53 protein-coding genes (2 of these 53 cut by a window edge) are annotated in these 56320 nt (G+C 75.0%); 15 read left to right on the top strand and 38 right to left on the bottom strand.

What is annotated here, in order from left to right:
* The 3 genes in view from mftG to BUE37_RS14960 are tightly spaced (each overlapping or abutting the next) and all read right to left on the bottom strand, a layout consistent with a single transcriptional unit that may run on beyond the window.
* Nucleotides 1-963: the 5' portion of a mycofactocin dehydrogenase MftG gene (gene mftG, locus BUE37_RS14970; RefSeq protein ID WP_073421106.1), read on the bottom strand. It extends 561 nt beyond the left edge of the window; 963 of the gene's 1524 nt are visible here — the first part of the coding sequence; its start codon is at nt 961-963; the stop codon falls past the left edge of the window.
* Nucleotides 960-2258: a class I adenylate-forming enzyme family protein gene (locus tag BUE37_RS14965; protein ID WP_073421104.1), complete on the bottom strand. Its 1299-nt coding sequence runs from the start codon at nt 2256-2258 to the stop codon at nt 960-962. The genes mftG and BUE37_RS14965 overlap by 4 nt, the downstream gene beginning before the upstream one ends.
* Complete coding sequence (locus BUE37_RS14960; RefSeq protein ID WP_073421102.1) at nt 2255-3121, bottom strand: MBL fold metallo-hydrolase; 867 nt, start codon at nt 3119-3121, stop codon at nt 2255-2257. Before BUE37_RS14960 ends, BUE37_RS14965 begins: the two co-directional genes overlap by 4 nt.
* 59 nt (nt 3122-3180) lie before the next feature.
* On the opposite strand from BUE37_RS14960, the gene BUE37_RS14955 reads away from it, so the two are divergent.
* Nucleotides 3181-3708 (top strand): hypothetical protein, encoded by a 528-nt coding sequence (locus BUE37_RS14955; RefSeq protein ID WP_073421100.1) that lies wholly within the window; start codon nt 3181-3183, stop codon nt 3706-3708.
* Between the two features lie 83 nt (nt 3709-3791).
* Here BUE37_RS14955 and BUE37_RS24845 read toward each other — a convergent pair whose 3' ends face one another.
* The gene (locus BUE37_RS24845; protein ID WP_073421098.1) at nt 3792-5114 is read right to left on the bottom strand and encodes a M23 family metallopeptidase; all 1323 of its coding nucleotides are present in this window, start codon (nt 5112-5114) and stop codon (nt 3792-3794) included.
* Between the two features lie 213 nt (nt 5115-5327).
* Between BUE37_RS24845 and BUE37_RS14945 the strand changes: the two genes are divergently transcribed.
* Nucleotides 5328-6392: a Glu/Leu/Phe/Val family dehydrogenase gene (locus BUE37_RS14945; protein WP_073421096.1), complete on the top strand. Its 1065-nt coding sequence runs from the start codon at nt 5328-5330 to the stop codon at nt 6390-6392.
* Between the two features lie 182 nt (nt 6393-6574).
* Nucleotides 6575-6796 carry a DUF3073 domain-containing protein gene (locus BUE37_RS14940; RefSeq protein ID WP_073421094.1) on the top strand — a complete coding sequence of 74 codons (222 nt, stop codon included), beginning with the start codon at nt 6575-6577 and terminating at the stop codon, nt 6794-6796.
* Nucleotides 6797-6880: 84 nt separating this feature from the next.
* On the opposite strand, the gene purM is transcribed toward BUE37_RS14940, so the two are convergent.
* Both purM and purF read right to left on the bottom strand, forming a co-directional pair.
* Complete coding sequence (gene purM / locus BUE37_RS14935; RefSeq protein ID WP_073421092.1) at nt 6881-7939, bottom strand: phosphoribosylformylglycinamidine cyclo-ligase; 1059 nt, start codon at nt 7937-7939, stop codon at nt 6881-6883.
* Entirely contained in the window at nt 7936-9504 is a 1569-nt protein-coding gene (gene purF, locus BUE37_RS14930) for an amidophosphoribosyltransferase (protein WP_073421090.1), read from the bottom strand. The genes purM and purF overlap by 4 nt, the downstream gene beginning before the upstream one ends.
* A gap of 123 nt (nt 9505-9627) precedes the next feature.
* Here purF and BUE37_RS14925 point away from each other — a divergent pair, with 123 nt between their 5' ends.
* Nucleotides 9628-9975 (top strand): hypothetical protein, encoded by a 348-nt coding sequence (locus BUE37_RS14925; RefSeq protein WP_073421088.1) that lies wholly within the window; start codon nt 9628-9630, stop codon nt 9973-9975.
* Between the two features lie 38 nt (nt 9976-10013).
* On the opposite strand, the gene BUE37_RS14920 is transcribed toward BUE37_RS14925, so the two are convergent.
* Entirely contained in the window at nt 10014-10622 is a 609-nt protein-coding gene (locus BUE37_RS14920) for an MBL fold metallo-hydrolase (RefSeq protein ID WP_073421086.1), read from the bottom strand.
* Complete coding sequence (locus BUE37_RS14915) at nt 10622-11707, bottom strand: S-(hydroxymethyl)mycothiol dehydrogenase (protein ID WP_073421084.1); 1086 nt, start codon at nt 11705-11707, stop codon at nt 10622-10624. The genes BUE37_RS14920 and BUE37_RS14915 overlap by 1 nt, the downstream gene beginning before the upstream one ends.
* Nucleotides 11708-11874: 167 nt before the next feature.
* On the opposite strand from BUE37_RS14915, the gene BUE37_RS14910 reads away from it, so the two are divergent.
* Together BUE37_RS14910 and BUE37_RS23925 are read left to right on the top strand one after the other, a co-directional pair.
* Nucleotides 11875-13290 carry an L-lactate MFS transporter gene (locus tag BUE37_RS14910; RefSeq protein ID WP_073421082.1) on the top strand — a complete coding sequence of 472 codons (1416 nt, stop codon included), beginning with the start codon at nt 11875-11877 and terminating at the stop codon, nt 13288-13290.
* Nucleotides 13287-13445, top strand: a complete 159-nt coding sequence (locus BUE37_RS23925; protein ID WP_175562888.1) for an MFS transporter small subunit — start codon at nt 13287-13289, stop codon at nt 13443-13445. The genes BUE37_RS14910 and BUE37_RS23925 overlap by 4 nt, the downstream gene beginning before the upstream one ends.
* On the opposite strand, the gene BUE37_RS14905 is transcribed toward BUE37_RS23925, so the two are convergent.
* The 5 genes from BUE37_RS14905 to purS all read right to left on the bottom strand — a co-directional run bounded on the left by BUE37_RS14905 (nt 13435) and on the right by purS (nt 18068).
* Complete coding sequence (locus BUE37_RS14905; RefSeq protein ID WP_073421080.1) at nt 13435-14334, bottom strand: ATP-grasp domain-containing protein; 900 nt, start codon at nt 14332-14334, stop codon at nt 13435-13437. The genes BUE37_RS23925 and BUE37_RS14905 overlap by 11 nt on opposite strands.
* A gap of 83 nt (nt 14335-14417) precedes the next feature.
* Nucleotides 14418-14804 carry a sterol carrier family protein gene (locus BUE37_RS14900; RefSeq protein WP_073421078.1) on the bottom strand — a complete coding sequence of 129 codons (387 nt, stop codon included), beginning with the start codon at nt 14802-14804 and terminating at the stop codon, nt 14418-14420.
* Nucleotides 14804-17149 (bottom strand): phosphoribosylformylglycinamidine synthase subunit PurL, encoded by a 2346-nt coding sequence (purL, locus tag BUE37_RS14895; protein ID WP_217651278.1) that lies wholly within the window; start codon nt 17147-17149, stop codon nt 14804-14806. The genes BUE37_RS14900 and purL overlap by 1 nt, the downstream gene beginning before the upstream one ends.
* Complete coding sequence (gene purQ / locus BUE37_RS14890) at nt 17146-17817, bottom strand: phosphoribosylformylglycinamidine synthase subunit PurQ (protein ID WP_073421077.1); 672 nt, start codon at nt 17815-17817, stop codon at nt 17146-17148. Before purQ ends, purL begins: the two co-directional genes overlap by 4 nt.
* An 11-nt stretch (nt 17818-17828) precedes the next feature.
* Nucleotides 17829-18068 carry a phosphoribosylformylglycinamidine synthase subunit PurS gene (gene purS / locus BUE37_RS14885; protein WP_073421075.1) on the bottom strand — a complete coding sequence of 80 codons (240 nt, stop codon included), beginning with the start codon at nt 18066-18068 and terminating at the stop codon, nt 17829-17831.
* A gap of 98 nt (nt 18069-18166) precedes the next feature.
* Here purS and BUE37_RS14880 point away from each other — a divergent pair, with 98 nt between their 5' ends.
* On the top strand, nt 18167-20497 hold the full coding sequence (locus BUE37_RS14880; RefSeq protein ID WP_073421072.1) for an Ig-like domain-containing protein: 2331 nt from the start codon (nt 18167-18169) through the stop codon (nt 20495-20497).
* 38 nt (nt 20498-20535) lie between these two features.
* Here the strand turns inward: BUE37_RS14880 and BUE37_RS14875 are convergent, their stop codons facing one another.
* Both BUE37_RS14875 and purB read right to left on the bottom strand, forming a co-directional pair.
* A complete protein-coding gene (locus BUE37_RS14875) occupies nt 20536-21399 on the bottom strand; it encodes a phosphoribosylaminoimidazolesuccinocarboxamide synthase (protein ID WP_073421070.1) in 864 nt (287 codons plus the stop codon).
* A complete protein-coding gene (purB, locus tag BUE37_RS14870) occupies nt 21396-22703 on the bottom strand; it encodes an adenylosuccinate lyase (protein WP_073421069.1) in 1308 nt (435 codons plus the stop codon). The genes BUE37_RS14875 and purB overlap by 4 nt, the downstream gene beginning before the upstream one ends.
* 102 nt (nt 22704-22805) lie before the next feature.
* Between purB and BUE37_RS14865 the strand changes: the two genes are divergently transcribed.
* Nucleotides 22806-24236: an AI-2E family transporter gene (locus BUE37_RS14865; protein WP_073421067.1), complete on the top strand. Its 1431-nt coding sequence runs from the start codon at nt 22806-22808 to the stop codon at nt 24234-24236.
* Here BUE37_RS14865 and BUE37_RS14860 read toward each other — a convergent pair.
* From BUE37_RS14860 to rsgA, 3 genes are read right to left on the bottom strand one after another with little or no spacing between them, the layout of a single operon-like run.
* A complete protein-coding gene (locus BUE37_RS14860) occupies nt 24233-24640 on the bottom strand; it encodes a hypothetical protein (RefSeq protein ID WP_139252999.1) in 408 nt (135 codons plus the stop codon). The genes BUE37_RS14865 and BUE37_RS14860 overlap by 4 nt on opposite strands.
* Nucleotides 24633-25889, bottom strand: a complete 1257-nt coding sequence (purD, locus tag BUE37_RS14855) for a phosphoribosylamine--glycine ligase (RefSeq protein ID WP_073421063.1) — start codon at nt 25887-25889, stop codon at nt 24633-24635. The genes BUE37_RS14860 and purD overlap by 8 nt, the downstream gene beginning before the upstream one ends.
* Nucleotides 25890-25911: 22 nt before the next feature.
* Nucleotides 25912-26940 carry a ribosome small subunit-dependent GTPase A gene (gene rsgA / locus BUE37_RS14850; RefSeq protein ID WP_073421897.1) on the bottom strand — a complete coding sequence of 343 codons (1029 nt, stop codon included), beginning with the start codon at nt 26938-26940 and terminating at the stop codon, nt 25912-25914.
* Nucleotides 26941-27048: 108 nt separating this feature from the next.
* Between rsgA and BUE37_RS14845 the strand changes: the two genes are divergently transcribed.
* Nucleotides 27049-28092, top strand: a complete 1044-nt coding sequence (locus BUE37_RS14845; RefSeq protein ID WP_073421061.1) for a glycerophosphodiester phosphodiesterase family protein — start codon at nt 27049-27051, stop codon at nt 28090-28092.
* 161 nt (nt 28093-28253) lie between these two features.
* On the opposite strand, the gene BUE37_RS14840 is transcribed toward BUE37_RS14845, so the two are convergent.
* A complete protein-coding gene (locus BUE37_RS14840) occupies nt 28254-29543 on the bottom strand; it encodes an adenylosuccinate synthase (RefSeq protein WP_073421059.1) in 1290 nt (429 codons plus the stop codon).
* Between the two features lie 66 nt (nt 29544-29609).
* Here BUE37_RS14840 and BUE37_RS14835 point away from each other — a divergent pair, with 66 nt between their 5' ends.
* The 3 genes from BUE37_RS14835 to BUE37_RS14825 all read left to right on the top strand — a co-directional run bounded on the left by BUE37_RS14835 (nt 29610) and on the right by BUE37_RS14825 (nt 32238).
* Nucleotides 29610-30224 carry a hypothetical protein gene (locus BUE37_RS14835; RefSeq protein WP_073421896.1) on the top strand — a complete coding sequence of 205 codons (615 nt, stop codon included), beginning with the start codon at nt 29610-29612 and terminating at the stop codon, nt 30222-30224.
* A gap of 134 nt (nt 30225-30358) precedes the next feature.
* Entirely contained in the window at nt 30359-31405 is a 1047-nt protein-coding gene (locus tag BUE37_RS14830; RefSeq protein WP_245794622.1) for an ABC transporter permease, read from the top strand.
* Entirely contained in the window at nt 31402-32238 is an 837-nt protein-coding gene (locus tag BUE37_RS14825) for an ATP-binding cassette domain-containing protein (RefSeq protein ID WP_073421057.1), read from the top strand. Before BUE37_RS14830 ends, BUE37_RS14825 begins: the two co-directional genes overlap by 4 nt.
* Nucleotides 32239-32264: 26 nt before the next feature.
* Here BUE37_RS14825 and ppsA read toward each other — a convergent pair whose 3' ends face one another.
* The 11 genes from ppsA to clpB form a co-directional block, all read right to left on the bottom strand.
* Complete coding sequence (gene ppsA, locus BUE37_RS14820; protein WP_073421055.1) at nt 32265-34673, bottom strand: phosphoenolpyruvate synthase; 2409 nt, start codon at nt 34671-34673, stop codon at nt 32265-32267.
* Complete coding sequence (locus BUE37_RS14815; protein ID WP_073421053.1) at nt 34670-35569, bottom strand: pyruvate, water dikinase regulatory protein; 900 nt, start codon at nt 35567-35569, stop codon at nt 34670-34672. Before BUE37_RS14815 ends, ppsA begins: the two co-directional genes overlap by 4 nt.
* Before the next feature lie 90 nt (nt 35570-35659).
* Entirely contained in the window at nt 35660-35803 is a 144-nt protein-coding gene (locus tag BUE37_RS23920) for a GPGG-motif small membrane protein (RefSeq protein ID WP_175562899.1), read from the bottom strand.
* A 206-nt stretch (nt 35804-36009) separates the two neighbouring features.
* Entirely contained in the window at nt 36010-36414 is a 405-nt protein-coding gene (locus BUE37_RS14810) for a DUF3151 domain-containing protein (protein ID WP_073421051.1), read from the bottom strand.
* 3 nt (nt 36415-36417) lie between these two features.
* Nucleotides 36418-37452, bottom strand: coding sequence for a class II fructose-bisphosphate aldolase (gene fbaA / locus BUE37_RS14805; RefSeq protein WP_073421049.1), 1035 nt, complete (start codon nt 37450-37452; stop codon nt 36418-36420).
* A gap of 74 nt (nt 37453-37526) precedes the next feature.
* The gene (locus BUE37_RS14800) at nt 37527-38921 is read right to left on the bottom strand and encodes an FAD-binding oxidoreductase (RefSeq protein WP_073421894.1); all 1395 of its coding nucleotides are present in this window, start codon (nt 38919-38921) and stop codon (nt 37527-37529) included.
* Between the two features lie 114 nt (nt 38922-39035).
* Nucleotides 39036-39590, bottom strand: coding sequence for an orotate phosphoribosyltransferase (gene pyrE / locus BUE37_RS14795; RefSeq protein WP_217651277.1), 555 nt, complete (start codon nt 39588-39590; stop codon nt 39036-39038).
* A 128-nt stretch (nt 39591-39718) separates the two neighbouring features.
* Complete coding sequence (locus BUE37_RS14790; RefSeq protein WP_073421048.1) at nt 39719-40405, bottom strand: fasciclin domain-containing protein; 687 nt, start codon at nt 40403-40405, stop codon at nt 39719-39721.
* 174 nt (nt 40406-40579) lie between these two features.
* Nucleotides 40580-42265, bottom strand: coding sequence for a molybdopterin-dependent oxidoreductase (locus BUE37_RS14785; RefSeq protein WP_083628709.1), 1686 nt, complete (start codon nt 42263-42265; stop codon nt 40580-40582).
* A 209-nt stretch (nt 42266-42474) separates the two neighbouring features.
* On the bottom strand, nt 42475-43188 hold the full coding sequence (locus BUE37_RS14780; RefSeq protein WP_073421046.1) for a hypothetical protein: 714 nt from the start codon (nt 43186-43188) through the stop codon (nt 42475-42477).
* 145 nt (nt 43189-43333) lie between these two features.
* Entirely contained in the window at nt 43334-45928 is a 2595-nt protein-coding gene (clpB, locus tag BUE37_RS14775) for an ATP-dependent chaperone ClpB (RefSeq protein ID WP_073421044.1), read from the bottom strand.
* A gap of 189 nt (nt 45929-46117) precedes the next feature.
* On the opposite strand from clpB, the gene BUE37_RS14770 reads away from it, so the two are divergent.
* Together BUE37_RS14770 and BUE37_RS14765 are read left to right on the top strand one after the other, a co-directional pair.
* Nucleotides 46118-46591: a MarR family winged helix-turn-helix transcriptional regulator gene (locus BUE37_RS14770; RefSeq protein WP_175562898.1), complete on the top strand. Its 474-nt coding sequence runs from the start codon at nt 46118-46120 to the stop codon at nt 46589-46591.
* Nucleotides 46592-46682: 91 nt separating this feature from the next.
* Complete coding sequence (locus BUE37_RS14765; RefSeq protein ID WP_073421041.1) at nt 46683-47126, top strand: OsmC family peroxiredoxin; 444 nt, start codon at nt 46683-46685, stop codon at nt 47124-47126.
* A 66-nt stretch (nt 47127-47192) separates the two neighbouring features.
* Here the strand turns inward: BUE37_RS14765 and BUE37_RS14760 are convergent, their stop codons facing one another.
* From BUE37_RS14760 to BUE37_RS14725, 8 genes are all read right to left on the bottom strand, one after another.
* Nucleotides 47193-48824 (bottom strand): MFS transporter, encoded by a 1632-nt coding sequence (locus BUE37_RS14760; protein WP_245794621.1) that lies wholly within the window; start codon nt 48822-48824, stop codon nt 47193-47195.
* 62 nt (nt 48825-48886) lie between these two features.
* Nucleotides 48887-49363: a MarR family winged helix-turn-helix transcriptional regulator gene (locus tag BUE37_RS14755; protein ID WP_073421040.1), complete on the bottom strand. Its 477-nt coding sequence runs from the start codon at nt 49361-49363 to the stop codon at nt 48887-48889.
* A 153-nt stretch (nt 49364-49516) separates the two neighbouring features.
* Nucleotides 49517-50062, bottom strand: a complete 546-nt coding sequence (locus tag BUE37_RS14750) for a MarR family winged helix-turn-helix transcriptional regulator (protein ID WP_245794620.1) — start codon at nt 50060-50062, stop codon at nt 49517-49519.
* Nucleotides 50059-50529: a heat shock protein transcriptional repressor HspR gene (locus BUE37_RS14745; RefSeq protein ID WP_073421038.1), complete on the bottom strand. Its 471-nt coding sequence runs from the start codon at nt 50527-50529 to the stop codon at nt 50059-50061. Before BUE37_RS14745 ends, BUE37_RS14750 begins: the two co-directional genes overlap by 4 nt.
* Complete coding sequence (dnaJ, locus tag BUE37_RS14740; RefSeq protein WP_073421036.1) at nt 50526-51758, bottom strand: molecular chaperone DnaJ; 1233 nt, start codon at nt 51756-51758, stop codon at nt 50526-50528. Before dnaJ ends, BUE37_RS14745 begins: the two co-directional genes overlap by 4 nt.
* Before the next feature lie 46 nt (nt 51759-51804).
* On the bottom strand, nt 51805-52374 hold the full coding sequence (gene grpE / locus BUE37_RS14735) for a nucleotide exchange factor GrpE (RefSeq protein WP_245794619.1): 570 nt from the start codon (nt 52372-52374) through the stop codon (nt 51805-51807).
* A gap of 149 nt (nt 52375-52523) precedes the next feature.
* Nucleotides 52524-54404, bottom strand: coding sequence for a molecular chaperone DnaK (gene dnaK, locus BUE37_RS14730; protein WP_073421033.1), 1881 nt, complete (start codon nt 54402-54404; stop codon nt 52524-52526).
* A gap of 265 nt (nt 54405-54669) precedes the next feature.
* Nucleotides 54670-55698 (bottom strand): type IV toxin-antitoxin system AbiEi family antitoxin domain-containing protein, encoded by a 1029-nt coding sequence (locus BUE37_RS14725; protein ID WP_073421031.1) that lies wholly within the window; start codon nt 55696-55698, stop codon nt 54670-54672.
* A gap of 486 nt (nt 55699-56184) precedes the next feature.
* Here BUE37_RS14725 and BUE37_RS14720 point away from each other — a divergent pair, with 486 nt between their 5' ends.
* Nucleotides 56185-56320 carry the 5' portion of a (Fe-S)-binding protein gene (locus tag BUE37_RS14720; protein WP_073421030.1) on the top strand. 2156 nt of this gene lie beyond the right edge of the window, so the window shows 136 of its 2292 coding nt (coding positions 1-136); its start codon is at nt 56185-56187; the stop codon falls past the right edge of the window.

Below are 56320 nucleotides of genomic sequence, written 5' to 3'. Positions count from 1 at the left end.
GTCCGACGACGTCGCGTGCAGCACCGAGTGCAGGGGCAGCGGCCAGTCCTCCTCGGGCAGGCCGGCCACCGGCACCCAGGGCAGGTAGACGAGCGGGTGGTCGGACAGGCCGGCCCCCACGCCGGGCGCGTCGACGGCGACGCCGACCCCGGCGGCCCGCAGGTCCGCCGCCGGGCCGATGCCCGACAGCAGGAGCAGGTGCGGCGTGCCGACGGCGCCGGCCGCCAGCACCACCTCCGCGGCGCGGACCGGCCCGGCGTCGGTGTCGACGCCGACCGCGCGGCCCCGCTCGAGCAGCACCCGCCGCACCCGCACGCCGCCGCGCACGGTCAGCAGCGGCGACCCGCGGCGCGGCGAGAGGTAGGCCATGGCCGTGTTCACCCGCACGCCGCCGTCGACGGTGAAGGGCACCGGGCCGTACCCGGGCGGGCCACCGGCGTTCTTGTCCGGCTCCGACGGCACGCCGAGCTCGGCCGCCGCGGCGGCGAGGGCGTCGGCGAGCGGGCCGCCGGCGGCCGGCCGGGTGACCGGCAGCGGCCCGCCGGAGCCGTGCCCGGGCCGGTCGCCGTACTGCCGGTCGTCCTCCAGGCGGCACCAGGCCGGCAGGCAGGCCGCCAGGCTCCACTGGTCGTTGCCCGCGGCGGCCCAGCCGGCGTGGTCGGCGGGGGTGGCGCGGACGAAGTAGCCGCCGTTGACGGCGCTGGACCCGCCCACCCCGCGCCCGCGCGGCAGCGGCGCCCGGCTGCCCGGCACGAGCTCGGTGGTGAACGACCAGTTGGCCGGGTGCCCCGGCACCGTGGCGCCCAGGGTGGCGGCGTCGCGCAGCTCGGGCGGGAAGTCGGCCGGGCGCGGGTGGTCGGCGCCGGCCTCCAGCAGCAGCACCCGGCGGCCGGCGTCGGCCAGGCGGGCGGCCAGGGCGCAGCCGGAGGAGCCCGCGCCCACCACCACGACGTCCCAGCTCACAGGCCGAGGGCCTCCGGCAGGTCCAGCCGGCGCACCTTCCCGGTGGACGTGCGCGGCAGCTCGCCCACCGGGTGCAGGCTCTTGGGCCGCTTGGCCGGCGCCAGCCGCTCGCGGGCCCACGCGCCGAGCTCGGCGGGGTCGGCGGTGCCCACGTAGGCGGCCACCACCCGCTGGCCCCAGTCCTCGTCGGGGACGCCGACCACGGCGCTCTCGACGACGTCCGGGTGGGCGTCGAGGACAGCCTCGACCTCCGCCGGGTAGACGTTGACGCCGCCGGAGATGACCAGGTCCTCGCGGCGGCCGTCGAGCCAGACGGTGCCGTCGGCGTCGACCCGGCCGAGGTCGCCGACGGTCACCCGGTCGCCGCGCCAGGCGGCGGCGGTCTTGTCCGGCGCCCGCCAGTACTCGAAGCGGGCCCACCGCGGCACCGCGCACCACAGCTGGCCGCGCTCGTCGGTCTCCAGGCGCCGGCCCGGCCGGGCCCGCCCGACGCTGCCGGGGTGCGCCAGCCAGTCCCCGGGCGCGCACACGGTGAACTGCGCCTCGGTGGAGCCGTAGAACTCCCAGACGCTGCCCGCCGGCAGCGCGTCGAGGACCGCCCGCTTCAGCGGCTCCGGGCAGGGGGCGCCGGCGTGCACGAGCCGGCGGAACGACGACCAGTCGACGTCGTCGCGCGCCACGAGCCGGCGCAGGTGCGTGGGGACGCAGAAGGTCGTCGTCGGGGCGAGCGCGGTGATCGCCGCGGCGGCCCGGGCGGCGTCGAACGGGCCGGGCAGCAGCACCTCGCCGCCGGCCAGCAGGGTGTGCACCGCGAAGCGCAGCGGCGCGGAGTGGTGCAGCGGGGAGAGCACCAGGTGGCGGTCGCCGGCGGTGAAGCCCCAGAGGTCGATCTCCTCGGCGGCCAGGGCACGGGCGTCGTCCTCGGCGAGGACGCCGGACCACACGCCCTTGCGCCGGCCGGTGGTGCCCGACGTGTAGTGCATGGGCCGGGCGAGGGGCACGTCGGCGAGGTCGGCCTCGTCGTCGCCGAGCAACCGCTCCGGCGCGCCGGCCACGTCGAGCGCGCAGTCGGCGTCGGCGGCCAGCGCCGCGCGCTCGGCGGCGGGCAGCGCCGGGTCGAGCACCACGGGCACGACCCCGCTGCGCAGGGCCCCGAGGACGACGGCGAGCAGCGCCGGGGAGGCCGCCGCGGACACCAGCAGCCGGTCGCCGGGGCGCAGGCCGGCCGAGCGCAGCGCCGCCGCGGCCCGGCGCTGGTCGCGCTCGACGTCGGCGGCCCGCACGACGGCGGTCACGGCAGGCGCACCCGGTCGCCGTCGACGACCACGTGCCCCTCGGCGGCGAGCTTGGCCAGCGTCGCCCGGGTCGACTGCGCGGCCGCCGGCCACAGCGCCCGCGGCACCTCGGCGTAGACGTCGGCCACCAGCGCGTCGACCGTCCCGGCGCCGCGGACCAGCGCGGCGAGCAGCTGCGACTCCCGGAAGGCGCGGTGGGCCAGGTAGAAGTCCAGGACCGCGCCCGGGTCCTCGGTGAGCTCCGGGCCGTGGCCGCAGTACAGCGCGCTGGGACCGAGGTCGTGCACCCGGCGCAGCGACTCCAGGTAGGCGACGACGTCGCCCTCGGGGTGGGTGACCACCGACGTGCCGCGGCCGAGCACGTGGTCGCCGACCAGCACCGCGCCGGACTCCAGCCGGAACGCCAGGTGGTCGGCGGTGTGCCCCGGGGTGCCGACGACGCCGATCGCGGTGCCGGCCAGCGCCAGGCGCTCCCCCGGCTCGAGGACCCGGCCGCGCGAGCCGGCCACCGCGGCGTCGGCGGCGGCCACCTGCGCGCCGAACCGGTCACCCCACGGCAGCGCGGCCTCGGCGTGGTCGCCGTGGTGGTGGGTGACCAGGACGGCGACGCAGCGGGCGTCGCGGGCGGCCAGCGCCTCCTCGACGGCGGCCAGGTGCGCCGGGTCGTCCGGGCCCGGGTCGACCAGCACCGCCTGCCCGCTGCCCGGCGCGCCCACGACGTAGGTGTTCGTGCCGTCGAGGGTCATGCCCGACGCGTTGGGCGCCAGCACGCGGGTGACCAGCGGCTCGAGGTCGGCCGTCCGCGGCATGGCGCCGGGGGCGGGGAGGTCCCATGTGACACGGGGGTCTGCCGGGGCGCGCACGCCCGGCACGCTAGCCGCAGCGCCCGCGGCGGGCGCCGCCCGGCGGCTAGCCTCCGCACATGCGTTCCCTGACCCTCCTGTCCCGCTCCGCCCTGGCGGTCGCCGCCGCGGCCGTCCTGACCGCCTGCGGTGGGTCGGACGAGGGCTCCTCCGACTCCGCGTCGTCGTCGAGCAGCAGCACCAGCTCGTCGTCGTCGGCCTCGCAGACCAGCAGCGCGGCCCCGAGCTCCACCAGCGACGACCCCGCCGTCGCCGCCTTCTGCACCCAGGTCGCCCAGTTCACCGAGCTGGGCAACCAGCTCTCCGCCGCCTCCCCCGAGCAGCTGCCGGGCCTGCTGCAGCAGGCCGCCGCGGCGTTCGACAGCGTCCAGCCGCCCGCGGAGATCGCCTCCTCCTGGCAGGTCCTGGGTGACGGCGTGCAGCGGTTCGCCGACACCGCCAACGGCGTCGACCTCGCCACCCCCGAGGGCCAGAGCCAGCTGCAGACCGCCGCCCAGGACTTCCTCGGCGTCGCCAGCGGCCCCGACGGCACCGCGGTGCAGGAGTTCGGCACCGCCAACTGCGGCGAGGCGGCTCCCACCACCTGACGGAGGACCACCCCTCTCCCCCGAACGCGACGACGGCCCGTCCCGTCCTGCAGGGGGCGGGCCGTCGTCGGATGTGCGGTGGGTCAGCAGCCGCTGATGCTCACGCCGCGGGCGCGCAGCCACGGGACCGGGTCCACCTGGCCGGCGTGCAGCCGGCCCGAGGGGTGCACCTCGAAGTGCAGGTGCGGGCCGGTGGACTGGCCGCGGTTGCCCACCTCGGCGATCAGCTCGCCGGCGCGCACCCGCTCGCCGGGCCGGACGAACTCGGCGTTGACGTGGCCGTAGACGGTGACCGCGCCGTCGTCGCCGGTGATGTAGATGGCCAGGCCGAAGCCGGTGGCCGGGCCGGTGCGGGTGACGGTGCCCGAGGTGGCGGCGTAGATCGGCGTGCCGATGGGCGCGGCGATGTCGACGCCGCCGTGCAGGGTGCCCCAGCGCCAGCCGAAGCAGCTCGACGTCCGCCCGGAGGTCGGCTTGACGTAGCCGGACCCGCTGACGGCGCCGGCCGTCCCGGAGGAGGCGCTCCGGGCGGCGGCGGCCGCGGCGGCGGCCTCCTGCGCGGCCCGGGCGGCGGCCGCGGCGGCGGCGGCCTCCTCGGCGGCCTTCTGCCGCTGCCACTCGGCGTAGGCGTCGCGGGCGCCCTGCAGCTGCAGCAGCTGGATCTGCGCCGCCTGCAGCTGCTGGTCGAGCGCCGCCTTGTCGGCCTGGGCCGTGGCGACGGCGCCCCGCTGGGCGGCCACCTGCGCGTCCGCGGCGGCCTTGGCCGACGCCGCCTGCTCCTCCGCCTCGGCCATCTGGTCGCGGGTCACCCGGGCCGAGGACTCGGCGTTGGCCTGCCGGACGCGGGCGACCTCGAGCTCCTCGAGGACGTCGACCTGCGTGTCGGCGACGTACTCCAGCATCGCGGCGCGCTGCACGAGCTCGCCCGGGCCCGCGGAGTCCAGCAGCGCGGCGGCGGTGGTCAGGGTGGCGCCGTTGACGTAGCTGTCGCGCGCGAAGCCGCCGATGCGCCCGATCGCGGCCTCCACGGCCTCGGCGGCGGCCCGCAGGTCCGCGGCGGCCTGGTCGGCGGCGGCCTGGGCCAGCGCGAGCGCCTCCTCGGCCGCCTCGTAGGCGACGCCGGCGGCCTCCGCCTGCACCGCGAGGCGGTCGAGTTCGGTCTGGGCGAGGGCGACCTCGGCCTGCAGCCGGCCGACCTCCGCGGCCGCGGCCTCCTGGGTGGCCCGGGCGTCGGCGAGCTGCCCGTCGGTGGGGTTGGGCGGGGGCGCGGGCACGGCCAGCGCCGGACCCGCACCGCCGACGAGGACGGCGCCGGTCAGCAGGCCGGCCAGCGCGACCCGCAGGCCCCGCCGCCGCGCGCGGGCAGCGCGACCGGGGGGCCGCCGGCCGGAACGGCACTGCAGCATCGAGCACTCCCTGGGGAAGAGGGACGGAGGAACGGCAGAAGCGTCGCGCCGTCACCGTGCGTCACACGAGCAACACGCGGCACGGCTGCCACATCGTGACGAGGGGGTGCGGTCACCACCCCTCCTGCCGCCGCTTGTCGACACCCGCACCGCCGCTCCCCCGGTGCCGGACGGCCCCGTTCCGCCGCGTCCCGCGCGTCTAGGCTCGCCGCCGTGGACGTCCTCGCCTCCGGCGCTGAACAGGTGGTCTTCTGCTCCGACCCGGGCTCCGGCCTGCGGGCGGTGATCGCCATCGCCTCGACCGCGCTGGGCCCCGCGCTCGGCGGCACGCGGTTCCACCCGTACGCCTCCGAGGACGAGGCGGTGGCCGACGCACTGCGGCTCGCGAGCGCGATGGCCTACAAGAACAGCCTGGCCGGGCTCGACCTCGGCGGCGGCAAGGCCGTCATCATCGGCGATCCGCGCACCGACAAGACCGAGGCGCTGCTGCGCGCCTACGGCCGCTTCGTCGAGTCGCTGGGCGGGCGCTACCTGACCGCCTGCGACGTGGGCACCACGAACGCCGACCTCGACACGGTGGCCCGCGAGACGCGCTTCGCCCACGGACGTTCCGAGGTGTACGGCGGCTGCGGCGACTCCTCGGTGCTCACCGCGTTCGGCGTCTTCCAGGGCATGCGCGCGGCCGCCCAGCACCGCTGGGGCACGCCCACGCTCGCCGGGCGCACCGTCGCCGTGGCCGGCGTCGGCAAGGTCGGCAGCTGGCTGGTGGACCGGCTCGTGGCCGACGGCGCCGACGTCGTCGTCACCGACGTCGACCCCGACGCCGTCGCGCGCGTCCGCGCCCGCCACCCCGGCGTCCAGGTGGCCGCCGACACCGCCGCCCTGGTGCGCACCCCGGCCGACGTCTACGCGCCGTGCGCCCTCGGCGGCGCGCTCGACGACGAGACGGTGGCCGTGCTCGGCGCCGAGATCGTCTGCGGCGGGGCGAACAACCAGCTCGCCCACGACGGCATCGCCGCGCAGCTGGTCGAGCGGGGCGCCCTGTACGCCCCCGACTACCTGGTCAACGCCGGCGGCGTCATCCAGGTCGAGGACGAGCGGCACGGCTTCTCCTTCGCCCGCGCCGAGGCCAAGGCGGCGGGGATCTTCGACGTCGCCCTGCGGGTGTTCGCGGCCGCCGAGGCCGAGGGCGTCTCCCCCGCCGTGGCGGCCGACCGGCTCGCCGAGGAGCGGATCGCCGCGGTCGGCCGGCTGGCCACCATCCGCCTGCCGCGCTGACCCCGGGCGGACGTGTCCACTACCACGGCCCCGGTCGGGGGACGGAGGAGGGAGGACCCGTGCCCGAGTCCCGTCCGTGTCGTAGTCTTGCTCGGGACACAGTTCACTCAGTCGGGGTCGCCACGCGGGCCGTCCAGCCCGTGAGCTGGGCTCCCGTTCTCCGTTATGAGGGGGTCGAGCCGATGGGGCGCGGCCGAGCGAAGGCCAAGCAGACGCGCGTGGCCCGTGAGCTCAAGTACAGCTCACCCAACACCGACCTCTCCGCGCTCCAGCGCGAGCTGGCCGGTTCTCCGTCGACCTACACCGCTCCGGCGGCGAAGGACGACGACGATGACGACGACGACGAGTTCGTCGACCGATGGGCGGACGACGACGCCGACGACGACTGGGCGGCCAGTCGCTGACGGTCGGCGTCCCGCCGGTTCGCTGAGCACGCTGCACCGCCGTCCCGCGAGGGACGGCGGTGCGCGCTGCGCCCGGGGACCGGGTCAGCGGTAGGAGCCCACCAGCCGCGCGCCGGTCCCCCCGGCGCCGACGGTGCCGGCCACCCATGCGGGGACGCCGCGCGCGGTGAGCAGGGAGACCGCGCGGTCGGCGGCCTCGGCGGCGACGGCGGCGACCATGCCGACGCCGCAGTTGAAGGCCCGCTCGGACTCCGCGCGGGGCACGCCGTGCTCCTCGAGCAGCGACATGGCCGCCGGCAGCGCCCAGGTGCCGCGGTCGAGCACGGCCTCCAGCCCGTCGGGGACCACCCGCGCGGTGTTGCCGGCCAGCCCGCCGCCGGTGATGTGCGCGAACGCGTGCACGCCGTCGGCGCCGAGCTCGTCCACGAGCGCCAGGCAGTCGAGCGCGTAGATCCGCGTGGGCTCCAGCAGCACGTCGCCCAGCGGGCGGTCGAGGCCAGCGGGGGTGGCGGCGAGGTCGAGCCCGGCGGCCGACACCACCCGGCGGACCAGCGAGTAGCCGTTGGAGTGGAACCCGCTGGAGGCCATCGCGACGACGACGTCGCCGTCGCGCACCCGCTCGGGCCCGAGCACGCCGTCGGCCTCGACGACGCCCACCGCGGTGGCGGCGAGGTCGTACTCGTCGGCGTCCATGAGGTCGCCGTGCTCGGCGGTCTCCCCGCCCACCAGCGACGCGCCGGCGAGCTCGCAGCCGGCGGCGATGCCGGTGACGATCGCGGCGATGCGCTCGGGGACGACCTTCCCGCAGGCCACGTAGTCCTGGAGGAACAGCGGCTCGGCGCCGCAGGCCACCAGGTCGTCGACGACCATCGCGACCAGGTCGATGCCCACGGTGTCGTGCCGGTCCAGCTGCCGGGCCAGGGCGATCTTCGTGCCGACGCCGTCGGTGGAGGAGGCCAGCAGCGGCCGGCGGTAGCGGGTGGTGTCGAGGGCGAAGAGCCCGGCGAACCCGCCGAGGCCGCCGACCACCTCGGGGCGGCGGGTCCGCTCGACCGCCGTGCGCATCAGGGTGACGGCGCGCTCGCCGGCGTCGATGTCGACGCCGGAGGCGGCGTAGGTGAAGCCCCCGGGGCCTGCGCTCACGGGCGGCGGAGGGCGTCGTCGGCGCCGCCGGACACCGCCGGGCTGCCGGCCTGCTGGCCGGTCCATCCGCTGACGGAGCGCCCGGGCTCGTCGACGCGCGGCATCGGCGTGCGGCCGATCCCCTCGAGCACGTGCTTGCCGAGCACCCCCGGCTCCCCCAGCGGGATCGGGTAGGTGCCGGTGAAGCAAGCGGTGCACAGCCGGTTGGCCGGCTGCTCGGTGGCCGCGATCAGGCCCTGCTCGGAGACGTAGCCCAGCGAGTCGGCGTTGATCGAGGCGCGGACGCCGTCGACGTCGAGCCCGTTGGCGACCAGCTCGGCGCGGCTGGCGAAGTCGATGCCGTAGAAGCACGGCCACTTCACCGGCGGGCTGGAGATGCGCACGTGCACCTCGATGGCGCCGGCCTCGCGCAGCATGCGGATCAGCGCGCGCTGGGTGTTGCCGCGCACGATGGAGTCGTCGACGACGACCAGCCGCTTGCCGCGGATGACGTCGCGCAGCGGGTTGAGCTTGAGCCGGATGCCGAGCTGCCGGATGGTCTGCGACGGCTGGATGAAGGTGCGGCCGACGTAGGAGTTCTTGACCAGGCCCAGGCCGTAGGGGATGCCGCTGGCCTCGGCGTACCCGACGGCGGCCGGCGTGCCGGACTCCGGCACCGGGATGACCAGGTCGGCGTCGGCCGGGTGCTCCTTCGCCAGCCGCCGGCCGATCTCGACGCGGGCGGCGTGCACGCCGCGGCCGCTGATCGTGGTGTCGGGACGGGCGAGGTAGACGTACTCGAAGACGCACCCCTTGGGCTCGGCCGGGGCGAAGTGCTGGCTGCGCAGGCCGTTGCCGTCGATGGCGATCAGCTCGCCGGGCTCCACCTCGCGGACCACCGAGGCGCCGACGATGTCGAGGGCGGCGGTCTCGCTGGCCACGACCCAGCCGCGCTCGAGGCGGCCGAGGACCAGCGGGCGCACGCCCTGCGGGTCGCGGGCGGCGTAGAGCGTGTCCTCGTCCATGAAGGTGAGGCTGAAGGCGCCGCGCAGCTGCGGGAGCACCTCCATGGCCGCGGCCTCGACGCTCATGTCGGGGCGGGCGGCGATCAGGGAGGTGACGAGGTCGGAGTCGGTGCTGGCGGCGAAGGCGCCGGGGACGCCGGCGTCGGCGGCCCGGCCGGCCAGCTCCTCGGTGTTCACCAGGTTGCCGTTGTGGCACAGGGCGAGGCCCGTGCCGGCGTCGGTGGTCCGGAACGTCGGCTGGGCGTTCTCCCAGGTGGACGCGCCGGTGGTCGAGTACCGGGTGTGGCCGACGGCGAGGTGGCCGCGCAGGCTGCCCAGGGTCGACTCGTCGAAGACCTGGCTGACCAGCCCGAGGTCCTTGTAGACGACGACCGAGGCGCCGTCGGAGACGGCGATGCCCGCTGCCTCCTGACCGCGGTGCTGGAGGGCGTACAGGCCGAAGTAGGTCAGCTTGGCGACCTCCTCCCCCGGCGCCCAGACACCGAAGACGCCGCAGGCGTCCTGGGGGCCGGGGGCATGGGGGTCGAGGGCGTGCGTCAGCCGTCCGTCACCGCGAGGCACACAGCCCAGCCTACCGGCAGCGGCCCCTCCCGCCGGGTGGCGCGCGCCACCCGGCGGTCCGGCGCGGACGGAACTGCGGCGGGGGTGCGGGGCGTTGTCGGGGGCACGACCCGAGGAGGCGTCATGGCCAGTGACCGGCCCGACCCGCAGGAGTTCCTGGAGATGGCCCAGCGGATGCTCCGCGGGCTGTTCGACCAGCCGCGCGCGGACGACCCGCGCGACGACGACCCGTGGGGTCGCGCGACCCGCGAGCGCCGCCGGGAGCCCAGCCCCGAGGAGCGCCGCGAGAACCTGACCTTCGCGCTCGCCACCCGCGCCGTCGAGGCGCTGGAGGACCTCGCGCTCAACGTCGCCGCCATCCGGCAGCGCCTCGAGCGCACGGCTCCCCCGGAGCAGGCACCCAGGCCGGCGGAGGAGCCCACCGTGCGACCGCCGTCCCCGGAGGGCGACGGCGGGACCGGCCGGGGCTGAACCCCGGCCGGTCCGGCCGACCCCGGAGACCGTGCCGGTCAGGAGACCGTGCTGATCTCCGCGGAGATCCGGGTGTCCTCGCCGTGCCCGGTGTGCACGACCGTGTCGCCGTGCAGGGTGAGCAGCTTGGCGCGGATGGACCGCACGATCGTCGGGTGGTCGCTGAAGCTGCGGCCCGTGGCGCCGGGCCCGCCGGAGAACAGCGTGTCGCCGCTGAAGACGGCGGCCAGGTCCGGGGCGTGCAGGCAGGTGCTGCCCGGCGAGTGACCCGGGGTGTGCAGCGCGCTCAGCGTCGTGCCGGCCACCCGGAAGCGGGCGCCCTCCCCCAGCGCCTCGTCCGGGCGCGCCCCGGGGTGGACCACGTCCCACAGCATCGTGTCGGCGGGGTGGAACCAGATCGGCGCGCCGGTGGCCTCGCGCAGGTCGACGGCGGCGGTGATGTGGTCGTTGTGCCCGTGGGTGAGCACGATCGCGGTCACCTTCCGCCCGCCGACGGCCTCGACGATCGGCTCGGCGCGGTGCGGGGCGTCGATCACCAGCACCTCGTCGTCGTCGCCGACGAGCCAGACGTTGTTGTCGACGTCGAAGTCCTGGCCGTCGAGGCTGAAGACGCCGGAGACGACGGCCTTCTCGATGCGGGCGCCCATCAGAGGACGACGACCGAGCGCAGGACCTCGCCGCGGTGCATCTTCTCGAAGGCCGCCTCGACGTCGTCGAGGCCGACGGTCTCGGTGACGAAGTCGGCCAGCGGGAAGCGGCCCTGCCGGTACAGGTCGGCGAGCATCGGGAAGTCGCGGCTGGGCAGGCAGTCGCCGTACCAGCTCGACTTGAGCGCCCCGCCGCGGCCGAACAGCTCGATCATCGGCAGGGTCAGCTGCATGTCCGGGGTGGGGACCCCCACCAGGACGACGCGGCCGGCGAGGTCGCGGGCGTAGAAGGCCTGCTCGAAGACCTCGGGGCGGCCGACGGCGTCGATGGCGACGTCGACGCCGAACCCGTTCGTGAACCCCTTGATCGCCTCGACGGCGTCGGTGGACCGGGAGTTGACGGTGTGCGTGGCGCCGAACTGCCGCGCCCACTCGAGCTTCCGGTCGTCGACGTCGACGGCGACGATCGTCGTCGCCCCGGCCAGCTTCGCCCCGGCGATCGCGGCGTCGCCGACGCCGCCGCAGCCGAAGACCGCGACGGACTCCCCGCGCTGCACCCCACCGGTGTTGATGGCCGCGCCCACGCCGGCCATCACGCCGCAACCGAGCAGGCCCGCGGCGGTGGCCGGGGTCTCCGGGTCGACCTTCGTGCACTGGCCGGAGTGGACGAGCGTCTTCTCCACGAACGCGCCGATGCCCAGCGCCGGGGACAGCTCGGTGCCGTCGGCCAGCGTCATCTTCTGCGCGGCGTTGTGGGTGTCGAAGCAGTAGTGCGGCTGGCCCTTGAGGCAGGCGCGGCACTGCCCGCACACGGCGCGCCAGTTGAGGACGACGAAGTCGCCGACGGCCACGTTGGTGACGCCCTCACCGACGGCCGCCACGGTCCCGGCGGCCTCGTGGCCGAGCAGGAACGGGAACTCGTCGTTGATGCCGCCCTCGCGGTAGTGCAGGTCGGTGTGGCAGACCCCGCAGGCCTGCACGTCGACGACGGCCTCGCCCGGGCCCGGGTCGGGCACCAGGACCGTCTCGACGCTGACCGGTGCTCCCTTGCTGCGGGCGACGACGCCCCTCACCTCGTAGGCCATGCGCCGAGCCTAGAGGCGGCGCCCCGGCCGTCGTCCGGTCGCGCGGGACGGGATGCCGCGCAACGGTCCGGTCACGCTCGACGCGCGGGTTCCCGGAGGGGGACGTAGCGTTCGTCACTGTTTTCCTGCCAACAGGGCCGCCCGGCCCCGCCGAGCGGAGGTCCCCCGTGGCGCTACCCGGCTTCCTGCGGCGCGAGCGCATCGTCGCCCGCCCCGGATTCAACCGGTGGCTCATCCCGCCCGCGGCGCTGGCGGTGCACCTGTGCATCGGCCAGGCGTACGCCACCAGCGTCTACAAGAACGCCCTGGTCGACCACTTCGCGGTCTCGCAGACGGCGATCGGCATCGTCTTCTCGATCGCCATCGTGATGCTCGGCCTGTCGGCCGCGCTGTTCGGCACGTGGGTGGACAGGAACGGCCCCCGCGCCGCGATGTTCACCTCGGCGTGCTTCTGGGTGTCCGGCTTCCTGGTCGGCGGCCTGGGCATCGAGACCGGCCAGCTGTGGCTGCTGTACCTCGGTTACGGCGTGCTGGGCGGCATCGGCCTGGGCATCGGCTACATCTCGCCGGTGTCCACGCTGATCAAGTGGTTCCCCGACCGGCCGGGCCTGGCCACCGGCATGGCGATCATGGGCTTCGGCGGTGGCGCGCTCATCGCGTCGCCGCTGTCCCGCCAGCTCATGAGCTGGTACGACCCCAGCTACGACGGCACGGCCGGCACGGTGCCCAACGGCGAGGCCGTCGCGGCGCTCTTCTTCACCTTCGCCGCGCTCTACCTGGTCTTCATGATGTTCGGCGCCTTCATCGTGCGGGTTCCGGCCGAGGGCTGGAAGCCCGACGGCTTCGACCCCTCGACGGTCAAGCAGAAGGCGCTCGTCACCACCGAGAGCGTCTCGGCGCGCAACGCCGTCAAGACCCCGCAGTTCTGGCTGCTGTGGACCGTGCTGTTCTGCAACGTCACCGCGGGCATCGGGATCCTCGAGCAGGCCAGCCCGATGATCCAGGACTTCTTCCGCGACGGGGACACCTCCACGGTCGCCGCCACCGCGGCCGCGGGCTTCGTCGGCGTCCTGTCGCTGTTCAACATGGCCGGCCGGTTCGTCTGGTCCTCGACGTCGGACTACATCGGCCGCAAGCCGATCTACATGGTCTACCTGGGCGTCGGCCTGGTGCTGTACATCGCCCTGGCGACCATCGGCAGCAGCGCCACCTGGCTGTTCGTGCTGCTCGCCGCGGTGATCATCTCGTTCTACGGCGGCGGGTTCGCCACCATCCCGGCCTACCTGCGCGACCTGTTCGGCACCTACCAGGTGGGCGCCATCCACGGCCGGCTGCTCACCGCGTGGGCGGCGGCCGGTGTGGCCGGGCCGCTGATCGTCAACAGCGTCCTCGACACCCAGGGCGAGCCGGGCAGCCTGGTCGCGGCCAACTACCGGCCGGCGCTGTTCATCATGGTCGGCCTGCTCGCCGTCGGGTTCGTGGCGAACCTGCTGGTGCGGCCGGTCGACAGCAAGTGGCACGAGCCGCACCGCGACGCCTCCGGCGCCGCCACCCCGACCCCGGAACGGAGCGCCGTCCGATGAGCACGTCGATCTCGAAGGAGCAGTCGGCCGACGGGCAGCGGCCGGTGCACACCCCGACCGGGCTGATCGCCTTCGCGTGGACGCTGGTCGGCGTGCCGCTGGCCTACGGCCTGTACCAGACGGTCAAGACGGCGCTCACCCTCTTCACCGGCTGAGCCGCTCCTCCCTCCCCGCGCGCAGCCGGCCGAGCACGTGCTCGGCCAGCTGCGCGCGGGCGTGTGGGGCCGCCGACGCGAGGAACAGGAAACAGTCGGTGACCTCGAGCTCGAGCAGGACGGGGCCGGCGTCCCCCGGGATGACGTCGACGCGCGCGTAGGACAGCGCGCCGCGGCCGCCGGGCACCGCACCGAGGGCGGCCCGGGCGACCGCCAGCTGGGCGGCGTCCGGGTCGACCGGCCGCACCGTGCCGAGCACGTCGGCGACCACGACCGGGCGGCGCACCCCCGCGCCGGCGAGCAGCGGCTCCCGGCGGACGGCGTGGGAGAACTCGCCGGCCAGGAACACCATGCTGGTCTCACCGGCGGTGTCGATGCCGGGCAGGTAGGGCTGCACCATCACCGTCCGGCCCTGCGCGTGCAGCGCCGCGACGAGGGCCGTCGCCTCCGGGTCGGCCAGGCTGCCGAAGCGCCCGGTGTCGGCGGCGCTGCCACTGACGGCGGGCTTCACGACGACGTCCCCGGCGCCCGCGGGGCCCGCCGACGTCTCCCCCGGTTCCAGGAAGACCGTGGGGACGGTCGGCACCCCGGCGCCCGCCAGGTCCCCCAGGTAGCGCTTGTCGGTGTTCCAGGCCAGCACCCCGGCCGGGTTGACCGTCGGCGGGCAGGCGCGGGCCCAGGACACGAAGGCGTCCCGGCGGAGCGGGTAGTCCCAGGTGCTGCGCACCAGCACCCCGTCGAACGCCGCCCAGTCGACGCCGGGGTCGTCCCAGACGGCGGGGACGGCGTCAGCCCCGGCCGCGTCCAGGGCGGCCAGGAGCAGCGGCCCGTCCTCGTCGAGCTGCGGCGCCGTCCGGCACGTCGCCACCGCCACCCGCATCCGCGTCATGCCGTCCTCCCGGGACTCGACCGGTCGGGAGGCTACGGGCGGGGTCCGACAGGCCGGCCCGGCCCCGGAGGGCCTTTGTAGCGCTAGTGGCCCCTCAGGGGGCGCAGGGGCAGGTGCTCGGAGAGGTCGGCGCGGTTGCCGCTCGCGCTGACCGACCCGGCGGCCACCGCCTCGGCCCAGCTCAGCTCGCCGGTCGCCAGCCGCAGCCACGTGGCGGCGTCGGTCTCCACGACGTTCGGCGGCGTCCCCCGGGTGTGCCGCGGCCCCGGGACCAGTTGGACGGCGACGTGCGGCGGCACCCGCAGCTCCACCGAGCGCCCGGGCACCTGTTGGGCCAGCCAGCGGGTGCTCGTCTTCACCGCCGCGCCGAGCACCGACCGCGCCGGCTGCCCGGCCTCCCCCGCCAGCCACGGGCGCACCGCGTCGACGGCGGCCCGCAGCTCGTCGGCGGGGATCGGCTGCGCGGGCATCAGCTCGTCGGGACGGTCCCCGCCGGGACGCTGCCCACGGTCGCCTCGGGGGTACCGAACAGGGCCGGGAGGGTCGCCGTCCAGGCCGCGCGCAGCTCGTCCAGCGGCAGCGCGGCGATCCCCTCGACGGCGAGCGTGTCGCCGCCGGTGGTGCCGAGCTCGGTGACGGGGACGCCGGCCCACTCCGCCGTGGTCCGGACGGCCTCGGGGTCGGTCGTGGTGACCACGGCGCGGGCGCCGGACTCGCTGAACAGCGCGGTGAACGGGTCGTCCCCGAGCTGCAGCGTCGCGCCGGTGCCGTACCGGAGCGCCGACTCGGCCAGCGCCTGGGCGAGGCCGCCGTCGGCGAGGTCGTGCGCGGAGGTGACCAGGCGCTCGCGGCCCAGCGCGCCGAGCACCTCGCCGAGGGAGCGCTCGGCCTCGAGGTCGACGGCCGGCGGGCGGCCGCCGAGGTGGCCGTGGACGACCGACGCCCACGCCGAGCCGCCGAACTCCGGCCGGGTCTCGCCGAGCAGCAGCACGGTCTCGCCGGCGGCGCGCCAGCCGGTGGGCACGCGGGTGCGGACGTCGTCGTGCACGCCCAGCACGCCGATGACCGGCGTCGGGTTGATGGCGACGTCGCCGGTCTGGTTGTAGAGGCTCACGTTGCCGCCGGTGACCGGCAGGCCGAGGGTGCGGCAGGCGTCGGCGAGGCCGCGGACGGCCTCGGCGAACTGCCACATGACCTCGGGCTCCTCCGGGGAGCCGAAGTTCAGGCAGTTGGTGACCGCCAGCGGGCGGGCGCCGCTGACGGCGACGTTGCGGTAGGCCTCGGCCAGGTTGAGCTGCGCGCCGGCGTAGGGGTCGAGACGGGCGAAGCGGGCGTTGCCGTCGAGGGCCAGCGCGATCCCGCGGGAGCTCTCCTCGTCGATGCGGACCACGCCGGCGTCGTCGGGCTGGGCGAGCACGGTGTTGCCGCGCACGTAGCGGTCGTACTGCTCGGTGACCCAGGTCTTGTCGGCGCCGTCGGGGCTGGCGACGACGGCCAGCCAGTGCGCGGTCAGCTCCTCCGCCGTGGCCGGGCGGGGCAGCGCGGCGGCGTCGTCGGCGTGCAGGGCGTCGAGGTCGGCGGGGCGCCGCATCGGCCGCTCGTACACCGGGCCCTCGTGGGCGACGGTCCGCGGCGGGACGTCGACGATGCGCTCGCCGTGCCAGTCGACGGTGAGCCGGTCGCCGGCGGTGACCTCACCGATGACGGTGGCCAGCACGTCCCACTTCCGGCAGACGGCGAGGAAGGCGTCGACCTTGTCCGGCTCGACGATCGCGCACATCCGCTCCTGCGACTCGCTCATGAGGATCTCGGCGGGCGTCAGGGTGCTGTCGCGCAGCGGGACGCGGTCGAGGTCGACGTGCATGCCGCCGGTGCCGGCGCTCGCCAGCTCCGAGGTGGCGCAGGACAGCCCGGCGCCGCCGAGGTCCTGGATCCCGGTGACCAGGTCCTGGGCGAAGATCTCCAGGCAGGCCTCGATGAGCAGCTTCTCGGTGAACGGGTCGCCGACCTGGACGCTCGGCCGCTTGGCCGGGCCCTCGGCGTCGAAGGTCTCCGACGCCAGCACCGACACCCCGCCGATGCCGTCGCCGCCGGTGCGGGCGCCGAACAGGACGACCTTGTTGCCCACGCCCTCGGCCTTGGCCAGCCGCACGTCCTCGTGCTTCATGACACCGACGCACAGGGCGTTGACCAGCGGGTTGCCCGCGTAGCAGTCGTCGAAGAGCAGCTCGCCGCCGATGTTGGGCAGGCCCAGGCAGTTGCCGTAGCCACCCACGCCGGCGACGACGCCGGGCAGGACGCGCGCGGTGTCGGGGGCGTCGGCGCGGCCGAAGCGCAGCGAGTCCATGACGGCGACGGGGCGGGCGCCCATGGTGAGGATGTCGCGCACGATGCCGCCGACGCCGGTGGCCGCGCCCTGGTAGGGCTCGACGTAGCTCGGGTGGTTGTGCGACTCGACCTTGAAGGTGACCGCGTAGCCGTCGCCGACGTCGACGACGCCGGCGTTCTCCCCGATCCCGACGAGCAGGTGCTCGCTGGGCGGCAGGTCGCCGAACTGCCGCAGGTGCACCTTGGAGCTCTTGTAGGAGCAGTGCTCGCTCCACATGACCGAGTACATGGCCAGCTCGGCGGTGGTCGGCCGGCGGCCGAGGATGTCGCGGATGCGGGCGTACTCGTCCGCCTCGAGCCCGAGCTCGGCGAAGGGCTGCTCGACGTCGGGCGTGCCCTCCGCGAGCGGGACGGTGTCGAGCTGGTGCGACAGCGGGCCGGGCCCGGTGTCGAGGTCGGAGAGACCGGCGGTGGCCGACTCGGTCATGCGCTGACGACCGCCTTCAGGACGCTGGTGAAGAAGCCCAGGCCGTCGGTCGAGGGGCCGGTGAGGTCCTCGACAGCGTGCTCCGGGTGGGGCATGAGGCCGACGACGCGGCCGTCCTCGCTGGTGACGCCGGCGATGTCGCGCAGGCTGCCGTTGGGGTTGCCGCCGACGTAGCGCACCGCCACCCGGCCCTCGCCCTCGAGCCGCTCCAGCTCGGCCGGGGCGGCGACGTAGCGGCCCTCCCCGTTCTTGACCGGCACGACGATCGTCTGGCCCTCGCCGTAGCTGCTGGTCCAGGCGGTGTCGGCGCGCTCGATGCGCAGCTGCTGGTCGCGGTTGCGGAAGTGCAGGTGGCTGTTGCGGGTGAGCGCGCCCGGCAGCAGGCCGGCCTCGCACAGCACCTGGAAGCCGTTGCAGATGCCGAGGACCGGCATGCCCTTCCGCGCCCGGTCGACGACGTCCTGCATCAGGGGCGCGCGGGCGGCGATGGCACCGGCGCGCAGGTAGTCGCCGTAGGAGAAGCCACCGGGCAGGACGACGGCGTCGACGTCCCGGAGGTCGTGGTCGGCGTGCCACAGCGCGACCGGCTCGGCGCCGGCCAGGCGCACCGCGCGGGCGGCGTCGACGTCGTCCAGGGAGCCCGGGAAGGTGATGACACCGATGCGCACGGGGGTCCTTCTCAGTCGGTGGGGAGGTGCAGCTCGACGTCCTCGATGACCGGGTTGGCCAGCAGCGTCTCGGCGATCTGCTCGAGGTCGGCGCGGCTGAGGGAGCCCTCGACGTCGAGGACGAAGTGCTTGCCCTGGCGCACGCCGGTCACCTGGGTGTGGCCCAGCCGGCCGAGTGCGCCGAGCACCGCCTGCCCCTGGGGGTCGGAGATCTCCGGCTTGAGGACGACGTCGACGACCACCTGGGGCACGGCTCCCGAGCCTACCGGTCGCCCGGCGGCACCTTCCCGGCCCGGCGGGTCAGCCGGCGTTCGACTTGAGGAACGGCGCGGTCCGCCGAGGGAGGGGGGTGCGCCCGATCACCGCCGCCGCGGCTGCCGCCGTCCTGGTGGCCCTGACCGCGACCCCCGCTCTCGCCGAGACGACCGGCGGCCCGCCCGTGGCCGTCGACGACGCCGTGTCACTCCGCAACATCGCGACGTCCCAGTGGGTCCACCCGCTCGACAACGACAGCGACCCCGACGGCGACCGGCTGACCTACACCGCCGTCACGCCGGGGACCAAGGGCACGACGTTCGTCGACAGCCGATACCCGAGCTACCTGAACTATCGACCCCACCCAGGGGCCACCGCGGGCACCGACTCGTTCACGTACACGGTCACCGACGGGAACGGCAACACCGCGACCGGCACGGTGACGGTCACTCTCTGGGACGAACTCGCCCCGCCCTCCGGCCTCAGCATCCAGGAGGCCGGCCCAGGTGCCGTGACGCTCACGTGGCCCGCAGTCCCGGGCGCGACCAGCTACCGCGTACACGGCAACGGCGGCGCAGTGACCACGGCGGGACCCTCGTTCACCGCCACCGGGCTCTCGGACGCGACCTTCTACGCGTGGTACGTCGGCGCCGTCAACGGTGGCGGTTTCGAGAGCTCCTGGTCGCCTCAGGGCGTCTACCGCGGATCGCGCTTGGCCACGCCGTGGGACGTGAGGGTGGACGGCACCGCCGATCCCACCGCCCTGTCGCTGAGCTGGGACGGCGAGAGCGACGGCCCGTGGAACGTCTACCGCGACGGCCTGCTGCTGACCACCGTCACCGACAAGGAGTACCTGGACACCGGCCTGGTGACGGATCGCGCGTACAGCTACCAGGTACAGAACGGCGGCCTGTCGACCTCCACGACGGTGTACCCGCCCAGCCTGCTCTCCGGCCCCGTCACCGGAACTCCGCGGCTGCTGAGTTCCATCGGGCTGCTCCACGTGGACCTCGGGGGCAGCGGAGGCCCCCTCGGGCCGGTCACGGTGCCGGAACGCGCGATCCCCGGCGGGCGGCAGCAGGACCACAGCCACGGCGTCATCGTGCAGCGGGACGGTGAGGACCCGTTCTCCGTGCGGGACGCGTCGGCCACGGAGTACGCCTCCGCGGGAGGCGCCGCGGGCGATCTCGGCTTCCCGTTGATGGAGAGCGAGTGCGGGCTGCGGGACTTCGGCTGCTTCCAGCTGTTCGAGGGCGGCAGCATCTGGTCCTCCTCCTACACCTCCACCCGCGTCGTCCGGCAGGTCATCGAGGACGGCTGGGCCGCGACCGGCTACGAGGAGGGCCCGCTCGGGTACCCGACCGTCCCCCAGGTGGTCATCCGGGGCGGCGTCATGCAGCGCTTCGAGGACGGCGGCGTCTACTGGAGCCCGGCCACGGGGTCGCACGGCGTGAGCGGGCCGATCTGGGACACCTGGTCCGCGACCGGCTGGGAGTTCGGCGCGCTGGGCTACCCGGTCACCGACGAGGTGTGCGGCCTGCGCGACGGCGGCTGCTTCCAGCACTTCCAGCGGGGGTCGATCTACTCCACCCCCGGCACGGGCACGCACGCGGTCCTCGGCGGCATCCGGGACTCCTGGGCGCGGGCCGGCTGGGAGCACAGCCCGCTGGGCTACCCGGTCACCGGGCAGGTCTGCGGCCTGCGCGACGGCGGCTGCTTCCAGCACTTCCAGGGCGGCTCGGTCTACTCCACCCCGGCCACGGGCGCCCAGCACGTGCTCGGTGGCTTCCGGGACGCGTGGGCGAGGGCGGGCTGGGAGCACAGCCCGCTCGGCTACCCCGTGACCGGGCAGGTCTGCGGCCTCCGGGACGGCGGCTGCTTCCAGCACTTCCAGCGCGGCTCGATCTACTCCACCCCCGCCACCGGCCCCCAGCTGCTGCTCGGCGGCATCCGCGACGCCTGGGCGCGGGCCGGGTGGGAGCACAGCCCGCTGGGCTACCCCGTCTCCGGGCAGGTCTGCGGCCTGCGGGACGGCGGGTGCTTCCAGCACTTCCAGCGGGGGTCGATCTACTCCACCCCCGCCACCGGCCCCCAGCTCGTGCTCGGTGGCTTCCGGGACGCGTGGGCGAGGGCGGGCTGGGAGCACAGCCCGCTCGGCTACCCCGTCTCCGGGCAGGTCTGCGGCCTGCGCGACGGCGGGTGCTTCCAGCACTTCCAGCGCGGCTCGATCTACGCCACGCCCCGGACCGGCGCCCAGCCGGTGGTCGGCGCCGTCCGGGACGCGTGGGCCCGCGCCGGGTGGGAGCACAGCCGGCTCGGCTACCCGCTGGCCGCCGAGACGGCCTCGGGGTCCATCCGCCAGCAGCGGTTCCAGGGCGGCACGATCACGGTCGACCTCGCGACCGGGCGCACCCGCATCGGTTGAGCGACGCGGCCGCCGGTCAGCCTGGGTCCGCAGCGGGCTCAGGCGAACCGGCGGCCGGTCAGCTGCTCGTAGGCGGCGACGTAGCGCTCGCGGGTGGCGGCCACGACGTCGTCGGGCAGCTCCGGAGGCGGGGAGACGCGGTCCCACCCCGACGACGTGAGCCAGTCGCGGACGTACTGCTTGTCGAACGAGGGCTGGGGCGCGCCCGGCGCCCACGACGACGCCGGCCAGAACCGCGACGAATCGGGCGTGAGCACCTCGTCGCCGAGCACCAGGCCGCCGTCGGCCCCGAGCCCGAACTCGAACTTGGTGTCGGCCAGCACGATCCCCGCCGCCGCGGCGATCTCGGCGCCCCGGCGGTAGAGCGCCAGGGTCAGCTCGCGCAGCTCGGCGGCCCGGCCGGCGCCCACCAGCGCCTCCACGCGGGCGAAGTCGATCGCCTCGTCGTGCTCGCCCACCTCGGCCTTGGTCGACGGCGTGAACACCGGCTCCGGCAGCCGCGAGCCCTCGACCAGCCCGGGCGGCAGGGCGACGTCGACGATCGCGCCGGTGCGCTCGTACTCCTTCGTCCCCGAGCCGGACAGGTGGCCGCGGGCCACGCACTCCACGGGGAGCATGTCCAGCCGCCGCACGAGCATCGCCCGCCCGGCCACCGACGCCGGCACGTCGTCGGCCGACACCAGGTGGTGCGACGCCCCGAACGAGGTCAGCACCGGCGCCAGCTGCTCGAACCACCACACCGACAGCGCGGTGAGCACCCGCCCCTTGTCGGGGATCGGCGTCGGCAGCACGGAGTCGTAGGCCGAGATCCGGTCCGACGCCACGAGCAGCAGCCGGCCGTCCCCGGCGTCGTAGACCTCGCGCACCTTGCCGCGCGCGACGAGGGGCAGGTCGACCGTCACGACAGCGCGGCCAGCCGGTCGAACAGCGGGCCGAGGTTGCGCACGTAGCCCTCGGGGCGGCAGATCTCGTCCAGCCGCGCCTCGTCGAGGGTCACGCCCGAGGCCTCCGCGCGGGACCGGAGGGTGGACCGGAACGGCGTCCCGGAGTTCCACGTCTCCATCGCCGCGCCCTGCACCAGCGCGTAGGCGTCCTCGCGGGACAGCCCGGTCTCCACGAGCTCGAGCAGCACCGCGGAGGTGTAGATGAGCCCGCCGGTGAGGTCGAGGTTGGCGCGCATCCGGTCGACGTCGACGACCAGGTCCTCCACCAGGCGGGCGGTGAGGTCCAGCAGGTAGTCGGTGGTGATCGCCGCGTCGGGGAGGAACACGCGCTCGGTGGAGGAGTGCGAGATGTCCCGCTCGTGCCACAGCGGGATGCCCTCCATCACCGGGACGACGGCGGCGCGCACCACCCGCGCCAGCCCGGCGATGCGCTCCGAGCGGATCGGGTTCTTCTTGTGCGGCATCGCGCTCGAGCCCTTCTGGCCGGAGCCGAAGGCCTCCGAGAGCTCGCGCACCTCGGTGCGCTGGCCGTGCCGGACCTCGAGCGCGACCGCCTCGCAGACGGTCGCGATGACCGCCAGCGCCGACACCCACTCGCTGATCGAGTCGCGGAGGACGACCTGCGTGGAGGCGTCGGCCGGCCGCAGGTCCAGCGCCTGCGCGACGGCGACCTCCACCGACGGGTCGATGAGGGAGTACGTGCCGACGGCGCCGGAGATGGCGACGACGCCGACGCGCTCGCGGGCCGCGCGCAGCCGGTCGCGGGAGCGGGCCGCGGCGAAGGCGAGGTCGGCGACCCGGTGCCCCCACACGACCGGCTCGGCGTGCACGCCGTGCGTGCGCCCGACCTTGAGCGTCTCCCGGTGCGCCAGGCCGTGGTCACGCAGCGCGGCCACGAGCCGGTCGGCCTTGGCGAGCAGCACGTCGGTGGCCTCGGTGAGCTGCACGGCGAGCGCGGTGTCGAGCAGGTCCGACGACGTCATGCCGTGGTGCACGTACGCGGCGGCCGAGCGCGGCTCGGTGTTGTCGGCCCACGCGGTGAGGAAGGCGATGACGTCGTGCTGCGTCGTCTCCTCGATCTCCGCGACGCGGGCGGCGGTCGGCGGCGGGGCGTTGCGCACCGGCTCCACGACGTCGGCCGGCACCCGCCCCGCGGCGGCGTGCGCCTCGAGGACGAGGGTCTCCACCCGGCACCAGAGCTCGTACTTGTGCTCGTCGCTCCAGACCCGGCCCATGTCGGGGAGCGTGTAGCGGTCGATCACGCGGGTACCGCCCGCACCCGGTCAGCTCGTCGAGTCACGGGGCCATCCTCCCGCAGGGCTAGCGTGATCGAACACGCCCCCACGGACCCGGGAGGACCGGCGATGCTGCGACAGGCCAACCAGCTGGTCGCCCGGGCACGGGAGCGCATCCGAGCCGCCGGGGAGCGCGACCCGCACGGCTGGCCGGAGCGCGACGACGACCGGGCCATCCTCGTGCGCGACGACGACCCGTACGACGCCGAGACGGAGTCCTCCACCTCCTCCCCGGCGGCCGACGGCGAGCCCCCGCTGGGCAGCCCGGAGACCGGCGCACCCGACCTCGACGGACCCCTCGCCCCCGGCGGCATCAGCGGCCCGCCCGACGGCGGCCGGCCGCACCGCGCCGCCGAGCGCGGCCGGCGGCTGCTCGGGCCGGGCCGGGAGACGCCGCACGGCGACGCCGCGGTGCCCAGCGGACTCCGCACGGCGGCCGCCTGGTCGTGGCGGCTGATCGCCGTCCTGGCCGGCGCCTACGTGCTGCTCTACGCCGCGGCGTACGTGGCGGTGGTCATCGTGCCGGTGATGGTGGCGCTGCTGCTCGCGGCGCTGCTGCAGCCGGGCGCCGCCGGGCTCGTCAAGCGCGGGTGGCCGCGCTCGCTGGCCGCCCTGGCGATGCTGCTGGTCGGGCTGGCCGTGGTCGCCGGGATCATCACGCTGGTCGTCGAGCGGTTCAGCGCCGGCTTCTCCGACCTCGCCGACCAGGTGAGCCAGGGCCTCGACCAGATCCGCGACTTCGTCGTGGAGACCTTCCCGGTCACCCAGCGGCAGATCGACGACGCCGTCACCACCGCGCAGGACGCGATCGTGTCCAACCAGGAGACGCTGGCCACCGGCGCGCTGACCACCGCGGCGACGGTCGGCGAGGTGTTCACCGGCATCGTCCTGGCGCTGTTCACGCTGTTCTTCTTCCTCAAGGACGGCCGGTCCATCTGGCTGTGGCTGGTCGGGCTGTTCCCCCGTGACTCGCGCGCCTACCTCGACGAGGCCGCCCGCCGGTCCTGGCGCACGCTGATCGCCTACGTGCGCGCGACCGTCGCGGTCGCCCTGGTCGACGCCGTCGGCATCGGCATCGGGCTGGCGATCCTCGGCGTGCCGCTGGTGATCCCGCTGGCCGCGCTGGTGTTCCTCGGCGCCTTCATCCCGATCATCGGGTCGTTCCTCGCCGGGTCGATCGCGGTGCTGGTGGCACTGGTCGCCGTCGGCCCGATCAAGGCGCTGATCGCGCTGGCGATCGTCGTGCTGGTCATGCAGCTCGAGGGGCACGTGTTGCAGCCGCTGCTGCTCGGCAAGGCGGTCCACGTGCACCCGCTGGCGGTGGTCCTGGCGATCGCGGCCGGCCTGCTCGTCGCCGGGATCTTCGGCGCGCTGATCGCGGTACCCGTGGTGGCCTGCGCGAACGTGGCGGGCACCTACCTCGCCCGGAGGCACGACGGCCCGCGCCCGCCCGAGCCCCGGCCCGAGCGGGCGAAGCCGGCGGTCGGCGTCCGCGGCTAGGGCGCGTCCCCGACCGGCGCGTAGGCCTCCGGGTGCGCGGCGAGGTGGGCACGGAACGCCTGCTCGATCGTCGCGTCCCACTCGGGCAGCGCGGCGTCGTAGCGCCGGCCGGCCTCGACCTCGAGCCGCTCGGCCGCGTCGAGGTCGTCCTCCCGCAGCACGGCGGCCTGCCGGGCGACGTCCTCCACCGCGTCGGCGGCCACCTCCAGCCCGAGCAGCCGGAAGCCGGCGACGGCGGCGGCCCGTTGCCCCGGCTCGAGGCCCTCGACCGCGTGCAGCAGGCCGCCGTTCATCGCCATCCCGTGGCACAGCAGCACCGCGGCCAGGGCGGCGTCACCGGGGAGGGGAGCCGGTGTGTCCGGGTCGCACGCGCGGTCCCAGACGAGGTCGGCGGGATCAGTCAACGGTGATGCGCCCCTCGACGGCGGCAAGGGCGATGTCGCTGCGCCAGTGCGCGCCGGCCAGCCGGACCGCGGCCACCCGCTCGTAGGCCGCCTGGCGCGCGGCGGCGAGGTCGGCGCCGGTCGCGGTCACCGCGAGCACCCGACCGCCGGCCGAGCGCACCGTCCCCTCGGCGTCCACGGTGGTGCCGGCGTGCAGCACGCCCTCACCGTCGGCGCCGGTGACCGGGTCACCGGTGCGCGGCGCCTCGGGGTAGCCGGCCGCCGCGACGACCACGGTGACGGCCGCCCCGTCGCGCCAGCGCAGCGGCGGGTGCTCGGCGAGGGTGCCGGTGGCGGCGGCGTGCAGCAGCCCGGCCAGCGGCGTCTCCAGCAGCGGCAGCACCACCTGGGTCTCGGGGTCGCCGAAGCGGGCGTTGAACTCGACCACCCGCACGCCGCGCGAGGTGAGCGCCAGGCCGGCGTAGAGCAGCCCGCTGAACGGCTCGCCGCGGCGGCGCATCTCGTCGACGGTCGGCTGCAGGACGGTGGCGAGCACCTCCTCCACCAGCTCGGCCGGCGCCCACGGCAGCGGCGCGTAGGCGCCCATCCCGCCGGTGTTGGGGCCGGCGTCGCCGTCGTCGCGGCGCTTGTGGTCCTGGGCGGGCACGAGCGGCAGCACCGTCGTGCCGTCGGTGACGGCGAACAGCGACACCTCCGGGCCGTCGAGGTACTCCTCGACCAGCACCGCTCCCCCGGCGTCGAGCACCCGGTGCCCGTGCGCTACGGCGGCGGCCCGGTCGGTCGTGACGACGACGCCCTTGCCGGCGGCGAGCCCGTCGTCCTTCACCACGTACGGCGCGCCGGCCTCGTCCAGGACCGTCTCCAGCTCCGCCGCCCCGCCGACCGGCCACGAGCGGGCGGTGGGCACGCCGGCGGCGGCCATCACGTGCTTGGCGAAGGACTTGCTGCCCTCGATCTGCGCGGCCTGCTCGGACGGGCCGAAGCAGGCGATGCCGGCGTCGCGCACCGCGTCGGCGGCGCCGGCGACCAGCGGCACCTCCGGGCCGACGACGACCAGGTCGGCGCCCCAGCCGGTGGCCAGCGCCGCGACCGCCACCGGGTCGGCGACGTCGACCGGCGCGGCCTCCGCGATCGCCCGCGTGCCGGCGTTGCCCGGCGCGCAGGCCAGCGCGGTCACCGCGGGGTCGGACGACAGAGCGACGCACAGGGCGTGCTCCCGGGCTCCGGAGCCGATCACGAGCACGCGCACGGACGGCGACCCTACCGACGCCTCACCGCACCCGGTTCGGCTGCGCCCGCATCGCCCGGTGCAGCGCCTTCACGCGCTGGTGCTCGGCCGCCCGGGCGCGCGCGTCGGCCCGCAGCGCCTGCCGGTGCGCCTCGGCCTGCAGCTTGCGCCAGCCGAGCAGCCGGGCCGGGTCGAGCCGGCCGTCGTCGATGGCGGCGGCGACGGCGCAGCCGGGCTCGGTGCGGTGCGCGCAGTCGCGGAACCGGCAGTGCGCGGCGAACCCCGCGACGTCGGCGTACGCGGTGTCGACGCCCTCGTCGTCGTAGAGGCCGAGCTCGCGCATGCCGGGGGTGTCCACGAGCAGGCCGCCGCCGGGCAGCAGGTGCAGCTCGCGGGAGGTCGTGGTGTGCCGGCCGCGCCCGTCGGCCTCGCGGACCTCCCGGGTGGGTGCCACCTCGTGCCCGGCCAGCGCGTTGGCCAGCGAGGACTTCCCCACGCCCGAGGGCCCCACCATGGCGCCGGTCACGCCGGGGCCGAGCAGCGCCCGGACGGCGTCGAGCCCCTCGCCGGTGTGCGCGCTGACGGCCAGCACGTCGGCGCCCACGGCGTCCTCGGCGACGGCCGCGACCGCCGCCGCGACGTCGTCGCACAGGTCGGCCTTGGTGAGCACGACGACCGGGGTCGCGCCGCTGCCCCACGCGACGGCGAGGTAGCGCTCGACGCGGCGGGCGCGGGTGGGCCCGGCGAGGGCGTCGACGACGAGGACCAGGTCGAGGTTGGCCGCCACCACCTGGGCCGCCGACGTCCGGCCGGCGACGGTGCGGGTGAACGCCGAGCGCCGCGGGAGCAGGGCCACGGCGAGCTCGCCGCGCAGCGCCACCCAGTCGCCGACTGCCGGGCTGTCGACGCCGTCGGGGTCGTACAGCGCGGCGGCCGGGTGCACCCGTCGCTCGCCGTCGGCGGTGAGGACCGTGAGCCGGCCGCGGTCGACCCGCGCCACCCGTCCGGGTGACGTCCCCTCCGGGAGCTGCTCGAGGCGCTCGGGCGACCAGCCGATGTCTGAGAGATGCATCACCCGCCGGATGGTGGACCGCAGGTCAGCGTGCCGTCCTCCCATTTCTCAGCGACGCGCCAGCCGGCGTTCGCCATCCCGACACCTCGGTCGGGTGTTCTAGATGGCATGCACGCGACCGAGTCGCTCGCGACTCACGCACGGGTCCGCACCTCGGGCCCCTTCGTCGTCGGTCACCGCGGTGCCTGTGCGTACCGCCCGGAGCACACCATCGCCAGCTACGAGCTGGCCATCGACATGGGCGCGGACCTCATCGAGCCCGACATCGTCGTCACCCGGGACGGCGCGCTCGTCGCACGGCACGAGAACGAGCTCTCCCGCACCACCGACGTCGCCTCCCGGCCCGAGTTCGCCGACCGGCGCACCACCCGCCGCGTGGGTCGCAAGAAGCGCACCGGCTGGTTCGCCGAGGACTTCACGCTCGAGGAGCTGCGCACCCTGCGCGCCGTCGAGCGCAAGCCGGGGCTGCGCCCGCTCAACACCGCCTACGACGGGCAGTTCGGCATCCTCACCCTCGAGGAGGTCGTCGACCTGGCCCGCCGCCGGTCCACCCCGCAGCGGCAGGTCCGCGTGCTGGCCGAGCTGAAGAAGCCCAGCTGGTCGGCCGAGCGCGGCCAGCCGATGACCGAGCTGGTCGCCGCGGAGCTGCGCCGCCTGGACGCCACCTCCCCCGACGGGCCGGTGGTGCTGCAGTCCTTCGACGCCGCGGCGCTGCGCCGGCTGCGCGCCGACCTCGGCGACGACGGCCCGCAGATGTTCCAGCTCGTCGACATCGCCTCCTCCGACGACCACCTGCTCACCAACGCCGGACTGCGCGCGGTGTCCACCTACGCCCAGGGCATCGCGCCCTGCGTCGACCGGATCCTGCTGCGCGACGCCGACGACACCATGACCGGCGTCTCCGACCTCGTCGCCCGCGCGCACGCCGCCGGGCTGCTGGTCGTGCCGTGGACGCTGGCCGCGGAGAACACCTACCTGCCGCGCCACCTGCGCAGCAGTGACGACCCGGCCGCCGCCGGTGACGCCCGCGGCGCCGCCCGGCTGCTGCTCGCGCTCGGCGTCGACGGGATCATCACGGACAACCCCGACGTCGTCGTCGCCGCCCGCGCCGAGATGGCGACGGCCCAGCCGGTCCGCCAGGCGGCCGCGTGACACTCTGCGGTCCTACCGGACCGCACGCCTCACGTGAGTCGCCCTGCGAGGCGCCGTGAGGAGTGGGGGCCGGAGGCCTCCGCGACCGAGCGGCGGGAAGGGCTCCACGCCACAGGGGACGGCACCTGGCCGCGGTGTCGGCCGGTAGGCCGACGACGTGATCAGTCGAGGAGGTCGTGGACGACGACGTTCTCGTCGCGGCCCGGGCCGACGCCGATCACGCTGATCCGCGCGCCCGAGAGCTCCTCGAGCCGGCGCACGTAGGCCTGCGCGTTGGCCGGCAGCTCGTCGAAGGACCGGCAGCCCCGGATGTCCTCGAACCAGCCCGGCATCTCCTCGTACACCGGCTTCGCGTGGTGGAAGCCGGTCTGCGTCATCGGCATCTCGTCGTGCCGCACGCCGTCGACGTCGTAGGCGACGCAGATCGGCACCGTCTCCAGGCCCGAGAGCACGTCGAGCTTGGTGAGGAAGTAGTCGGTGATCCCGTTGACCCGGCTGGCGTAGCGGGCGACGACGGCGTCGAACCAGCCGCAGCGGCGGTCACGGCCGGTGGTCACGCCGACCTCGCCGCCCTGCTTGCGCAGGTACTCGCCGTTGGCGTCGAACAGCTCGGTCGGGAACGGGCCCGAGCCCACGCGGGTCGTGTAGGCCTTGAGGATGCCGACCACCCGGGAGATGCGGGTGGGGCCGATGCCGCTGCCGGTGGCCGCGCCGCCCGCGGTCGGGTTCGACGACGTGACGAACGGATAGGTGCCGTGGTCGACGTCGAGCAGCGTGCCCTGCGAGCCCTCCAGCAGCACCCACTCGCCCGCGTCGAGCGCGTTCGCGAGCACCAGCCGGGTGTCGGCGATCCGGTCGCGGAGCTGCTCGGCGTAGCCGGCGTACTCCTCGACGACCTCGTCGACGTCGATGGCCTTGCGGTTGTAGACCTTGACCAGCACCTGGTTCTTCTCCACCAGGGTGCCCTCGAGCTTCTGCCGCAGGATCGACAGGTCGAGCAGGTCCGCCACCCGGATGCCGGTGCGGGCCACCTTGTCGCCGTAGGCGGGGCCGATGCCGCGGCCGGTGGTGCCGATCTTGCGCTTGCCGAGGAACCGCTCGGTGACCCGGTCCAGCGCCCGGTGGTGCGGCATGATCAGGTGCGCGTCCGCCGAGATGACCAGCTTCGAGGTGTCGACGCCGCGCTCCTCGAGCCCGGCGAGCTCGCCGATGAGCACCTGCGGGTCCACGACGACGCCGTTGCCGATCACCGGTGTGCAGCCCGGCGTGAGGATCCCCGACGGGATCAGGTGCAGGGCGTACCGCTCGCCGTCGGGCGTGATCACGGTGTGCCCGGCGTTGTTGCCGCCCTGGTAGCGGACCACGTACGGGACCCGGCCGCCGAGGAGGTCGGTGGCCTTGCCCTTGCCCTCGTCGCCCCACTGGGCACCGATCAGCACGACTGCCGGCATCGGGTGACGCACCCCTTCGTCGTCGACACCGGCAGCGACCGGTCTGTCAGGTGGCAGGGTATCGGCATGTCCCTCGTCGAGTTCGACCTGCGCGGTCTCGGGCCCGGGGAGGCACCCGAGCGCGCCGCCGTCGCCGCGGCCGCCGACGCCGGTGCGCTGCTCGTGCGCGGCCCGGTGGCGGCGCTGTCGGCGGTGCTGGCCGCGCTCGTCCGCGCCGGGCGGACCGCCGAGGTCCCGGTGTCGTGGGAGCCCGCCGACGACGCCTCCTCGCGCGGGCTGGCCCGCGACCTGGGCATCGGGACCGGCGCCGAGCGCGAGCTGTCCCTGGTGCGCGACGACCACGGCGGCGTGCTGCTGCAGCACGGGCGCTACGAGGCCGCCGAGAAGGGCCGGCTGCCGCTGGCCGCGCGCCTGGGCGTGCAGGCCCACCACGACGACCAGCGGGTGGCCGACGGGACCGTCGCCCGGATCGAGGTCCGCCCGGACTGGACCGCCGTCGACACCCTCCGCGTCGTCGTCTCCCCGCAACTCATGCGGCCGCCGCGGCGCAGCACCGGCCGGGCGCTGCAGCTGGCCAGCGACCCGGCGCAGGTCACCCGCGACGGCGTCGTCTTCCCCCGGCCGGTCACCCGCTGGACCTGGTACGCCGACGACCGGGTGCGCTGGCGGCTGCGGCCCTGAGACGGCCCTGAGGCAGCCCTGGGGCGGCCCCGGCGCGACCCCGGGCTGCGGGGACGCGGGAGGGGGCGCGGTCGTGGACACTGGGGAGGCCCCAGCCCCGAGGAGGCCCCGCTGCGCCCGTGTCCGGTGACCCGGTGACCGTCGACCGCCTGCCCTTCGCGCGGGTGTCCCCGCCGCGCCGCCGGGTCCTCGACCGGGTGCTCGCCCGCCCGAGCCTGGCCGCCGTGGTGGGCCTCGCCGTCGTCGTCCTGGTGTTCGGGCTGCGGGTGCCGGAGCTGCTCACCCCGGAGGGCCTGGCCGGCGTCCTGGACCAGGCGGCGCTGCTCGGCATCGGCGGGGTGGCCGTGGGGCTGCTGCTGGTGGGCGGCCACTTCGACCTGTCCATCGGCACGGTGGCCGTGGCCAGCTCGGTCCTCACCGGCGTCCTCGTCGGGCAGCAGGGGTGGGGCGTCTGGCCGGCGCTGCTGCTGTCCCTCGCCTGCGCGCTGGCGGTCGGGACGGTCAACGGCTGGCTGGTCGTGCGCACCGGGCTGCCGAGCTTCCTGGTCACCCTCGCCACCGCGCTGGTGCTGCAGGGGACGACGCTGTCGACGCTGCCGCTGGTCGCCGGGGCGCCGCGGATCAGCGGGCTGGACGTCGCGCCCGGCTGGTCGTCGGCGTCGGCGCTGTTCGGGTCGACGGCGGAGGTCGGCGGCGGCGTCTTCCCGGTCTCGCTGCTGTGGTGGCTGGCGGCCACCGCCGGCGCGGGGTGGCTGCTGTGGCGCACGCGCTTCGGCAACGAGGTGCTGGCGATGGGCGGGTCGCGCCGGGCGGCCGCGGAGCTCGGCGTCCCGGTGCCGCGGACGACGTTCGTGCTGTACGCGCTCACCGCGACCGCGGGCTGGCTGCTCGGCACGCTCGCCCTGGTCCCCGCCGCGAGCGTCGCCGCCACCCCCTCGCTGACCACCGCGATCGACCTCGTCGTCGTCGCCGTCCTCGGCGGGTGCCTGCTGACCGGCGGGTACGGCTCGATGGCCGGCGCCGCGGTCGGCGCGCTGCTCTACGCCGTCGCGCGCAGCGGGTTCGAGCTGTCGGGCTGGGACCCGCGGTGGTCGCAGGTGCTGCTCGGCGTGCTGCTGCTGGTGGCGCTCGCCTTCGGCACGGTGGTGCGAGGGCGGCTGCGCGCCGCGCCGCGCTCGTGAGCACCGCCGCCGGCAGCACCGCCGGCCGGTCCGACGGCGCCCCGCCGGTCCTGGAGCTGCGCGGGGTGACCGTGCGCCACGGCGGCGTGCCCGCCCTCGACCGGGTGGGCATGGCGCTCGAGGGCGGGCGGATCACCTGCCTGCTGGGCGAGAACGGCTCGGGGAAGTCGACGCTCGTGGCGCTGCTGTCGGGGCTGCAGCGGCCCGACGAGGGCGAGCTGCTCCTCGACGGCCGGCCGGTGCGGCTGCGCAGCCCTCGCTCAGCGCGGGCGGCGGGCATCGCGACCGTCTGGCAGGACCTCGCCGTCGCGCCGCTGCTGTCGGTGTGGCGCAACCTGTGCCTGGGCGCCGAGCCCACCCGCGGGGCGTGGCCGCTGCGGCGGCTCGACGTCGACGCCGCCCGCGAGACCGCCGTGCGCGCGCTCGCCGGGATCGGCGTCACCGGCGTCGACCCCGACCAGCCGGTCAGCACGCTGCAGGCCGGCGCCCGGCAGAGCCTGGCCATCGCCCGGGCCGTGCACTACGGCGCCCGCGCGCTGGTCCTCGACGAGCCGACCGAGCCGATGACGATCGCCCAGCACACCCTCGTCGGGCAGGCGGTGCTCGGTGCCCGGGCGCGCGGCCTCGCCGTCGTCCTGGTCACGCACAACCCGCGCTACGCCCACCTCGTGGGCGACCGGTTCCTGCTGCTGGCGCGCGGCCAGGTGGCCGGTGACCTCACCCGCGCCGACGTCGACTCCGACGACCTCACCCGGCTCATGGCCGGCGGCGAGGAGCTCACCGCGCTGACCACCCGCCTGCGGGAGCTGCACCCCGAGCTCGGCGACCGCTGAGCGGCCGCCGGGCCCGGGGGCCCGGGTCAGCCGGCGTCCGGGCCGGCCTTGGCCAGGTGCAGCCAGGTGTCGACGACGGTGTCCGGGTTGAGGGACATCGACTCGATGCCCTGCTCGAGCAGCCACAGCGCGAGGTCGGGGTGGTCGCTGGGGCCCTGGCCGCAGATGCCGACGTACTTGCCGCGCGCCCGGCACGCCTGGATGGCCATCTCCAGCACCCGCAGCACCGCCGGGTCGCGCTCGTCGAAGCGGTCGGCGACCAGCGCGGAATCGCGGTCGAGGCCGAGGACGAGCTGGGTCATGTCGTTGGACCCGATGGAGAACCCGTCGACGTGGTCGAGGAAGGCGTCGGCGAGCAGTGCGTTGGAGGGCAGCTCGCACATCATCACGACCGACAGGTCGTTCTCCCCGCGGCGCAGGCCGTGCGAGGCCAGCAGCTCCACGACGCCCTCGATCTCGGCGACCGTGCGGACGAACGGGATCATCACCTTCACGTTCGTCAGGCCCATCTCGTCGCGCACGTGGCGCAGGGCCTCGCACTCCATCGCGAAGCACTCGGCGAAGTCCTCCGACAGGTACCGGGAGGCGCCCCGGTACCCGATCATCGGGTTCTCCTCCTCGGGCTCGTAGCGCTCGCCGCCGAGCAGGTTGGCGTACTCGTTGGACTTGAAGTCGCTCATCCGCACGATCACCGGCTCGGGGGCGAAGGCCGCGGCGATCATGGCCACGCCCTCGGCGACCCGCTGGACGAAGAAGTCCCGCGGCGAGGGGTAGGCCGCGATCCGCTCGGCGACCTCCTCGCGCAGCCGGCCGGGGAGCTCGTCGAACTCCAGCAGCGCCTTCGGGTGGATGCCGATCTGCCGGTTGATGACGAACTCCAGCCGGGCCAGCCCGACGCCGGCGTTGGGCAGCCGGGAGAAGGCGAACGCCTGCTCCGGCGTGCCGACGTTCATCATGATCTTGGTGGGGACCGGGGGCATGGCGTCGAGGCGGGTCTCCTCCACCTCGTAGTCGACGGCGCCCTCGTAGACGTGGCCGGTGTCCCCCTCGGCGCAGGAGACGGTGACCTCCTGGCCGTCGGCGAGCGAGCGGGTGGCCGACCCGGTGCCGACGACGGCGGGGATGCCGAGCTCGCGGGCGATGATCGCCGCGTGGCAGGTGCGCCCGCCGCGGTTGGTCACGATCGCCGACGCGCGCTTCATGATCGGCTCCCAGTCGGGGTCGGTCATGTCCGCGACCAGGACGTCGCCGGGGCGGAAGTCGCCCATCTCCTCGATGTCGCGCAGCACCCGGACCGCGCCCGCGCCGATCTTCTGCCCGATCGCCCGGCCCTCGACCAGCACGGTGCCCGAGCCGGTCAGCCGGAAGCGCTCGGTGCCGCTGCCCGTGCGCGACTGGACGGTCTCCGGGCGCGCCTGCAGCACGTACAGGCCGCCGTCGACGCCGTCCTTGCCCCACTCGACGTCCATCGGGCGCCCGTAGTGCTCCTCGATGACCAGCGCGTAGCGGGCCAGCTCGGTGACCTCGTCGTCGGTCAGGGACAGCACCCGGCGGTCGGCGGGGTCGACGTCGACGAACTCGGTGGTGCGGCCGACCTCGGTGGAGTCGGTGTAGACCATCTTGGTGGCCTTGTCGCCCACCCCCCGCTTGAGGATCGCGGGGCGCCCGGCGCGCAGGGCGGGCTTGTAGACGTAGAACTCGTCGGGGTTGACCGCGCCCTGCACGACGCCCTCGCCCAGGCCGTAGGCGGCGGTGACGAAGACGGCGTCGGGGAAGCCGGACTCGGTGTCGACGGTGAACAGCACCCCGGAGGCCCCGACGTCGGAGCGCACCATCCGCTGCACGCCGGCCGACAGCGCGACGGTGTCGTGCTCGAAGCCGTGGTGCACGCGGTAGGCGATCGCCCGGTCGTTGTAGAGGGAGGCGTAGACCTCGCGGACGGCCTGCAGCACCGCGTCGATGCCGCGGACGTTGAGGAAGGTCTCCTGCTGGCCGGCGAACGAGGCGTCGGGCAGGTCCTCGGCGGTGGCGCTGGAGCGGACGGCGAACGACAGCGCGTCGTCGTCGCCCACGAGCTGCTCGTAGGCGGTGCGGATGTCGGCCTCGAGCTGCTCGGGGAAGGGCTGGCCGACGACCCAGCCGCGGATCTCCCGGCCCGCGGCGGCCAGTTCGCGGACGTCGTCGGTGTCCAGGTCGCGCAGCCGCTCGGAGATGCGCTCCGCGAGGCCGGTGTCGCCCAGGAAGTGCCGGTAGGCGGTGGCAGTGGTGGCGAAGCCGTCGGGCACGCGCACGCCGGCGTCGGCGAGGTGGGAGATCATCTCGCCGAGCGAGGCGTTCTTGCCGCCGACCTCCTCGAGGTCGCCCATCCCCAGGTCGGCGAACCAGCGGACGTTCTCGGTGCCGGCGTTCGTGCTCGCGGGGCGTTCGGTGCTCACGCGGTCCCTCCCGGGGTTCTGCCCCGCCCGGCGGACCGGCGGTCGCCACCGCGGCGCCGTCCCCGGGCGAGGGTCTGGATGACGACGGCGGCGATCTCCTCGACCGAGGCCGCGGAGGTGTCCACCGTGGGCAGGCGGTGCGCGTCGTACATGGCCGCGGCCTTGCGCAGCTCGGCACGGCACTGCGCCTCGGAGGCGTAGCGGGAGTCCGGGCGGCGCTCCTGGCGGACGCGGGACAGCCGGGTGACCGTGGTGGTCAGCCCGAAGCAGCGGTCGGCCAGCGCGCGCACCGGGCGCGGCAGGTCGGTGGTCTCGAGGTCCTCGTCGACCAGCGGGTAGTTGGCGACGAACAGGCCGTGCTGCAGCGCGAGGTACATGGCCGTCGGCGTCTTGCCGCAGCGCGAGGGGGCCAGCAGGACGACGTCGGCCCGCTCCAGCGCCCGCGAGCTCTGCCCGTCGTCGTGCTCGATGGCGAACTCGACGGCGGCCATCCGGTCGTTGTAGCGGCGGACGTCGCCGACGCCGTGGAGCCGGCGGGCCTCGCGCAGGCCGCGGGCGCCGAGCACCTGCTCGACCCGGTCCATGTGCATGCCGAAGAAGTCGATGACCGGGACGCGGCAGCGCAGCAGCTCCTGGCGCACCTCGTCGACGGCGGCGGTCGTGAACACCAGCGGCGTCACCGGGCCGTCGGCGAGCTCGTCGATCTGCGCGACCACCTCGCGGGCCTGCTCGACGGTGGAGATGAACGGCACGAGCGTGCGGTCGAAGTGCAGCTCGGGGAACTGGATGAGCAGCGCGTTGCCCATCGTCTCGGCGCTGATGCCGGTGCTGTCGGACAGGAAGAAGACCGGTACGGCGGGGACCTCGTCACCCGGGCTCGCTGCGTCGCGGTCCATGCCGCGGGATCGTGCCACGGCCGGGCTGCGCGTGCGGAGCGGCTCCCGCGCGCGGTCCGGGCGGACGTTCCCCGCCCCGGACCGCGCCGGTCAGGTGAAGACGCTGACACCACCAGGGCCCACGAGGAGCCCCACGACGATCAGCACGATCCCCCACAGCAGCTGCTTGCGGAGGATCGCGAAGATGCCGGCGACCACGAGGACGACGGCCAGGATCCAGAGCAGTGTCGCCACGGACACCACCTCCCTGCACGGGCGCCCGGCGGGCGCGTGTTCACGGAGTGTGCTCCGGCAGCGCGCGTCCTGCCTGGTGAGCGGGCCGGGACCGGTCCCGGTCCACCCGACCCGGTGACGCGGGGTGACCGGCCCTCCGCGCACGACGGCCGCCGTCCCCGGGGAGGGACGGCGGCCGCGGTGGGGTCGTGCCGGTCAGGCGGGGGTCAGGGCGCCAGCGTCGGGTCGCAGTCGCGCAGCAGCTGGGTGCAGCGCTCCTGCTCGTCGACCTCGCCGATCGCCTCGGCGGCCCGGGCGAGCACGGTGACGCAGCGCAGGAAGCCCCGGTTGGGCTCGTGCGACCACGGCACCGGGCCGTAGCCCTTCCACCCGTTCTTGCGCAGCGCGTCGAGGCCGCGGTGGTAGCCGGTGCGCGCGTAGGCGTAGGCCTCGATGGTGCGGCCGCCCTCGAGCGCGGCCTCGGCCAGGGCCGCCCAGGCGGCGCTGGCGCGGGGGTGGGCGGCGGCCACCTCGGCGGGGTCGGTGCCGGCGGCCAGCGCGGCCTCGGCCTCCGGGTCGCCGGGCAGCAGGGTGGCGGGCGGCTCGCCGAGCAGGTTGTGCGAGTGCGTCATGGCTCAGGCGCTCGGGCTCTGACCGGCCGACAGCAGGTCCTCGCACGCCTGCTGGACGCGCGCGGCCATCCCGGTCTCGGCGAGCTTCATGTAGGGCCGCGGGTCGTAGGCCTTCTTGTTGCCGACCTCGCCGTCGACCTTCAGCACGCCGTCGTAGTTGCTGAACATGTGGCCGGCGATCGGCCGGGTGAAGGCGTACTGGGTGTCGGTGTCGACGTTCATCTTCACCACGCCGTAGGACAGCGCCTCGCGGATCTCCGACTGCAGCGAGCCCGAGCCGCCGTGGAAGACGAAGTTGAACGGCTTGCTGCCCTCGGGCAGGCCGAGCTCCTGCGTGACGACCTCCTGGCCTTCCTTGAGGATCTCCGGCCGCAGCTTGACGTTGCCCGGCTTGTAGACGCCGTGGACGTTGCCGAAGGTGGCCGCGAGCAGGTAGACGCCGCGCTCGCCGAGGCCCAGGGCCTTCGCCGTGGACACGAAGTCGCCGGGGGCGGTGTAGAGCTTGTCGTTGATGTCGTGCGCGACGCCGTCCTCCTCGCCGCCGACGACGCCGATCTCCAGCTCGAGCACGATCTTGGCGGCCGCGCACTTGTCGATGAGCTCCTCGGCGATCTGGAGGTTCTCCTCCAGGTCGATCGCCGAGCCGTCCCACATGTGCGACTGGAACAGCGGCGCCTGGCCGGCGTCGACGCGGTCCTTGGACAGCGCGATGAGCGGGCGGACGTAGCTGTCGAGCTTGTCCTTCGGGCAGTGGTCGGTGTGCAGCGCGACGTTGACCGGGTACCTCTCGGCGACGACGTGCGCGAACTCGGCCAGCGCCACCGCGCCGGTGACCATGTCCTTCACCCGGGTGCCCGAGCCGAACTCGGCGCCGCCGGTGGAGAACTGGATGATGCCGTCGCTGCCCGCGTCGGCGAAGCCGCGCAGCGCCGCGTTGATCGTCTCGGACGAGGTGCAGTTGATCGCCGGGTAGGCGAAGCCGCCCTCCTTCGCCCGGCTGATCATGTCGGCGTAGACCTCGGGGGTCGCGATGGGCATCCGGGAACTCCTGTCGATCGACGCTGGGCGGCGTCAGTATCTCCCGGGCGCCGGACCCCCGACAGGCCCCCGTCTCACCCGCGGCGGCGGAGCACCTTGCCGGGGTTGAGGAGGCCGGCCGGGTCGAGCGCGTCCTTGATCCGGCGGTGCACGTCGAGGGAGACCTCGCCGACCTCGCGCTCGAGCCACTCGACCTTGAGCGAGCCGATGCCGTGCTCGCCGGTCACCGTGCCGCCGAGCGACAGCCCGAGCGCGAGGATGTCGTCGAACGCGGCGAACGCCCGGGCGCGCTGGCCGTCGTCGGCGGGGTCGAAGCAGATGGTCGGGTGCATGTTGCCGTCGCCGGCGTGCCCGACGACGCCGATCGTCAGCCCGCGGCGGACGGCGATCCCGTCGCAGCCGTCGAGGAACGCGGCGATCCGCGAGCGCGGCACGGCGACGTCGTCGATGAGGGTGGTGCCCAGCTGCTCCAGCGCGGGCAGCGCCATCCGGCGGGCGGCGAGCAGCAGGTCGCCCTCGGCCGGGTCGTCGGTGGAGTGCACCAGCTGCGCGCCGGCCTCCCGGCACAGCTGCGCCAGGGACTCGATCTCGGCGGCCGCCGCCGCTCCCCCGCTGTCGGACTGCGCCACCAGCAGGGCGTGCGCGTCGCGGTTGAGGTCGGCGTGCAGCAGGTCGTCGACGGCGCAGATGCAGGTGTTGTCCATGACCTCGAGCAGGCTCGGCACCAGGCCGGAGGTGACCACCCGCTCCACCACCTGGCCGGTCTGCGCCGTGGTGGCGAAGGTGGCCACCAGCGTGACCGGCCGCTGCGGCGCCGGGCGCAGGGCGAGCGTGGCCTCGGTGATCACGCCGAGCGTCCCCTCGGAGCCGACGAACAGCCGCGCCAGGTCGTAGCCCGCGACGCCCTTGACCGTGCGCCGGCCGGTGCGCAGCACCCGCCCGTCGGCGAGCACGACCTCCAGGCCCAGCACGTAGTCGGTGGTGACGCCGTACTTCACGCAGCACAGGCCGCCGGAGTTGGTGGAGAGGTTGCCGCCGATCGTGCACCAGTCGTAGCTGCTCGGGTCGGGCGGATAGAACAGCCCCGAGCCGGCGACGGCGTCGCGCAGCGCCTTGTTGACCACGCCGGGCTGCACGGCGGCGAGCCGGTCGGCCGGGGACACCTCGAGGACGGCGTCCATCCGCGTCATCACGAGGGTGATCGCGCCGTCGACGGCGTTGCTCGCGCCGGCCAGGCCCGAGCCCGCGCCGCGCGGGACGACGGGGACGCCGTGCCGCGCGGCGACCCGCAGAACGGCGGCGACCTCGTCGGTGCTGCGCGGGAACACGACCGCGGCCGGGGTACCGGCCTCGGCGAGCATCGCCTGGTCGCGGGCGTAGGAGGCGGTGACGTCGGGGTCGGTGCGCACGCCGTCGGACCCGAGCGCGGCGGTGAGCTCGTCGACCCACGCGGTGGCGAGTGTGGTCACCGCCACACCGTACGGCGGGGCGGCGCATGATCAGGTGACCTGATCGTGCTGCGTCCTGGCTCACGGTGGACGGTGAGCCAGGACGCGTGGGGGTGAGCCAGGACGGCGATGCGGCTAGTCGAGGCCGAGGTCGGCGAGGGTGAAGGCGGCGCGGTACTCCAGGCCGGCGGCCTCGACGGCGGCCCGCCCGCCGCGGTCGACGATCACGGCGACGGCGATGACCTCCGCGCCCGCCTCCTGCAGCGCCTCGACGGCGGCCAGCGGGCTGCTGCCGGTGGTGGAGACGTCCTCGACGACGAGCACCGACCGCCCCTCGACGTCGGGGCCCTCGATGCGGCGCTGCAGGCCGTGCGCCTTGCCCGCCTTGCGCACGACACAGGCGTCGAGGAACCCCTCGCCGTCGGCCGCGGCGTGCAGCATCGCCGTCGCCACGGGGTCCGCGCCCAGGGTGAGCCCGCCGACGACGTCGTAGCGCAGGTCGCCGGTGAGCTGGCGCATCACCCGGCCGACCAGCGGGGCGCCCTCGTGGTGCAGCGTGAGCCGGCGCATGTCGATGTACCAGTCGGCCTCCTGGCCGGAGGACAGCGTGACCCGCCCGTGCACGACGGCGAGGTCGACGATCAGCTCGAGCAGGCGGTCGCGGTCGGGCAGGACGGCCGGTGCGGTCATGGAGGCGACCCTAGGCAGCGGCCACGAGCCGTGCCCGGCCCGGCACACGGCGAGGGCCGCCGCCCGACCGGGGGGAGTGGTCGGACGGCGGCCCGTCGGGGACCCCGTCACGCGGACGGGGAGCGGGGTCAGCCGGCGGCGGGGGCCAGCACCTGGTCGACGATGTAGACGGTGGCGTTCGCCGTCTGCACGTTGCCGCAGATGACCGAGGCGGGGGTGCCGGTCACGGTCTGGGCCACGGTGAAGTTCTCGCCCGAGCCCTCGATGGTCACCTCGTCGCCGGCCACGGTGGTGTGGGTGCCGGCGAGCTGGTCCGGGGAGAGCCGGCCCGGGATGACGTGGTGGGTGAGGATCTGCGTCAGCACGGCGTTGTCGGCCAGGACCGCCTGCAGCTGGTCCTGCGGGATCGCCTCGAAGGCCGGGTTGGCCGGGGCGATGACGGTGATGTCCGGCGTGGTGTTCAGGGTGTCGACCAGGTTGGCCTGGGTGACGGCCTGCACCAGCGTGGACAGCACCGGGTTGTTGCTGGCGGCGGTGGCGACCGGGTCGTCGGTCATGCCGGTGAAGCTGCCCTCGCCGTCGGCGGGGACGGCGCTGCAGCCGGCGCCGAAGGGCTCGTCGGACATCATGTCGGAGCCGCTGGTGCTCTCCATGCCCTCCTCGGAGCCCGACGAGGTCTCGCTGCTGCTGTCGCTGCTGGGCGAGGCCGAGCCCTCGCTGGCGGTGCCGCTGTCGTCCGAGCCGCAGGCGCTCAGGGTGACGGCCAGCGTGGAGGCGGTGGCCAGCAGGACGCCGCGGGTCAGGGTGCTCTTCACGTCGGGTGTGCTCCTCGTGTCGTCGTGCTCGTCCGTTCGGGGACCGGGTGGTCCCCGCGGTGGTCCCTCCCGGCCCGTGCGAGGGGTCGGGAGAGGCGTCTGCGGCGCGGGTGGCCGAGACGGTCTGTGGGGGATGTGTGCCCTGCCGGCCGGCTGCCGGCGGGGCGGGGACCGCTACCTCGCGATCACCCGGATGGAGTGCAGGCCGCTCGCCCCGTTCGGGAAGGGCGTGGCCCGCTGGTCGGTCTGCACCTCGCCGTCGGCCGCGGTGGCCCGGACGGTGAGCTGGTAGGAGCCGGGCGCGAAGTCGTACGGGAGCACCCACTGGCGCCACAGGTCGGCGTCGGCCTGCGGGGCGAGCTCGGCCTCCTGCCACTCGCCCTCGTCGACCCGCACCTCGACCCGGGCGATGCCGCGGGTCTGCGCCCAGGCGACGCCGGCGATCGGGCGGCGCCCGGCGTCGAAGGCGCGCAGCGGGGCGGGGGTGTCGATCCGCGAGGCGAGCTTGATCGGCGCCTGCACGGCCCAGTCGCGCTCGACCCAGTAGGCGTCGAAGGCGTCGAAGGTGGTGGCCTCGATGCCGGTCATCCACTTGCAGGCCGACACGTAGCCGTAGAGGCCGGGGATCAGCATCCGCACCGGGAAGCCGTGCTCCACGGGCAGCGGCTCGCCGTTCATCCCGAAGGCGATCATCGCGTCCTCGACATCGAGGGCCGCACGGGTCGGGGCGCCGATCGTCATGCCGTCCACCGACCGGCACAGCAGCTGGTCGGAGTCGCCGGAGACGCCGTGCTCGCGGAGGAACGCGCCCAGCGGGATGCCGATCCAGCGGGCGGTGCCGGCGAGCCCGCCGCCGACCTCGTTGGAGACGCAGGTCAGCGTGATGTCGCGCTCGATGACGTCGTCGCGCTCGAACAGGTCGGCCAGCGTGTGGGTGCGCGGGGAGTCGAACATGCCGGTCAGCTCGAGCCGGTAGTCGGCCGGGCGGACCTGCGGCACGGTGATCGCGGTGTCGACCCGGTAGAAGTCGCGGTTGGCGGTGAACAGCGGCGTCACGCCCTCGACGCGCTCGGCGAGGTCGGCGCCCCGGGGCAGGGCCGCGGCCCGCGACGACGGCGTCGGCAGGGTGAGCTCGCCGCGGGCGTTGCCGACGTCGAAGCGCCGCTGCAGCAGCCGGCCGCCGCCCCCGGTGACCGCGGCGGCGCCGAGCGCGACCCCACCGGTGAGGAAGAACCGGCGGCGGTCCATGCCGGTGCCCTTGCGGTCGGCCATCGACAGGGCACCGCGCAGGCGCTCCATCACGTCGGCGTCGTCGTCCCGCGCGGCCGGCACCGTGGCCGGCGCGGGGGCCGGGGCCGTGGTGGGCAGCGTGAGGGGGGCGAGCAGCGCGAGCAGGGCGACGGCCCCGGTGACGGCGCCGGCCACCGAGGGCAGCGCGTCGAGGACGCCACCGGCGGGGCGGCTGACGGCGGCCGCAGCGCCCAGGAGCCCGAAGAGCGCGATCCCGGCGACGCCGGCCCGGCGGGACCGCAGCGAGACCAGGCCGACGACCAGCGCGTACAGCGCCACGACCACCAGCGTGCCGACGACCAGGGCGATCTTGTCGTTCTCGCCGAAGGTGCGGATGGCGAACTGCTTCACCGGCTCGGGCACGAGGGTGATGACCGTGTCGCCGACGGCGACGACCGGCGAGGACGCCGGCCCGACCAGCCCGGCGACGAGCTCGGCCACGCCGAGGGCCACGGCGGCGGCCAGCAGGCCGGCCAGCGCGGCGAGCAGCCGGCGCGGGCCGCGACGGGCGGGGATCGGGTCCCCGTCCGGTCCGGTGGCCGGCGCGGGGGCCTGCTCGGTGGTCGTCATGCCCTGGGTTCGGGACGATCCGGCGAGCGGTTCACCGATCCCGGTCACGATGGGGTAACGGAGTCGAGCCGTACGGTCACGTCGCCCCCTCCTCCGTCGCGCGCCATCGGATGTCGCACCACACATCCCCTCGGTGGAGTCACTCAAACCAGCGGGCCCGCCCGTTCCCCCGTACGGGGAGCGGGCGGGCCCGGAGGACACCGCGCGGGTCAGCGGCTGCGGGCGCGCTCCCAGCCGCGGTAGCGGTACCAGTCGTTCGACGGCTTGAGGGCGAGGGCGACGATGCCGGCCGCGATGAGCAGCGTCTGCAGCAGCGACAGCGTGGTGAGCAGCCCCGTGGTGCCGGGACCGGCGAGCCCGATCAGCCCGGAGAGCACGGCCAGGCCGCCGAGCACCCAGAGGACGATCCGGGCCCAGTTGCGCCCCTGCCAGGCGAACCAGATGAACAGCAGCTGCAGGCCGATGAAGACCAGCGCCACCACGACACCGGCGGTGATCGCGCCCGCGCCGGCGACGTCGGTGATGCCGTCGTAGTCGGCCGGGTCGAGGCCCTGGTCGATGAGCGCCTGGTCGACGAGCTCGTCGAACTGGGCGAAGGTGACGATCGCGCCGATGACCCCCAGCAGGGTGCTGAGGAGGAAGGCGCCGATGCCGAACCGCACCGTCTGCGGGCGCGCGACGGGCGTCGGGGCGCCCCACGCGTCCGGCGCCTGCGGCGCGGAGCCGTAGCCCCCGTACTGCTGCCCGTACTGCTGGCCGGGGGGCTGCTGCCCGTACGGCTGGCCGTACTGCTGGCCGTACGGCTGCTGCTGGCCGTACGGCGGCTGCTGCTGCCCCCACGGCTGCTGCTGGCCGTAGGGCGGCTGCTGGCCCGGGCCGGGACCCCAGCCCTCCTGCCCGGGCGGGCCCTGTCCTGCGGTCATGTCTCGCCTCCTGTGCGGGGCCCCGGGCCGGCCTGTCCCGGCCGGGGTCCGCGGCGATGATCGCCGACCCCGGGCGGCGGGACCAGCCCCCGCGCAGACGCGGGCCCGCCGCCTCCCCCGGAGGGGAGACGGCGGGCCCGGGAGCTCACTGCGCGCGGGAGACGGTCAGCCCGCTGTCGGCGTCGACGACGTCGGCCGGCCAGTCGACGACGACGCCGTCGCCGTCGCGGATGTCACCGGCGAGCAGCGCCCGGGCGAGCGGGTCGCCGATCGCCGACTGCACCAGCCGGCGCAGCGGCCGGGCGCCGTACACGGGGTCGAACCCGTTGAGCGCGAGCCACTCGCGGGCGGCGTCGGTGACCTGCAGGGTCAGCCGGCGGGCGGCCAGCCGGCGGGCGAGCACGCCCACCTGGATGTCCACGATGCCGGCCAGCTCGTCGCTGCCGAGGGCCCGGAACACCACGACGTCGTCGAGCCGGTTGAGGAACTCCGGCTTGAAGTGCGACCGGACGACGTCCATGACGGCGGCGCGGCGCGCCTCCTCGGGCAGCGACTGGTCGGCGATGACCTGCGACCCGAGGTTCGACGTCAGGATCAGGATCGTGTTGCGGAAGTCCACGGTGCGGCCCTGGCCGTCGGTGAGCCGGCCGTCGTCGAGGACCTGCAGCAGCACGTCGAAGACGTCGGGGTGCGCCTTCTCCACCTCGTCGAGCAGCACGACCGTGTAGGGCCGCCGCCGCACCGCCTCGGTGAGCTGGCCGCCGGCCTCGTAGCCGACGTAGCCGGGGGGCGCACCGACGAGGCGCGCCACCGAGTGCTTCTCGGAGTACTCGCTCATGTCGATGCGGACCATCGCCCGCTCGTCGTCGAACAGGAACTCCGCGAGCGCCTTGGCCAGCTCGGTCTTGCCGACGCCGGTGGGCCCGAGGAAGAGGAACGAGCCCGTGGGCCGGTCGGGGTCGGCGATGCCCGACCGCGCGCGGCGGACGGCGTCGGAGACGGCGCGGACGGCGTCGGGCTGGCCGACCACCCGGCGGCCGAGCTCGTCCTCCATCCGCAGCAGCTTCTGCGTCTCGCCCTCGAGGAGCCGGCCGGCGGGGATGCCGGTCCAGGCCTGCACGACCTCGGCGATGTCGTCGGGGCCGACCTCCTCCTTGAGCATGGACGCCTGCGCGGCGACGTCGTCCTCCGCGGTGGCGAGCGCCTTCTCCAGCTGCGGCATCCGGCCGTAGCGGAGCTCGGCGACGCGGGCGAGGTCGCCCTCGCGCTCGGCCCGCTCGGACTCGGTGCGCAGCCGCTCGAGCTCCTCCTTCACCTGCTGGATCCGGACGATCGCGCCCTTGTCCTGCTGCCAGCGGGCGGTCAGCTCGGCGAGCTCCTGCCGCCGGTCGGCCAGGTCGCTGCGCAGCACCGCGAGACGGTCGAGGGAGGCGGGGTCGTCCTCCTTCGCCAGCGCCATCTCCTCGATCTCCATGCGCCGCACGGCGCGCTCGACCTCGTCGACCTCGACCGGACGGCTGTCGATCTCCATGCGCAGCCGGCTGGCGGCCTCGTCGACCAGGTCGATCGCCTTGTCGGGGAGGAAGCGGGCCGTGACGTACCGGTCCGACAGCGTGGCGGCGGCGACGATCGCGGCGTCGGTGATCCGGACGCCGTGGTGGACCTCGTAGCGCTCCTTGAGCCCGCGCAGGATGCCGATCGTGTCCTCGACCGAGGGCTCGCCGACGAACACCTGCTGGAAGCGGCGCTCGAGCGCCGGGTCCTTCTCGATGTGCTCGCGGTACTCGTCGAGCGTGGTGGCGCCGACCATCCGCAGCTCGCCGCGGGCCAGCATCGGCTTGATCATGTTGCCGGCGTCCATGGCGGAGTCGCCGGTGGCGCCGGCCCCGACGATGGTGTGCAGCTCGTCGATGAAGGTGACCACCTGGCCCTCGGCCTCGGTGATCTCCTGCAGCACGGCCTTCAGGCGCTCCTCGAACTCGCCGCGGTACTTCGCGCCGGCCACCATCGCGCCGAGGTCGAGCGCCATCAGCCGCTTGCCCTTGAGGCTCTCGGGGACGTCGCCGGCGACGATGCGCTGGGCCAGGCCCTCGACGATCGCCGTCTTGCCGACGCCGGGCTCACCGATGAGGACCGGGTTGTTCTTGGTGCGGCGGGAGAGCACCTGCACGACGCGGCGGATCTCGGCGTCGCGGCCGATCACCGGGTCGATGCGGCCCTCGCGGGCGCGCTCGGTGAGGTCGACGGCGAACTTCTCGAGCGCCTGGAAGGTGCTCTCCGGGTCGGCGGTGGTGACCTTCCGGTTGCCGCGCACGGTGCGGAACGCGGCGAGCAGCGTGTCGCGGGTGGCGCCGGCGCTGGTGAGCACGGCGGCCGCCTCGCCCTCGGACCCGGCGAGCCCGACCAGGAAGTGCTCGGTGGAGACGTACTCGTCCCCCAGCGCGCTCGCCTGCTCGCCGGCGGCGTTGACCACGCGCAGCAGCTCGCGGGAGGCGGACGGGGCCTGGACGGTGGCGCCGCTGACGCTGGGCAGGCGGCGCAGCGCGGCCTCGGCCTTGGCCCGGACGTCGGCCGGGTCCGCGCCGACGGCGGTGAGCAGGGGGCCGGCGATGCCGTCGGTCTGCTGCAGCAGGGCGACGAGCAGGTGCAGGGGCTCCAGGGCGGCCTGCCCCCGGTCGACCGCCAGCCGCTGGGCGGCCGCGAACGCCTCCTGCGAACGGGTGGTCAGCTTGTGCTCCATGGTGGGTGCGGATCGTCCTCTCGTCGGCGGCGCCGGGGGCACTGTCCCGGCGGACGGCGTGTCGACAGGTCCAACGGAGCAGGAGTTGAGTCTGTTCCGCTCAACCTCCGCGGACACCGGCGACCCGAAAGGGGTGTGCGCCGACACAACTGCATGCCGCGCGACACGGTTGTCCCTACACTCGAACGCATGACGCAGACCGGCGAGGAAGCCGCCCTCCCCGCTCCCAGCGTGGCGCTGGACGACCAGCTGTGCTTCGCGCTGTACGCCGCCTCGCGGGCGATGACCGCCCGTTACCGGCCGATGCTCGAGGAACTGGGGCTGACCTATCCCCAGTACCTGGTCATGATGCTGCTCTGGGAGGAGGACCAGCAGACGGTCGGCCAGCTCGGCCACCGGCTGGCCCTCGACAGCGGCACGCTGTCCCCGCTGCTCAAGCGGCTGACGGCCGCCGGCCTGGTCACCCGCCACCGCCGCGTCGAGGACGAGCGCTCGGTCGCCATCGCCCTCACCGACTCCGGCCGGGCGCTGCGCGAGCGGGCCTACGCCATCTCGCAGGACATGATCTGCGCGCTCAGCATGGGCGTCGAGGAGTTCTCCGACCTCAAGCAGACCCTCAACGTGCTCACCCACCGGGTCAACGAGGCGCCGCGCTCGCTCTGACGGGCCGGTGGGTTGCCCGCAACCCACCGGGGTAGGGCGCGGGGGTCCGACGCCGGTCAGCAGTGCCGGCCCCTCCGTCCGGAAGGCAGCCATGCCCACGCGCACCGCACGCACCGCCTGGAACGGCACGCTCGAGCAGGGCTCCGGCCAGGTCGAGCTCTCCAGTTCGAAGGCCGGCACGTTCGAGGTGAACTTCCCCAAGCGTGCCGCCGACGAGGCCGGTGGCACGACCAGCCCCGAGGAGCTGGTGGCCGCGGCCCACTCCGCGTGCTTCGCCATGCAGCTGTCGGCCAACATCGCCCAGGCCGGCGGCACGCCGCAGGCCCTCGAGGTCAGCGCCGACGTCTCGCTCGGCCCGGACCAGGCCAACGGCGGCTTCAGGCTGACGGGCATCACGCTCACCGTCCGGGGCGAGGTCGACGGGCTCGACGCGGCCGGCTTCGAGAAGGCCGCACAGGAGGCCAAGGCCGGCTGCCCGGTCAGCAAGGCGCTCGCCGGTGTGGAGATCACGCTGGACGCCGCGCTCGACTCCTGATCCCCCGCACGACGAGAGGGCCCGCTCCCCCACCGGGGAGCGGGCCCTCTCGTGTGTCGCGCGGGCTCAGCGGGCGGTGCCCACCGCCGGGTCGTCGGCGAGCGCGGGCTCGGACTCGCGGCGCAGCCGCTCCTCGCCCGTCTCCGTGCGCAGCGCGACCTCGCGGATCAGCAGGATCGCCGCGACGGCGGCCACCGCGATGACGGCGGACACCAGGAAGATCCGCCCGGTCGCGTCGCCGTAGGAGACCTCGATGAGCCGGCGGATCGGCTCCGGCGCGTCGGCGAGGTCGGCCAGGCCCACGGAGCCCGAACCCGAACCGGCGGCGGCCAGCTCCGGCGGCAGGCCGGCGGCGATGAGGGTGGAGACCCGGCTGCTCAGTACGGCGCCGAGGACCGAGACGCCGATCGTGCCGCCGAGGCTGCGGAAGAAGGCGACGGCGGAGCTGGCCGCACCCAGGTCGGAGGCGGCCACGGTGTTCTGCACGGCCAGCACCAGGTTCTGCATCGTCATGCCGATGCCGACACCGAGCACGAACAGGAAGACGCCGAGCAGGACCATGTCGGTCTCGTGGTCGATGGTGGCCAGCAGGCCGAAGCCGGCGACGACCAGGATCGACCCGGCCACGAGGAACCGCTTCCACCGGCCGGTGCGGGTGATGAGGATGCCCGACACGGTCGAGGAGACGAGCAGGCCGCCGACCATCGGGATGGTGAGCAGGCCGGCCGCCGTCGGCGAGTAGCCGCGGGAGATCTGCAGGTACTGGCCGAGGAAGACCGTGGAGCCGAACATCGCCACACCGATGGCGACGCTGGCGACGATCGCGAGCGTCGTCGTCCGGTCGCGGAACAGGCGCAGCGGGACGATGGGCTCGGCCGCGCGCAGCTCGGTGACGAGGAAGGCGACGATCGCGAGCACGCTGCCGCCGAGGAACAGGGCGGTCTCCAGGGAGGCCCAGGCGAACTGGTTCCCGGCGAGGGTGACCCAGATGAGCAGCCCGGAGACACCGGCGGTCAGGAAGGCCGCGCCGAGGTAGTCGATGCGCACCCGCCGCTTGGTGACCGGCAGGTTCAGCGTGCGCTGCAGCAGCACCAGGGCGACGACGGCGAACGGGACGCCGACGTAGAAGCACCAGCGCCAGCCGAGCCAGCTGGTGTCGACGAGCAGGCCGCCGAGCAGCGGGCCGCCGACGGTGGCCACCGCCATGACGCCGCCGAGCAGGCCGGAGTACCGCCCGCGCTCGCGGGGGCTGATCATCGCGGCCATCGCGATCTGCACGAGCGCCTGCAGGCCGCCGAGCCCGAGGCCCTGCAGCACGCGCCAGCCGATCAGCGTGCCGACCGACTGCGACAGGCCCGCCAGCATCGAGCCGACGATGAAGACGACGATCGACAGCTGGATGAGCAGCTTCTTGCTGAACAGGTCCGAGAGCTTGCCCCAGATCGGCGTGGACGCCGTCGACGCGAGCAGGGTGGCGGTGACCACCCACGTGTACTGGCTCTGACTGCCGCGCAGGTCGGTGATGATCGTGGGCAGGGCGTTCGAGACGACGGTCGAGGACAGGAACGCCACGAACATCGCCAGCAACATCCCCGAGAGGGCCTCGAGGATCTGGCGGTGGGTCATGCGGCCCTGTTGCTCGGCGGGCGCCTCGGTGGGAGATCCCGGCCCGGTGGCGGGCTCGCGGGTGGTGGTCACGGTGGTGCTCCTGGTCGGTTCGGGACGGGGTGCGGCGGACTGCGCGGGGGTGGGGCGCGGGGTCACGCGGGAGCCCCCGCGTGCGGACGGGGGACGGCGGCGCGGTCGAGGTCGGCGGCGAGCCGCTCGAGCAGGTCGCCGAGGCGGGCGGCCTCCTCCTCGGTCCAGCCGGCGAGGGCCTCGGCGGCCCACTCCGACCGGACGGCGCGCGTCTGGGCGATCGCGGCGGACCCGGCGGGGGTGAGCCCGATGAGGCTGGCGCGGCCGTCGTGCGGGTCGGGCCGGCGCTCCACGAGGCCGGACCGCTCGAGGGCCGCGACCTGGCGGCTGGCGACCGACACGTCGACGCCGACCTGGGCGGCCAGCGCGCTGCAGCGCTGCTCGCCGTCGCGCTCGAGCGGCGCGAGCAGCGCCCAGCCGAAGGAGGGCAGGTCGCCGTGGACGGCGTCGGCGGCGCGGGCGGAGACGTGCCGGCCGCTGCGCAGCAGGCGGGCGATGCCGGCGGTCAGCCGGTCCCGGGTGGCGGGAGTGAGGGGCATGGCGTCCTCGGGGTGGTGCGATGAGTGCAGACTGCAACCATACATCCGGTTGGTTGTTGTCTGCAACCAGCTACCCCGTGCACCTGTTCCCACACGCGACGACGGCGCCCGGACCTCGGGGGTCCGGGCGCCGTCACAGCATGGGTTCGGCGGTCAGCGCCGGGTGGTCACGGCCTCTCCCGCGTCGGCGGGGTCGGCGGCGGCCTGCGCCTCACGGGCCTCCCCGAGCCGGTTGAACCGGCCGAGCAGGTCGGCGAGCGTGGTGACGTCGTCGGCCGGCCAGTCGGACATGTCGCTCTCCCAGCGGGCCCGGCGCACGTCGCGGATCCGCGCCAGCCGCGCGGCGCCGTCGGGCGAGGGGCGCAGCACCTGGGCGCGGCCGTCGGCCGGGTCCGGCTCGCGGTCGACCATGCCGAGCGCGACCAGCGAGGCCACCTGCCGGCTGACCGTGCTCTTGTCGAGCCCGAGCCGCGCGACGAGGTCGCTGGCGCGCAGCGGGCCGGCGTCGGCCAGCAGCGCGAGCAGGCCGTAGGCCGCGCCGTCGAGGTCGGGGTGCAGCTCGCGCGCCAGGCGCGCGGAGATGGCGCGGGAGCGCCGCAGCAGCAGGCCGATCTCGCGCTCGAGCCGCACGAAGGTCGCGTGCAGGTCGTCGTCCACGTCCTCCTGCACGACGGCGCCGCCCGCCGGGTTCCCGCTCACCGCGGCTCCCGCGGCCGCCAGACCACGAGCGCCGAGCTCGCCCGGCGCAGCGGGACGAGGTCGGCGCGGCCGAAGGCGGTCCCGAAGCCGGAGGCCGCCGACTCGGCGGCGGCCGCCCGGCGCTCGGCGTCCTCGACCTCGCCGAGCAGCTCGTGCACGCGGCGCTGCAGCGCATCGACCTGCGACTCCAGGTCGATGATCCGCTTGATGCCGGCGAGGTTCACGCCGTCCTCCTGGGACAGCCGCTGGACCTCCCGCAGCAGCGCGACGTCGCGCGGGCTGTAGCGGCGCCCGCCGCCGGCGGTGCGGCCCGGGGTGACCAGGCCGAGCCGGTCGTACTGGCGCAGCGTCTGGGCGTGCATGCCGGCCAGCTGGGCCGCCACCGAGATGACGAAGACGGGTGCGTCCTCGGCCACCGCCCGCGCGCCGTCGGAGTGGCGGCGCTCCCCGGCGCCGGGGGCGCTCACCGGGTGCCCCCGCGCTCACCGCCACGGTCGACGGCGGCGGTGATCTGCGGCCGCGGGTCGCCGAGCTCGGCGTCGAGGGTCTTGAGCGCCCGCTCCCCCTCGGCCGACAGCCGCTGCGGGACGGCGACCTCGACGGTGACCAGCAGGTCGCCGGAGCGGCCGCGGCCGGGGACGCCCCGCCCGCGCACGCGCAGCGTGCGGCCGCTCGCGGTGCCCGCGGGCACCTTGAGGGTCACGTTGCCGTCGAGCGTGGGCACGGTCAGCGTCGTGCCGAGCACCGCCTCGGGGAAGGTGACGGGCACGGTGAGCGTCAGGTCGTCGCCCCGGCGGCCGAAGAGCTCGTGGTCGCTGACGTGCACGACGACGAACAGGTCACCGGCCGGGCCGCCGCGCCGTCCCGGGGCGCCCTTGCCGGCCAGCCGGATGCGCTGGCCGTCCTTGACGCCCGCGGGGATCCGCACGGTGATGGTGCGGGTCTGCGTGGTCACGCCGTTGCCGGCGCAGGTCGGGCACGGGTCGTCGACCACCTGGCCGGTGCCGCGGCAGTTGCGGCACGGCTCGGAGAAGGCGAACGCCCCCTGGCTGCGGCTGGTGACGCCGGCGCCGCCGCAGACCTCGCAGGTGTGCGGCGACGTGCCGGGCTTCGCGCCGCTGCCGGCGCAGGTGGGGCAGGTGCCCGGGCTCTGCATCCGCAACGGCACGGTGACGCCGAGGACGGCCTCGTCGAACGACAGGGTCGCCTCGGTCTCGACGTCCTGGCCCCGGGCCGGCCCGGACGCCGCCTGCGAGCGGGCCCGGGCCGAGCCGGGGGCGGCACCGGTGGCGCCGCCGCCGAAGAGGTTGCCGAAGATGTCGCCGATGCCGCCGGCCCCGCCGCGCGCGGCACCGCCCGCGGCGCCGAAGAGGTCGCCGAGGTCGAACGGCTGGCCGCCGCCCGCGCCGCCGCCCGGGAACCCGCCGGGGAAGCCGGCCCGGGCCCCGGCGCCGCCGGAGCCGAACAGCCGCCGGGCGTCGTCGTACTCGGCGCGCCGCTTGGGGTCGCTGAGCACGTCGTAGGCCTCGGAGACCTCCTTGAACCGGGCCTCGGCGTCGGCGTTGCCGGGGTTCTTGTCCGGGTGCAGGTCCCGCGCGAGCTTGCGGTACGCCTTCTTGATCTCCGCGGCGTCGGCGCCCTGGGAGACGCCGAGCGCCCCGTAGTAGTCCTTCTCGATGAAGTCCCGAGTGCTCATCGGGCGCCTCCTCCCCTCGGGGTCTCCACGAACGGTCCGGGGCCGGTCAGCCGGCGGCCGGGGTCTCCCCCGGCGCACCGCCGTCGGCCGGCGCGTCGGCGGGGGCCGCGGGAGCCGCGGCGGCGCCGGACGGCTCGCTCACCGAGACCATCGCGGTGCGCAGCACGCGCTCGCCCCGCCGGAAACCCTGCCGCAGGACCGTCGTCGCGGTCGGCACCGTCACCTCGTCGGACGTGTCGTGCAGGACGGCCTCGTGCAGCGCGGGGTCGAACGGGTCGCCCGCGACGCCGAAGGACTCCACGCCCAGGCCGTCGAGCAGGCCCAGGACGCGGTCGGCGACCACCTTGAAGGCGCCGGTGAGGTCGCCGTGGTCCCGCGCCCGCTCGATGTCGTCGACGATCGGGAACAGCTGGGCGGCGAACCGCTCGGCGGCTTGGTCGACGACCAGGCCGCGGTCGCGGTCGACGCGCCGCCGGTAGTTGGCGTACTCGGCCGTGACCCGCTGGAGGTCCTCGGTCCGCTCGGTCAGCTGGCGGGCGAGGTCGCCGTCGCCGGTGGCCGGGACGGCCTCCTGCGCGGTCACCTCGGGGCCGGCGGCCGTGTCGTTCTCGGTCATGCGCTCCCCTGGCGATGGGTGGGCTGTCGGTGCCGGGCCCGGCGGGGCGCCGGCCGGCTGCTCGCCGGCCGGCGCCCGCACCGCGCCGCTGACGGGGTCGATCCGCCGCTTGTCACGGATCACGACCCGCGGCTGCTCGTCCCCCTGGCTCATCGGCGGTCGGTGTCCTCGTCGACGATCTCGGCGTCGACGACGTCGTCGTCGGCGGCCGTGGCGCCACCGGCACCGGTACCGGCTCCGGCCGCACCGGCCCCGCCGGGGGCACCCTCACCGGGAGCGCCGGCCTCGGCCTGCTGGGCGTAGAGCGCCCCGCCGACCTCCTGCGAGATGCGCGCGACCTTCTCCTGCGCCGACTTGATCGCGGCGATGTCGGAGCCGCCGAGGGCGGAGCGCAGCTCGGTCAGCGCCTCGCCGAGCTCGTCCTTCTTGTCGGCCGGGATGCGCTCGCCGTTCTCCGCGAGGAACTTCTCGGTCTGGTACTGCAGCGACTCCGCCAGGTTGCGGGTCTCGGCCTCGTCGCGGCGGCGCTTGTCCTCCTCGGCGTGGGCCTCGGCGTCGCGCATCATCCGCTCGATGTCCTCCTTGGGGAGGGCCGAGCCGCCGGTGATGGTCATCGACTGCTCCTTGCCCGTGCCCAGGTCCTTGGCGGACACGTGCACGATGCCGTTGGCGTCGATGTCGAAGGCGACCTCGATCTGCGGGACGCCGCGGGGCGCCGGGGGCAGACCGGTCAGCTCGAACATGCCGAGCTTCTTGTTGTACATCGCCATCTCGCGCTCGCCCTGGAACACCTGGATCTGCACGGACGGCTGGTTGTCGTCGGCCGTCGTGAAGATCTCGGAGCGCTTGGTCGGGATCGTGGTGTTGCGCTCGATGAGCTTGGTCATGATCCCGCCCTTGGTCTCGATGCCGAGGGACAGCGGGGTGACGTCGAGGAGCAGGACGTCCTTGACCTCGCCCTTGAGGACACCGGCCTGCAGCGCGGCGCCGATGGCGACGACCTCGTCGGGGTTGACGCCCTTGTTGGGCTCCTTGCCGCCGGTCAGCTCGCGGACCAGGTCGCTGACGGCCGGCATGCGGGTCGAGCCACCCACCAGGACGACGTGGTCGATCGCGCCGACGGAGATGCCGGCGTCACGGATCGCCTGGTTGAACGGCGCGCGGGCGCGGTCGAGCAGGTCCTGCGTGAGGCGCTGGAACTCGGCGCGGGTCATCGTGACGTCGAGGTGCAGCGGGCCCTCGGCGCCGGCGGTGATGTAGGGCAGGTTGACGTTGGTCGACTGCGCGCCGGACAGCTCGATCTTGGCCTTCTCGGCGGCCTCGCGGAGGCGCTGCATGGCCAGCTTGTCCTTGGACAGGTCGATGCCGTTCTGGGCGTTGAACGTCTGCACCAGGTGCTTGACGACGCGCTCGTCCCAGTCGTCGCCACCGAGGTGGTTGTCACCGGCGGTGGCCTTCACCTCGATGACGCCCTCGCCGATCTCGAGCAGCGAGACGTCGAACGTGCCGCCGCCGAGGTCGAAGACGAGGATCGTCTGCTCGGTCTCGCCCTTGTCCAGGCCGTAGGCCAGCGCGGCCGCGGTGGGCTCGTTGACGATGCGCAGGACGTTGAGGCCCGCGATCTCACCGGCCTCCTTGGTGGCCTGGCGCTGCGCGTCCTCGAAGTAGGCCGGGACGGTGATGACGGCGTCGGTCACCGGCTCGCCCAGGTAGGTCTCGGCGTCGCGCTTGAGCTTCTGCAGGACGCGGGCGCTGATCTCCTGCGGCGTGTACTGCTTGCCGTCGATCTCGGCGGTCTTCCACGTCGTGCCCATCTCGCGCTTGACCGAGCGGATGGTGCGGTCGACGTTGGTGACGGCCTGGTTCTTGGCCGACTGGCCGACGAGGACCTCGCCGTTCTTGGCGAAGGCGACGACCGAGGGCGTGGTGCGCGAGCCCTCGCTGTTGGCGATGACCGTCGGCTCGCCGCCCTCCAGGACGGTGACGACGGAGTTGGTGGTCCCGAGGTCGATACCGACCGCTCGTGCCATGGAGCTGGCTCCTCTTCCGTGTGCGTGCGGGTGGTGCGCTGGGTCTGCTGGGGGTCGGCCGAGGGACCTCCGACCGCCTTGCGCGGGGTCCGCTCAACTTTCCTGCCCACCGTAACGGCAGACCCGCGGGCGGTGTTCCCCGCCCTCCCCCACCTCTCCCCCGTGACACGCCCCACACCGCCGGCCGTCGCAGCACGATCAGGCCGCCTGATCGTGCTGCGTCCTGGCTCACCGCCGACCGTGAGCCAGGAGGCGCTGGGGTGAGCTAGGACGCCGGACGGGCGCCCGCGTCGTCGGCCTCGGCGGGTCGACCGGCGGGACGGTGGACGACGACGAAGCGACGCACCCCGTCGAACGGGGCGGCGAGCAGCGCGGTCAGGCGCGCACGGAGGTCGGCACGAGCCCCCGGACCGACGTCGGCCTGCGTGAGGCGCACCACCCGGATCCCGAGCTCCCGCAACTGGTCCTCGCGGCGCTTCTCCCGCCAGAGGACCTCCCCGGGGTCCCGGCCGCCGTGGGGCTCGGAGTACTTCACCCGACCGTCGAACTCCACGGCGACCGCGGCCTCCTCGTACCAGCCGTCCACCCGGGCGACGAAGCCCCGCGGACCGTGCACCTCGGCCTGCAGGTCGGGAGCCGGCAGGCCCGCCGCCAGCAGCGCCAGGCGCCCACGCGTCTCCAGCGGCGACTCCGCCCGGCCGTCCGCGAGGCCGAGCGCCCGCGCGGCGTCCCCGATGCCCAGCCAATGCGTCGCGCGGAGCACCGCCGCACGCAGGTCCGCCGGGCCGACGAGGCGCCCGTGCAGAGCGGCGTCCATGGCGATGACGGAGTCGGTCAGGTCCCACTCGCGAGCACAGTCGACGAGCGTCCGCGCCGGCGTCGTCACGGGGAGTCCGTGCACCGATCCGACCTCCGCGGCCGCCAGGGACGCGCGCGCGACGACGTAGCCGCGCCCCCGCCGCCACTGCCCCTCGTCCGTCAACCGGACGACCGCCTCGGCGTCGCGGGGCAGGACGACGCCGTGGAGCCGCGCGGCCGAGGCGTGGCTGACGACGGGGCCCGCGCCCAGGGAGGCCAGCACCGCGAAGCAGTCGACGGCGTGACGGCGCCGGTCGTCTCCTTCCGCGTCGCGCAAGTCCCGGGCCTGGATGTAGACGCCGCGACGCAAGCGACACCAGCGGCGGGCGCTGAGCTCCGCCCGGATCTCGTCGGGGCGGTAGCCGGCAGCCACGGCCTCACGAGCGGTGAAGACGCCGGACCTCGGTTCGGCGACGCGCGCCAGCTCGGGATGCATGGCGGGAGTCTCGGGCCATCCGGGCGGCCGCCGAGCCCACCGCAGCCATCTGTGGACACCGCCCGGACGGCGTCCTGGCTCACCGCAGCGCGTCCTGGCTCACCGCCGACCGCGAGCCAGGACGCAGCACGATCAGGCAGCCTGATCGTGCTCTCGGCGCGGCGGGCGTGAGCCGGGTCACCTCCGCGGCCCCGGCGGCGCGCGTGGAACGGACGGCGGGTCTGTTCCACCGCGGCGAAGGTGCAGGTCAGCGCGCCGCCACAGCTACATCCGGCACGGTGCCGAGCCGCCCCGACGGGGCGCGGCGCATCGGGTTACCGGCGAGTAACCTGACCTCCGGCCAGCTATCGTGCTGGGCTGCGCGGGCACAGGCGCCCGCGCGCGATCCGCCGCCGGTCACACGCACCGGTGACGGCGGCGAGACCGCCTCTCGCCGTCCGTGGCGGACGAGCCAACCGACGCCGCGAGGCGTGGGGAGAGGGAATCATGACGGGCCCCCTGCAGATCGTGCTCGGCACGATCAGCGTGCTGTTCTTCATCGTCTCGGTCGTCCTGGCCTACCGGGCCGTGCGCGCCATGGTGCGGATCATCCGCACCGGCCAGCCGGACTCCACCCGGAACG

The sequence above is a fragment of the Geodermatophilus nigrescens genome (genome assembly GCF_900129495.1).
GTDB classification, from domain to species: Bacteria; Actinomycetota; Actinomycetes; order Mycobacteriales; family Geodermatophilaceae; genus Geodermatophilus; species Geodermatophilus nigrescens.
This window is presented reverse-complemented; position numbering and strand designations above follow the sequence as displayed.

Excerpts from the sequence above, each read along its gene's own strand:
- BUE37_RS14755 (WP_073421040.1), bottom strand. The coding sequence starts at position 49,363 with ATGCCCCTCACTCCCGCCACCCGGGACCGGCTGACCGCCGGCATCGCC.
- BUE37_RS14780 (WP_073421046.1), bottom strand. The coding sequence starts at position 43,188 with ATGACCGCAGGACAGGGCCCGCCCGGGCAGGAGGGCTGGGGTCCCGGC.
- BUE37_RS24845 (WP_073421098.1), bottom strand. The coding sequence starts at position 5,114 with ATGCTGCAGTGCCGTTCCGGCCGGCGGCCCCCCGGTCGCGCTGCCCGC.
- BUE37_RS14810 (WP_073421051.1), bottom strand. The coding sequence starts at position 36,414 with ATGACGCACTCGCACAACCTGCTCGGCGAGCCGCCCGCCACCCTGCTG.
- BUE37_RS14940 (WP_073421094.1), top strand. The coding sequence starts at position 6,575 with ATGGGGCGCGGCCGAGCGAAGGCCAAGCAGACGCGCGTGGCCCGTGAG.
- BUE37_RS14785 (WP_083628709.1), bottom strand. The coding sequence starts at position 42,265 with ATGACGACCACCGAGCAGGCCCCCGCGCCGGCCACCGGACCGGACGGG.
- BUE37_RS14900 (WP_073421078.1), bottom strand. The coding sequence starts at position 14,804 with ATGCCCGCGCAGCCGATCCCCGCCGACGAGCTGCGGGCCGCCGTCGAC.
- BUE37_RS14955 (WP_073421100.1), top strand. The coding sequence starts at position 3,181 with ATGCGTTCCCTGACCCTCCTGTCCCGCTCCGCCCTGGCGGTCGCCGCC.
- BUE37_RS14865 (WP_073421067.1), top strand. The coding sequence starts at position 22,806 with ATGCTGCGACAGGCCAACCAGCTGGTCGCCCGGGCACGGGAGCGCATC.
- BUE37_RS14840 (WP_073421059.1), bottom strand. The coding sequence starts at position 29,543 with ATGCCGGCAGTCGTGCTGATCGGTGCCCAGTGGGGCGACGAGGGCAAG.
- BUE37_RS14765 (WP_073421041.1), top strand. The coding sequence starts at position 46,683 with ATGCCCACGCGCACCGCACGCACCGCCTGGAACGGCACGCTCGAGCAG.
- BUE37_RS14845 (WP_073421061.1), top strand. The coding sequence starts at position 27,049 with ATGCACGCGACCGAGTCGCTCGCGACTCACGCACGGGTCCGCACCTCG.
- dnaK (WP_073421033.1), bottom strand. The coding sequence starts at position 54,404 with ATGGCACGAGCGGTCGGTATCGACCTCGGGACCACCAACTCCGTCGTC.
- BUE37_RS14835 (WP_073421896.1), top strand. The coding sequence starts at position 29,610 with ATGTCCCTCGTCGAGTTCGACCTGCGCGGTCTCGGGCCCGGGGAGGCA.
- grpE (WP_245794619.1), bottom strand. The coding sequence starts at position 52,374 with ATGACCGAGAACGACACGGCCGCCGGCCCCGAGGTGACCGCGCAGGAG.
- dnaJ (WP_073421036.1), bottom strand. The coding sequence starts at position 51,758 with ATGAGCACTCGGGACTTCATCGAGAAGGACTACTACGGGGCGCTCGGC.
- BUE37_RS14920 (WP_073421086.1), bottom strand. The coding sequence starts at position 10,622 with ATGGGCGCCCGCATCGAGAAGGCCGTCGTCTCCGGCGTCTTCAGCCTC.
- pyrE (WP_217651277.1), bottom strand. The coding sequence starts at position 39,590 with ATGACCGCACCGGCCGTCCTGCCCGACCGCGACCGCCTGCTCGAGCTG.
- BUE37_RS14770 (WP_175562898.1), top strand. The coding sequence starts at position 46,118 with ATGACGCAGACCGGCGAGGAAGCCGCCCTCCCCGCTCCCAGCGTGGCG.
- BUE37_RS14815 (WP_073421053.1), bottom strand. The coding sequence starts at position 35,569 with ATGGACCGCGACGCAGCGAGCCCGGGTGACGAGGTCCCCGCCGTACCG.
- BUE37_RS14905 (WP_073421080.1), bottom strand. The coding sequence starts at position 14,334 with ATGACGCGGATGCGGGTGGCGGTGGCGACGTGCCGGACGGCGCCGCAG.
- BUE37_RS14925 (WP_073421088.1), top strand. The coding sequence starts at position 9,628 with ATGGCCAGTGACCGGCCCGACCCGCAGGAGTTCCTGGAGATGGCCCAG.
- purL (WP_217651278.1), bottom strand. The coding sequence starts at position 17,149 with ATGACCGAGTCGGCCACCGCCGGTCTCTCCGACCTCGACACCGGGCCC.
- BUE37_RS14915 (WP_073421084.1), bottom strand. The coding sequence starts at position 11,707 with ATGGCCTACGAGGTGAGGGGCGTCGTCGCCCGCAGCAAGGGAGCACCG.
- clpB (WP_073421044.1), bottom strand. The coding sequence starts at position 45,928 with ATGGAGCACAAGCTGACCACCCGTTCGCAGGAGGCGTTCGCGGCCGCC.
- BUE37_RS14725 (WP_073421031.1), bottom strand. The coding sequence starts at position 55,698 with ATGCATCCCGAGCTGGCGCGCGTCGCCGAACCGAGGTCCGGCGTCTTC.
- BUE37_RS23925 (WP_175562888.1), top strand. The coding sequence starts at position 13,287 with ATGAGCACGTCGATCTCGAAGGAGCAGTCGGCCGACGGGCAGCGGCCG.
- fbaA (WP_073421049.1), bottom strand. The coding sequence starts at position 37,452 with ATGCCCATCGCGACCCCCGAGGTCTACGCCGACATGATCAGCCGGGCG.
- rsgA (WP_073421897.1), bottom strand. The coding sequence starts at position 26,940 with ATGCATCTCTCAGACATCGGCTGGTCGCCCGAGCGCCTCGAGCAGCTC.